The sequence below is a fragment of the Nocardiopsis nanhaiensis genome (genome assembly GCF_054778635.1).
Genome location: NZ_BAAGZJ010000066.1, coordinates 1 through 43,424 on the forward strand (window position 1 = coordinate 1; position 43,424 = coordinate 43,424).

Consider the following 43,424-nt stretch of genomic DNA (forward strand, 5'->3'; position numbering starts at 1 on the left):
ACCCGCCGCCACCACCTGCCCACCGAACTCGTGGTCCGCACCAGCTGCGGCGCCACGGCCCCAACGGCCCACGCCCACGGGGGCTGACGCGCGCACGCGCACACAGGGCTCGCCGAGCCGCCCACGGGCGGGCGACGGCCCGATCGAGCACCCCCTGGGAACCGGCCGCTCCATCCCCAACCCCTCATCGGAGCCCGTATGGCCACCCCCGCTCACCGCGCACAACCGACCTCTCCCGCCCCACCGGACCCACCGGTCTCCGCAGCCCCGGTCCCGTCGGCCGGACGCCGCCGTGCCGCGGCCGGGGCCGCAGCCCTGGCCGGGGCCCTGGCCCTGACCGGACCGGCCGCCGTCGCCGACACCGGCCCCTCGGCCTCCTCGGGCAGTGCCGACGCCCACGAGGCGCTGCTCCTCGAGTACGCCGCCACCACCTGGGCCTCCTTCGACGCCATGGCGTTCCCGGAAACGGGGCTGCCCACCGACAAGCTGGACACCTCCTTGGAGCCGGACAGCCGCCGCGCCTACACCTCCCCCACCAACATCGGCGCCTACCTGTGGTCGACGGTGGTGGCGCGCGAACTCGACCTCATCGACGGCGACGAGGCCCACCAGCGCCTGGAGCGCACGGTCACCACCCTGGAGTCCCTCGAACGCCACGAGGACTCCGGCCAGTTCTACAACTGGTACGACCCGGCCACCGGCGACCTGGTCGAGGTCTGGCCCGAGGACGGCGAGAAGGTCGACCACTTCGCTTCCAGCGTCGACAACGGGTGGCTGGCCGCGGCTCTGGCGGTGGTCAGCAACGCTGAACCCGCCCTGCACGAGCGGGCCGACGATCTGCTGCAGAGCATGGACTTCGGCTACTACTACGACCCGCACGTGCGCGAGGACGGGGGCGCCGGCCAGCTGCGCGGCGGGTTCTGGGCCGAAGAGCCCGCCGACGACTGCAGCGTGCCGGGCAAGCGCGCCGACGGCAAGCCCGCCGAGGACAAGGTGTGGTTCACCTGCAACCACTACGACCTCATCAACTCCGAGACCCGCATCGCCACCTACGTGGGAATCGGCCTGGGGCAGATTCCGCGCGAGCACTACTTCGGCGCCTACCGCACCTTCCCCGACACCTGCGAGTTCGCCGACGTGCAGAGCCAAATGCCCGAGGGCGAGTGGACCGAACACTGGGGTGTGCCGGTCTTCCAGGGCTCCTTCGAGTACCGCGACACCCGGTACGTGCCCAGCTGGGGCGGCGGGATGTTCGAGGCGATGATGCCGCCGCTGTTCGTCCCCGAGGAGGACTGGGCGCCCGACAGCTGGGGCCGCACCAACCCGGCGTTCGTGCACGGCCAGATCGAGCACGGTCTCGACGAGGCCGAGTACGGGTACTGGGGTTTCTCGCCCTCCAGCGACCCCTTCGCCGACTACGGCGTCTACGGCGCCCCGGCGCTGGGCATGGGCCTGGACGCCTACCCCTCCGACCGTGAGGGCACCGAGGTCGACTACGGGTTCGGGGACTGCCGCGAGCCCGGACCGGAGCCGGAGTTCGGCGACGGGGTGGTGACCCCGCACGCCGCGTTCATGGCGCTGTCGCACGCGCCCGAGGAGGCGGTGGACAACCTGGAGCGGTTGCGCGCCGACTTCGACGTCTACGGCCAGGGCGGTTTCGCCGACGCCGTGGCCGTGGGCAGCGGGACCGTGGCCGAGCTGCACCTGTCCCTGGACCAGGGGATGGCCATGGCGGCGCTGGGCAACGAACTCGCCGACGACGTGCTCCGGGACGCCTTCACCGAGGGCGAGATCGGTGAGCGGCTGCGCCCCGTGATGGGTGTGGAGACCTTCAACATCCCCGCCGACCAGGAGGTGGGCCGCTAAGAACCGCACCGCCGCACGATCAAGCCGCCCGTCCCGGCGAAGGGGGCGGGCGGCTTGATCGCGGGCTCGTGGCGGGCCGGGCCGTCCGCGGGCAGCTGACCTCGGCGGGAGAGCGCGGAGTTCGGGACAGCTACCGCTCCCGGACGGTGTAGGTCAGGTGCGTCACCCTTGGGGAGGGCTCCGCACGGACCGGTTCCAGGGCCACGCGGCCCGCGTCCACACCCTCGAACAGGCGGATTCCGGAGCCGAACAGCACGGGTGAGAGCGCGATCGAGAACTCGTCGACCAGGCTGGCGTTGACGTAATCCACGATCGTTGCGCCGCCGCCCGCGATGCGGACGTCCAGGTCACCGGCGGCCTCGCGGGCCAGGCCGAGCGCGGATTCGATGCCGTCGTTGACGAAGTGGAAGGTGGTCCCACCCGGCCGCTCCCAGGGGTCACGCCTTTCGTGCGTCACGACGAAGACCGGCGTGCGGAACGGCGCCTCCTCCGGCCACGCCTGCTCGCCGGCGTCGAACATGCGCTTTCCCATCACGCTCGCGCCGGTGCGCTCGAAGGTCTCACGCACGATGTCGTTGTCGCGCCCTTCCTCGCCGCCCTCGCCGAGCTTCAGGCGCTCCCGTAAGAACCGCTGCGGGAAGATCCACTGCTGCAGCTCCATCCACTGCCGCCCCATCAAGTCCTTAGGGGACTCGGGCGCGATGAACCCGTCCAGCGACATCGACACGCTGAAGAACACCAGCCCTGCCATCAGTCTTCAGCTCCCTTCCGAACGATCTCGGTGACGTAGGCAGCCAGGTTGCTCAGGGTCTGGGTGCCGCCCTCGACCGCGTGGTACTTCTCGACCGCCTCGTCGCGCAGCTCCTTGGTGGGGAAGACCGTGCGCATCTCGACCCGGGTCGCCGCGCCGTCGGGCGTGAACGTGAGGACCGACTCGAAGGCGTTCGGGTCGTCCCGGGACTCACCGTGGAGCAACGCGATCCGCTCCGGCGGGGCGATCTCGGTCCAGGAGATCCACTCCTGGTAGTCCGTCCCGTCCGGGGCGTGCATGACGAAGTCCCACACTCCGCCGACGCGGAACTCGAACGCCCTCGTGGTGGTGGTGAACCCGTGCGGTCCCCACCATTGCGCCAGGTGCCGCGCTTCGGTGAACGCCTCGAACACCAGCTCCCGTGGGGCACTGATGATCCGGGAGACCACGATCTCGCGCTCGGCCGCGGCTGACTGCCCCGCCGTGTCCCGTCCTTGCTCTGCCATCGGTCACTCCCCCTGTTGTGCCTGCTTGAGGTCCTGCACGTACGCGTCCAGCCGGGAGAAGCTCTCGTTCCAGAACCGCTCGAATCCGCCGGTCCACTCATGGACCGGTCGCAGCCCGCGGGCGTCAAGGCCGTACAGGCGCTGTTTGCCTGCCTTGCGGTCCCGCACCAGCCCGACCTCCCGGAGTACCCGCAGGTGTTTGGACGTCCCCGGCTGGGTCATCCCCAACTCCTGGGCCAGCTCGGTCACCGGCAGCTCACCCTCCCGCAGCAGCGCCAGGATCTCCCGGCGCTGCGGTTCGGCGATCGCGTTGAAGACGTCCGACGTGGTTGCTGCTCGTGCCATGGATTCCAATATATGCCTATATCGGAATATATCAAGCGGGAGGAACCAGAAAGGTCTGGTCAGATCCGGCAATGCCCCGAGGTTCGCGCGCTCGCCGCCACTGGAAACCGAACCGCACACGACTGAGCCGCCCGCCCCGGCGAACGGGGCGGGCGGCTCTTCGCGCGTGAGCGAATCAGCCGACCACGGGGACCAGCTCCACCAGCGAGAGCGCGGGCTGGGGCAGGTCGAAGTCCACCTCGAAGCTCCCACCGGAGACGGTGACGGTACGCTCGGGGTACAACGGCTCCAGGACGTCCTTCCGCCGCAGGCGCTCCCACTGCTCCTCGTCGGGCCACAAGCTCCCCTCGGGGGCGCCCTCCCCTGCCGAGGGGCGCATGCCCTCGTCGGACCCGCGCACCGCACCGCCCAGGGCGCGCCAGCGCTCGGCCACGTTGGAGTGCCCGTGGTCGACCCGCAGGTGTCGCAGCACGTAGTCACCGTTGGCCAGATGGTCCAGGCGCAGGCGCACCGTGCGGTCGAGCAGGGGCGCACCGGCCGCCTTGGTCTGGTCCAGGGTGCCGTTCCACAGCATCACCGCGACCCGGCCGTCGGGGTCGGCGCCCGCCCAGGACTCCACTAGGGAACCGGCCCCGTCGCCGACGGCGGTGACGGCGAGCTGTTCAGCGCCCAGGCGGTCCAGCATCGACAGCGCCCAGAAGCGGGGCTTGGCCAGGTCCCCCACGGTGCGCAGGCCGAAGCCGCCGTGCATGAGCGCGGGCGGGCGGCCCAGCTCCTCGAAGTGGTCGGAGACCACCCAGTACGACAGGGCCTCGATGCGTCCGGCGGCCGAGCGCATACCGCGGGCCAGGAAGGCGGCGGAGAAGACCGAGTCGTTGACGGCGTTGAAGTGCTGGGGGGTCACACCCCACTCGGTCCACCACACGGGGGTGTCGGCACGGCCGTGGCGGGCCAGCTGGGGGCGCACGTCCAGGGGCGGGGAACCGTAGGTGTGGGTGGAGGCGAAGTCCAAGACGGTGTTGACGCCTTCGGACCCGACCCGGTCCAGGTGGTCCAGCATCTCCTCCACCCACCCCGAGGCGGCCGAGGAGGGCCCGCCCACCCGCAGGTCCGGGTGCACGTCCTTGACGGCGGCCACGGAGGCGTCGTGCAGGTGCCAGAACTCCTCGGGGGTACCGCTCCAGAACACCTCCAGGTTGGCCTCGTTCCACACCTCGAAGGACCACTCGTCGCGGACCTCGTCCAGCCCGTAGCGGTCCACGAGGTGGGTGACCAAGTCGTGCACGAGGTCGTACCAGCGCCGGTAGTCCTTGGGTGGGGAGATGACGGCGTCGTACTCGAAAACGGTCTTGTCGGGGTCGCCGGCCAGGTCGCGCGGCATGAACGACAGCTCCACCACGGGGCGGTAGCCCAGGTCGCGAACGGTGTCGTAGACGCGGTCGATGCCGGTGAAATCGTGCACGGGCTGGCCGTCGACCTCGCGGTACACGCCCAGGTCGTCGCAGAGGATGCCGTGGGCCCGTACGGTGCGGGGGCCGAAGTGCTCGCGCGCCGCGGCCAGCGCCGCCCGCAGCTCCTCGCCGATGGGACGCCCGCCGCTGGTGTCCTCCTCCAACAGGTAGGACAGGTGTTCGGAGCCGATCATGGGGCGCCAGGGACGGGGTAGGGGGCCCTGGCCTGCGGCGGTGTCCACAGCGACCTCGACGACGCCCGCCCCTTGGGCCTGTGCGGTGCCCTTGACCGGCGGGCTCTGCCCGCCCTGCACCGTGACGTCGCTCAGGGTGGCCACGGTGTAATGGTAGGTGCGGCCGGGTTCGGCGGTGGTGTCGGTGTAGGGCGGGTGGGGCACGGCGAGCACGTCCAGGCCCCGGTGGTCGACGGGGGCGAAGGGGCCGTGGGGGTCCTCGGACCGGTAGACCTGGTAGCCCACCGCGTGCGGCACCGGGTTCCAGGTCAGGGTGACCTGGCCCCGGCCGTCCTGGGCGCTGAGCCCGGTGGGCGGCGGAAGGAGCGGCGCGGTCGAGACCGCCGCGCCGCTGGCGATGCCGATGCGGGCCTCCCAGTCGTGCCGGGCGGTGCCGGTGGTGTGCTCCTGTGTCACGTGTCTTCCCCTTGTCTGGGTGGTCGGCCGCGGTGGCGGTTCCCCGTGGCGGCTCTCGGTCGCGGTCGTGCGTGGCAGGTGTCGGTGGCCCCGCTTGACAGCGGGTGTGCGTGGCGGCCTCACTTGATACCGGTGGTGGCGATGCCCTGGACGAAGTAGCGCTGCAGGAACACGAACAGCACGAGGACGGGCACCACGACCACCACGGCGCCAGCCATGAGCAGGCCGTACTGGGTGGCGTTCTGTCCGATGGAGTACAGGGCGATGGCCACCGGCAGGGTGTACATGTCCTCGGTCTGGGCCACGACCAGCGGCCACAGGAAGTTGTTCCAGGCGCCCAGGAAGGTGAGCAGGCTCAGCGTGGCCACGTCCGGCCCGGTCAAGGGCATGATGACCTGGCAGAAGATGCGCAGCTCGCTGGCGCCGTCGATGCGGGCGGCCTCGATGAGGTCGTCGGGCAGCTGGGCGATGAACTGGCGCATCAGGAACACCCCCAGGGGCGTGACCAGGAAGGGCAGGATCATCCCTGCGTAGGTGTTGACCAGCCCCATGTTGCTGACCAGGACGAACAGCGGCACGAAGGTGACCATGCCGGGCACCATGAGCGTGCCGAGCACGACCGCGAACAGCGCCTTGCGGCCGGGGAAGTCGATCTTGGCCAGCGCGTAGCCCACCATCGAGCAGAACACGGCGTTGCCCAGGGTGATGGCCACGGCCACGAACAGCGAGTTGAACGCGTAGGTGCCCATGTCCAAGCGCTGGAACAGCTCGACGAAGTTGTCCAGCGTGGGCTCGGCGGGCCACCAGGTGGGCGGGACCTGGCGGATCTCGGCGTCGGACTTGACGGAGCTGAGCAGCATCCACACGAAGGGGGTCACGACTAGGACCAGGCCCGCCGACAAGGCGGTCAGGACCAGGGCCCGTCCCGTGGGGCGGCGCCACTCCCGTGTCCGGGGGCGGGTTCGAGTGCGGGTTCGGGCGGGCGTGCGGTCGCCGGCGTGCCCAGCCATGGTGCGGTCGTCGGCCCGAGCCTGCTGCGGCGCGGGCGGGCGGGGTGTCGTTGCCATGTGCGGAGAACCCCTCCTTCAGGTCCGCGAGCGCAGGAGTCGGAACTGCAGCACGGTGAGCGCGATGATGCACACGAACAGCACGTAGCTCATCGCCGCCGCGTAGGCGTAGTTGCCGAAGCCGAACTGCGTGTAGATGTGGTACGAGACGGTGCGGGTGGCGTCCAAGGGGCCGCCCTGGGTCATGACGAAGGGCTCCTCGAAGACCTGGAGGAAACCGATACCGGTGATGACGGCCCCGAACAGGATGATGGGCCGCATCATCGGCAGGGTGATCGAGCGCAGCCGCTGCCAGGGTCCGGCACCGTCGATCTCGGCGGCTTCGTAGAGGTTGCGGGGGATGCCCTGGAGCCCGGCCAGGAAGATGACCATCAGGGTGCCGAAATTGCGCCAGACGGCCATGACGATGAGCACCGGTAGCGCAGTGACCGTGTTGCTGAGCCAGTCGATACCGGGGATGCCCACCGTGGCCAGGGCGGTGTTGACCAGGCCGGTGTCGGGGTGGAGCAGGAAGCGCCACACCACGGCCACGGCCACGATGCTGGTCACCACCGGCAGGTAGAAGCCGGTCCGGAAGAAGGTCCGGAACCGGGTGATGCCCCGGTCCAGGGCAAGTGCGATGGCCAGCGCCACGCCGATGGTCAGGGGCACTCCGACCAGGACGAAGGCGAGGGTGTTGGCCATCGACCGCAGGAACTTGTCGTCGCCCAGGAGCCGGGCGAAGTTGTCCAGGCCCGCCAGTTCCACGGCCCAGGGCGTGCGCAGGTCGGCCGCGCGCATGTCGGTGAAGCTCATCAGCAGCGACATCAGCACCGGGCCCGCGGTGAAGGCGGCGAAGAGCAGCACGAAGGGGAGCGCGAAACCCCAACCGATCACGCCCGCTCGGGTGCGTCGGCTGAGCGCGCGCCAGCCTCGGGGGCGCTGGCCTGGGGGTCGCTGCGGTGCGGTGGCCGGTGCCGTGGTCGGGGTGCTCACGTGGGTTACTCCCCGGTCCCGATGGACTCGGCCTGGGACTGGATGCTGGCGGCGGTCTCCTCGGCGCTCTGGCCGCCGCGCACGGCCAGCTCCAGTTCGCTCTCCATGACCGCGGCGACCTGCTCCCAGTTGGGGATGGCCGGCGGGGCGATGGCGGTCTCCAGCTGCTCACCGAAGAGCGCCAGGCGCTCGTCCTCGGCCATCTCGGGCAGGTCCCAGGCCTCGCGCACCGAGGGCAGGGCGGACTGGATGCCGTACCACTCGGCCTGGACCACGGGGTCGCTGAGGTAGTCGACGAGCTTCCAGGCGGAGTCGCGGTCGCCGGCCCCGTCGAAGACGACCAGGTTGCCGCCGCCGGCGAAGGCTCCGGTGGTGGCGGCCTCGGGCATCGGGGCCACGTCCCACTGCTCGTCGAAGTCCTCGCCGCCCACCTCGTTGAGCAGGCCGCCGTGGAAGGCACCGGAGTAGAAGGAGCCGATGCGGCCCTCGACGAAGTGCGGTTCGAGGACCTCGTCCTGGCGGGTGTCGGAGGACAGGCCGTCGTCGAAGAGGCTCTGGTAGTACTCCAGGGCCTCGACCATGGCGTCGTTGTCCAGGTCGAAGCCGCCGTCGCCGTCGAGGATGTCGCCCCCGGCCTGCCAGTAGAACGGCAGGAACGTCTGCCAGGAGCCGATGCCGCCGGGGAAGACGGAGACGCCCTGGTCGGCGCCCTCCTCGTGCAGGGCCTGGCCGAACTCGCGGGTCTCCTCCCAGGTGGTTGGCGCTTCGGCGTCCGCGTCCTCGGCCAGGTCGGAGCGGAAGTACATCAGGCGGGTGTCGCCGTACCAGGGCACCGCGTAGGAGGTGTCGTCGACGACGGTGGACTCCCACAGGGCGGGGAAGTAGGCGTCGGGTTCGAATTCGGGGGGTGTGGCTTCCAGGGCGCCGGTCGCGGCGAACTCGGCCATCCAGGTGGTGCCGACCATGGCCACGTCGGGGGTGGAGTCCCCGGCGATGGCGGTGGAGATCTTGTCGTGCGCGGCGTCCCAGGGCACCGGGGTGACCTCGACGTCGGCGTCGGGGTTGGCCTCTTCGAAGCCCTCCGCGAGCTCGGGCAGGTTCTCGCCCTCGCCGCCCATGGCCCAGACGGTGATGGTGCCGGTGGCGGGCCCGTCGGAGAGGGATTCGGCGTCGTTGGCCGCGTCCTCGGGTTCGGCGCGCCCGCAGGCGGTCAGGGCCAGGGCCCCGGCCAGGAGGAGGGCGCTGGTGCGCAGGTGTGGCGGACGTGTCATGGCTGTTTCTCCCGGGGGGGGTGGCCCGTCGTTGTCACGGGAGGACGGTTCGGGTGTGCTCTGGGTGCCCGTGGGCGGGGCGACGGAGGTGCGGGTGGTGGGCGCGGCTGTGTTCGTGTGCTGCTCAGAGTGGTGCAACAATCCTTGAAACCGGTTTCATGGTGCACTGTGTCACACTGCGGCGAGACTCGTAAAGAGCAAGGATCGTGCTTGTTACACGAGGCCGGATCCGCCGGGGGTTCCGAGGGCCCTACTCCTCGGACGGCGCCCTGCCTACGGCGCCACCGGACCGGTCAGGAATCGAGAAGCCAGCAGCCGACGGCCCTGGTTGGCTGGACGGAGCTGTCCCACCACCGACCAACCGCTGCCAACCGCGCGAAGGAGTCACCCGATGGCGCTCTCCCTGGACACCGTCACCGTCGGCGTACCGGAGGTGGAAGCGGCCCGCGCCTTCTACACGGACGCCTTCGCGGCCACGGCGGCCGACAGCGACGCCGCCGTCCTGGACCTGTACGGCACCGGCCAGCTCGCCCTGCGCAACCTCGGGGAACTGGCCGCGGACACCGGTACTGAAGCGGTGACCATGGGGTTCGGCGGTCACGTCCTGTCCGTGATCGTCCGCCAGCCCGCCGAGGTCCGGACCCTCCTGGAGGCCGCCACCGGCCGGGGTGCGACGGTCGTCAAACCCGCGAAGAAGGAGCTCTTCGGCGAGTACACGGCCGTCTACCGGGCACCGGACGGGGCCGTGTGGAAACTTGCCGCCGACACCAAGAAGGACACCGGCCCCGTGCCCGATCCGCCGGAACCGATCGAGACAGCCGTCTACCTCGGCGTCGCCAAACCGAAGGTGTCCAAGGCCTTCTACGCGGCGCTGGGCATGAGCACCCGCCACGACTACGGCAACAAGTTCGTCGACTTCGCCATCGCCGACGGCGAGTGTCGCCCGGGCCTTCTGCCTCGCCGGGCCCTGGCCAAGGACGTCGGCGTCGACGATCACGGTGAGGGCTTCTCCGCGCTCGAGCTCACCTGCACCGCCGCCTCCCGTGCGGACGTGGACGCCCTGCTCGGCGCCGTGGATTCGGCGGGCGGCCGCGTCACCGCCGCGGCGGGCGAGGGCGAGCACGGTGCCTACGCCGGACGATTCACCGACCCCGACAGCTTCCACTGGTGCGTGACCGCACAGGCGTGACCGCCGCCGACCGACCTGGCGGGCGGGCTCCGGTGGAACCCGCCGAGTCTGCCGGGGCTGCGTGCGTGGATCAGGTGCGCGGCCCCGCCTGGGCTACGACTGCGGCGACCCGCGGGTCGGTGGCGAAGTCCGCTTCCGCGAGCACCCGGTTGCCGGACAGGGTCACGCCCTCGGGGGCCGGGCCGGGGTCGGCGTCCCAGTGGTTGCCGACGAAGGACACGTGCTCCAGCGGCGGCCACACCTGGAGCACCACCGGGGTCTCGGCCCGGTGCACGACGTTGTCGCGCACGCTCAGCCACGCCGCCCCGTAGTCGGTGTAGAGGCCGAAGTTGTAGGAGGTCACGGTGTCGCGGACGACGTTGCGGGCCACCACCGCGGCGTCCTCCTCCCCCTCCCCCTGGGGCTCGGAGACATAGATCCCGCCCCCGTCGGCCAGGACCAGCATCGTGTCGTGGACGAGGTTGCTCAGCAGGCGGGCTCCCCTGCTGCTGTAGAGCACGATGCCCGCGTGCGGCACGTGGCCGACCCGGTTGTGCGCCACGAGGGCCTCACGGGTGTCGGAGAGCAGGATCGCGGGCGTGCCCCGGTAGTCGCGGCCCACGCCGTGCACGTGGGTGTCCTCGATCCGGGTCCGGGTCTCCCCCGTCACGACCACGCCGCCGCCGCAGACGCCATCGACCCGGCTGCGGAGCACCGCGTTGTCCGTGCCGCCGTGGAACTCCAGGGCGACCGCTCCCATGCGGGTCAGGCGGCACCCCTCCAGGACGGTGCGCGAGCAGTTGTCGAAGAGCACGTTGCCCGGCATGGCGGCGCTGTCGGTGGGGACGGTGACATGCCCGCCCTCGGTGAACTCCACGGTGAACACGTCCCCGCCGTCGTGGTAGCCGTTGCCGTGGTAGTGCAGGAAACCCTCGGGCTGGCTGGGTCGGAGCCAGGTGGTGTCGGCGAAGGTGATGCCGCGGAAGACCAGGCCGGTTGCGCCGGTGGCGTGCACGAGGCGCTCCAGGACCGGGGCCACCACCTCGTCCGCCTCTCCGGCGGAATCCTCGCCGAGGCGGTCTTCGGGGCCCGGCCGGTGGTACAGGACGCCGTTGTCGAGGGCGAAGGTGCCCCCGGTGAGCAGGTCGGGGCTGTTCTCCACGTGTGTGGGGCGGTCGACGGCAACGTCCTCGCCCTCCTGCCAGGGCACGACCGCCCGGTAGAGCCGGCTGGCGCGCGCGAAGGCGGGCTGGGCCATGGTCAGGACGGTGGTCTCGCCGTCCCGCTCCACGGCCTGTACCGGGCAGCGCGCTTCGGGCCAGGGGTAGGCGCCCTGGTAGACCAGTTCGACCTCGCCGTTCCAGGACCGCGCCTCGGGGTGCGTGCACCGGTAGCCGGAGTCGGTCCGGGTGGGCTCGTGTTCAAGGAGCGCACTGGCCCGTGGCACCCGGCGTCCGCCCACGGAGAGCTGGCGGGTGGCCAGCCCGGGGGCCTCGGCCCGGCGTACTCCCGCCCCGGCTTCGGTCCATCCGGTGATGACCCGGCCGCCGCTGATCACGACCTCCTCCTGCTCGGCGGTGCCGTAGCCGTGGGCTTGGTAGACCACCCCGGAGTCGGCCCCGGTCAGGTGCAGGGTCCGGGTGAGGCGGTGGGTGCCCGCCCGCAGGCTGATCACGGCACCACGGGTGGCCGCGGCACGGGAGGCGTCGCGGGCGCGTTCGAGCGTGGCGAAGGGGTGGTCGATCGTTCCGGGGCCGGAGTCGTCTCCGGCTGGGTCGACGGAGTACACGGACGATCCTCCCAGATCTTGTATATGTCATAAACTAACAGATGCTGGTAGACAACACGAGCGGACGAAGGAAGAGCATGGATCCCGAACACGGCACCGAGCTGCTGTGGGCCCCGGGCCGCAGAGGGGACCTGAACCTGGCGCGCATCGTCGACCACGCGGTCGCGGTGGCCGACGCCGAAGGGCTGGCCGCGGTATCGATGCGCCGCGTGGCCGAACGGCTCGGCTTCACCTCTATGTCGCTGTACCGCCATGTACCGGGCAAGGCCGAGCTGGTCGGCCTGATGCGCGAGCGGGTCCTTGGCGAGTGGGCACCGAGCGGGCAGGGTCACGTCGACGGGCCGCCGGATACGGCCACAGACGATGACCTGCCGTGGCGGACCGCGGTAGAAGCCTGGGCGCGCGAGGGGATGGAGCTGCACCGGCGGCACCCGTGGCTGGCCGAGGCATCCGGAGCCCGCCAGGTGCCGGGCCCCAACGCGGTGGCGGGTTTCGAACGCGCGCTGACCGCTATGGCCCGCACCGGGCTCCCCCCGGCCGAGGTCGTGGCCGCGGTGGCCCTGGTCGGCGACTACGTCGAGGGCGCCGCGGCACAGGAGTCCGAACGAGCGAGGGCCGAGCAAACCAGCGGGCTCAGCCACGAGGAGTGGTGGGGTGAACGCGAGTCGCTGTTCGAAGAGCTGGATGAGCGCTACCCGACGCTGAACCGCCTCTATGCGGAAGGGGCCTACGAGTCCCCGCCGGACGCGTTCGAGTACGGGCTGGCCCGGGTACTGGACGGGATCCAGACCCGCGTTCGTGACGAAAGTCGTGACGAATCAAAGGGGGTCGCGCACACCACCGAGTGCGTCGAATGCGGCCGCCCGGTCGCCTACACCGGCTTCGGGCGCCCCAAGGACTACTGCTCCCCGGCCTGCCGCCAGCGGGCCTACCGGAGCAGGCGCGGGCCGCTCAGTCTTCGCTCCGCACCAGGCTCCGGTCGTAGTAGCGGGCCATCTGCTCCCAGTACACGAGCGTGAGCGCCATCTGTGCCGCGCAGGCCGTCCCGGTGGTCCACGGCCTGCGGTACCGGGCACCGAGCACCGCGACGACGGCGGCGGCCGAGCCGACGGCGTTGACCGCCAGAGCCGCGTCTCTCGGCCGGTCCACGATCCACTGCTCCTCGCCGAGCATGGCCCTGGTAGACCACGCCTGTTCGTGGGCCGGCCGGGGGAAGACCACCGGGTTGAGCGCGAACCAGACTGCGAGGACCCCCGCCTGCTTCCAGCTACGGTTCCACACCGGCACGGTGATCAGCGGGATAGTCGCCCACCTGGTCCACGCGCTCCACGGGTTCGAGTGCCGGGCGAATACCGCCCGCCGCAATCGGGCGAAGCCGCCCCGGGTCTCCTTGGCCATCGCTTCTCCGCTCGCAGGAATCTGACGCCATCCTACGAGCCCGGGTTCAGGCGAAGAAGAGGTCCCAGCCCATGCGGGCCAGCAGCGCCAGGACGACGATCAGGAGCACTGCCCGCACGAAGCCCGAGCCTCGCTGCAGGGCCATGCGGGCGCCGATCTGGGCGCCGATGATGGTGCACATCGCCAGACCCAGCCCCAGGAGCCAGTCCACGTGACCGCCGAAGGCGAAGACCGCCAGGGGGCCGAGGTTGGTGCACACGTTGACGATCTTGGCCGAGGCCGAGGCGGAGACGAAGTCCATGCCCAGGACGGCGGTGAAGGCGATGATGAGGAAGACGCCGGTGCCGGGGCCGATGAGGCCGTCGTAGAAGCTCACGCCGAGCCCGGCAAGGGCCAGGACCGCCAGGATCCGGTTGCGGGTACGCAGCCCGGGGTTGCTCGTGCTGCCCATGGCGGGGCGGAAGACCACCAGGAGGGCGACCCCGGCCAGGACGACCATGATGACGGGAGTGAGGACGTCGGAAGTCAGGGCGGTGGCCATGGCCGCACCGAGCCCGGACCCCAGGAGGGCGAGGGCGGCGGTGGGGACGACGACGCGTCGGTCGATCCTGACCTTGCGGGCGTAGGCGATGGCCGCCGAGGTGGTGCCGAACACGGAGCCGAGCTTGTTGGTGCCCAGCAGCGTGGCCAGGGGTGTGTTGGGGGCGGCGACCATGAGGGCGGGGAGCAGGAGGAGCCCTCCCCCGCCGACGACGGCGTCGATCCAGCCCGCGGCGAGGGCGACGGCGAGGAGGAAGCCGAGGATTTCGGGGTCCATGCTTACCGGGCGCCTGCACTGATTGAGGGGATCATGGGGTCTCTTCAGGACGGGGAACGGAACGCAGGCGAGTCTAACCAGCGCTTTCGTGTGCTCTGGCCGGGGAGTGGGACACCGGTCCCCTTACAGGTGCTGCGCGAGACGGGGCGTTTGTGATGGGCGCGGTGTTGGGTGTGCTTGTTTGTACCATTCAGCAGCACCACCTTTACGAAGTAGATTCGTACTTGGCGCAAAGGAAGCGGTGACGCCCGGGTGCACGGGACGCCACCGCCGTCTGGGTGGGAGTTCGGTCAGAACCCGCAGCGTCAGCTCAGAGGCCGGAGCGGTCGAACCAGTCCCTGGCCTGGACCAGCACCTCCTGGGTGAGCTGGTGTCCCCCGGGGTGCTCGCGTGCCTCCACCCGCGCGCCCCGCTCCCCCAGCTGGGCGGCGAGCAGGCGCGCCTGGTCGACGGTGGTGATGGGGTCGGCCACCCCGTTGCCCAGGAACACCCGCGTGCCCGCGAGGTCCACCGGATCCGGCTCGCGCCCCTGGAGCGGGGCGCCGCCCGCGAAGAGCGCCGCTCCCGAGACCAGGCCCGGGTGCAGGAGCAGCAGCCCTGCACCGGTGTTGGCGCCGTTGGAGAAGCCGCTCACCACGATCCGCGCCGGGTCCAGGTCGTAGTCGGCGGTGGCGGCCTTGACGAAGCCGGCCAGCTCGGCGGTGCGCACGATCAGGTCCTCGACGTCGAAGACCCCCTCGCGCACGCGGCGGAACCAGCGGTTCATGCCGTGCTCGTCGACCTTGCCGCGCGGGGAGAGCAGGGCGGCCCCCGGTGCCAGGGCACGGCCCAGCGGAAGCAGGTCGTGTTCGTCGGCGCCGGTCCCGTGGAGCAGTAGCAGGGTCGGGGCGTCGGGCCGGGTGGCCGGTTCGAAGACGTGGACGAAGTCCTCGGTGGTGGTCACTGGCGCACCTCCAGGTGGGGCAGGCTGGCGGCGATCTGCTCCTGGTCGGGCTGCAGCCACGGCGGCAGCCGCAGCGCGCGGCCCAGTTCGAGGAGCGGTTCGTCGTAGTCGAAACCCGGGCCGTCGGTGGCGATCTCCAACAGGACGCCGCCGGGCTCGCGGAAGTAGATCGAGGTGAAGTAGGTGCGGTCGCGGATCTCGGTGACCCCGACCCCGTCCTCGGCCAGGCGCTGGCGCCAGGCGTCCTGCATGGGGGTGTCCGGGGCTCGGTAGGCCACGTGGTGGACGGTTCCGGCGGCGACCATGCCGCGCTCGGCCTTGGGGTCGGCCAGGACGTCGACGATGGTGCCCACGCCGTCGCCGGAGTCGCTGGTGCGGAAGCGCATCCGGTTGCCCTGCTCGCTGTCCAGGCGGAAGTTCAGCTGGTCGCCGAGCATCTGGGCGGTGCCGTCCGCGTTCTGCTCGGTGAAGGTGACCGCGCGGATGCCGCGGATGGCGTGCTCGGTGGGGACCACTCCCCCGTCCCAGGGGTCGGTGTCGTGGTGGTCGCTGCTGGCGGCCAGCTCGATGACCAGGCCGTCGGGGTCGCGCAGGGTGAGGACGTCCTCCTCGCCGCGCTCGCTCGGGCGGGTGGCGGGCACGTTGAGGGCGGAGAGGTGTTCGGCCCACCAGCCCAGCGAGCCTTCGGGGACGGAGAAGGTCGTGGTGGTGGCCTGACCGGCGCCGATGCGGCCCTGGGGCGCGTCCGGCCAGGGGAAGAAGGTCATGATCGTGCCGGGGTTGCCCGCGCGGTCGCCGTAGTAGAGGTGGTAGGTGTCCGGGGAGTCGAAGTTCACCGTGCGCTTGACCAGGCGCATGCCCAGGGCGTTCAGGTAGAAGTCAGCGTTGGCCTGGGGGTCGCTCGCGACCGCGGTCACGTGGTGGATCCCCGAGGGGCGCACGTCCATGTCCTTCACCTTTCCTCGAGCTGCGGGGCGGACTGCTGGCGGGCCACCCGGTGCAACAAGTTGAATCTTAAACTAATTCCGGTGCGAATGCCTCCTCACCCACGGTGCCCGAGAGGTCGCCTGGCCGGGATCAAGGACGCGCCAAGCAGGCCTGAACACAGCAGTGGGGCGGCCGCCGGACGTGCCGGTGACCGCCCCACAGGGGTCTTGGGGGGTTGGGGGTGAGCGGTTAACGCACAGCGCTGCCGAGGAGGGCGGCCCACTCGGTGGAGGGGAAGGAAAGGTAGCCCAGGTTCCGATGCGTGGAGTCACGCACGGCGAACCGCTGGGGCTCGTTCAGGACGGGACCGGCTTCGACGCAGCTGCGCCCACCGTCAGGGCTGTAGCTACTGATGTGCCAGCCGACCTCGACGCACTCGCCCCCGCCGTTCGCACTGTAGCTACTGGTGCGCCAACCTGTAACGGCAGGCGTGTCCCGGTTCATTATTGCTTCCTCTCCAAGGCCGCGATGAACGCGGCCGAGTCCTCAGGACTCAAGCTCATCTCTCGCAGCCGATCGTAAGTGGCGGCCTGTCCAACTGCGGCATCGGACTCCATGTAGAAACCACCCGCAGGGCTAACAGCGTAGGCAATCAGGGGAAACGGGTCAGCCATGTGGATCAGTCGGAATCCCCCATCAGGGCTCACCAAGGCACCTGATTCGAAAGTGATCACTCGAATTTTGACGTTGGTTCGCTCCAGCTGAGCGAGCAGGTGCCTGAGCTGATCCCTCATCACTTCCCACCCACCCACGACGCGGCGCAGGGCGGCCTCCTCAACGAGAATCTCCAGCTCTGTGGCGTTCTCACCTTCGAGAACCCGCTGCCGTGACATCCTGAGCTCGACGCCGCGTTCGATCTGAGCGGATGAATCATGTGGGTTGGCAGCACGAAACAGTGCTTCCGCGTATGCGGGTGTCTGCAACAGCCCGTTGATAGGCGTTACGTCAAACGCCTGGATACGCTCGGCGCGGCTCTCCAACCACATGTAGTCAACGAACCAGTCCGCCACCTCAGACGAGTACTTCTCCCACCAGCCGGTCTTACTGATTTCGCTGGAGAGCCTGAGAAGCGCCGCCCGCTGCCGCTCGCCTTCCACTCCGTAGAGGTCCATCAGCGCCAGCACCTCAGGCTCGCGGACGGGCAGGGCGCCCGACTCGAACTTGCTGATAGCGGAGAAGCTTCGCTGCAAGTACTCAGCCGTATCCGTGAGCTTGAGACCGTTCTGTTCCCGCAGCTCTTTCAGCATCTTCCCCAGCCACTGCGCACGCAGGGTCGGCTTCCGCTTGGGCATCCGCATCTCCCTGAAGTTGTCTGGGAAAATTGTACTTACAGCTTGACTAATTACTTGACGCAGATCAGCCTAGCACTAGGTGAGGCAGGTCTCACAGGGTGCGAGCACTCTTCCGCGCCCTGCCCGCTGAAACACAAGCAGCCGCCTGGGGTGGGAACACGAGTTGGTCCCTCTATACCCACCTCAGGCGGCCTAAGAGGACGGAGCGCCATGAACGACGTTCGCATCCCGACCCCCATTGTTCCCCAGGAGTGGGACAAGGTCGACACCTCCATCGACGACGAGGACCCGCTGGTCCTCTCCCCCGAGCAGTTCATGCGCTACTGCGCCGCCATCCGCGACCTGCTCCGCACCGCTGGCCTGCGGGTTCAGGACTTCGACCGGAAGACACCGGACTTCCTCATCGTCGATGACGAGGACCTGAGCATGCAGATCAAGCTGGACCCCGACCGCATCGGCAGCGTCGAACTCACGATCTGCGAGGACATGGCGGACCTGCCCACCACCGTCCAGGCCGCCACCCACCTCGTCCGCCTCTTCGAACTCGGCCGCACCTTCGACCGAGCACGCACCCGGCTCGACTGACCTGCCGCCCGAGCTGCACTTCAGCCCCCCCGGGGGGTGGGTGGGGCCGCCCACTGGTGCAACCCCACCCGTCGTCCGCTGACGCCACAGCACCCGCGTACGGGCAGGGAATCAGACGAAGAGGCTGGCACCCGAACTGGTGCCAGCCTCCCGGTCATCGGCGGGGTTTCGCTCAGCGGCGTCCAACGAACCCTCCGAGACTCCAGCAGCTCGGGCGTGACTATTTGATACGGTGCTGCCATGGCCACCCCCAAGAAGCGGTCACGCCGCCAGGAGCAGATCAGCGACACCGTCGCCGTACTCATGCGCCGGTGCGGCGATACCCACACCAGCTTGGCCGCCAGTCTGGCGCAGGACCGAACCAACGTCTCCGCCAAGGTCCATGGCCGCCGCAGCTGGACCGTGGAGGACCTGGACGGAATCGCCGATCACTTCGGCATCACCCTCCTGGAGTTGCTCTCCGGCATCCAGGTCGCCGTCGACTCCCTGCCCCGCCAGCGCCTTGTTGGCGAGCAGGGTCGCCAGACCACCGCGCCCGCCGCCTGACGAAGGAGAGTCCCGTGTCCGATTCCCAGGAACCGCGCCTCGACAGCTCCACCCCCTCCGAGGCCGACGTGGTGCGCCGCGCCCTGGAACGCGCGCACGCCGACCTGCCCCCCGAGGGAGTCACCATCGAGGCCGCTGACGACGCAACCATGCGCGAGGAACTCTTCGGTGTCCTCCTGGATGACGCCGAGCACCCGGAGCGCGCCGCTTGAAGCGAGCCGTCACCCTCGCGGGCCCCGTCCGCGGTCAGATGCGAACCCTGCCGCCCCGGGTAAGGATCCGGGTAGGCAATGACCTGTTGGCGTTGGCGGACACCGACGACCCCGCGGTGATGGCCCAGCCCCACCCCGACTACGACGACCCCTTCGTTCGCCGGTTGCACGGGATCGGGTACGTAATGACCGTTTTGGTCTACGGGCACCGGATCGTAGCGTTGACCGTCAGGTCCGACGGTTGAAGTCCTTCACCACCGGTCCATCCCCGCGTGCGCGGGGCTCGCCGATGGTGGTTGCCCGCAGGTGGCGCGCGGCGTCGGCCAGGGTGGAGCGCGGCGCCTCCTGCAGCAGGGCGGCAGCCGCACCGAGCTGGCGTTCGGCGCGCACGGACCCCACCTCGTTGATCCTGGGGAGCACACGGTCCACCAGGACCTCCTCTGCCTCCGGCCAGGCTTGTGCATGCGCGAGGGCCCACAGCTGGCTCGTCTGCGCGATGATCTCCGCCCGCTGGTACCCGGGACCGTCAGCCGCCGCGGTAAAGCGCTCGGCTGACCGTGCCCACTCCCCCAACTCGGCATAGATCATCCCGTGGTGCCAGGCGATCTCCGGGGCACTCACCCACCACGCCCAGGCCGGGTCGCCGTGCCGGGGACCCTCCAGGTACCGGCTGTGGGTCTCGCGGATGAGCGCCTGCGCGCGGGCGCGCTCGCCCCTCTGTGCGGCGGCGCGGGCCCGGCGCAGGGTGAACAGGGTGGCCACGGCCCCGGCAACGTTCTCGTCCGCCGCGGTGGCGCAGACGCTCTCGGCCTCGGCGGGCCTGTTGAGGTGGACGTCCTGCATGGCCAACTGGGACAGCGCGAAGTACTCCATGGCCCGGTCCCCGGCGGCGCGCGCCGACCGCACTGCTTCCAGGGTCATCCGGCGCGAGAGATCCTGCCGTTCGGCGTCGAAGCAGATCCACCCGGCCACCTGGTGGGCCTCGGCCGAGGCCGCAAGCAGGTCGCGGTCCGTGCGGGATGGGGCCTGCGCTGTCCCGTATGCCCAGGCGGCGGCCCGCACCGAGGTACCCACGAGCTCTCGGGCCCCGAACCTGGTGTCGAGCGCGATGACGCGGGCGCTGCGTGCCCGGATCGCGTCTGCCGTGTGGTGCGGCACAGGGGTCCCGGCAGGCCGCGGGGGAACGCCTTGGCCGCTGGACGGGATCACGAAGAGCTCTCCTCGGGGATGAGGCCTGGAACCGTGCCGATCGTAGGGCAGGTCGCCTCATCCCCGTGTGCGGGCCGGGGCTCCGGAGCCGGGAGCGTCAGCTGGTGGCCAGGGTGCGACCCAAGAGGGGCAGCAGGCGGTCCCAGTGGCGCTGGAGCGCGGAGGCGCTGAAGGCGTCGGTGTCGGCCATGCTGAAGCCGTGGACGGTGCCCGGGTAGACCTCGCACGTGGAGACGACGCCCGCGGCGTCGAGGGCCTGGTGGAGCTCGCCGACGGCCTCGGGGGTCATGTCGTCCTCGGCGAGGCCGATGTGGACCTGGGCGGTGATGTCGGCGGCGAGGCGGTGCGGGCTGTCGGGCGCCTCGGTGACCAGTTCGCCGGGGTGGAATCCGGCGACGGCGGCGACCTGGTCGGGGTGGGCCGCCGCAGTGCGCAGCGCCAGGACGGCGCCCATGCAGTAGCCCATGACGGCGACCGGTCCGGGACTGACCTCGGGCTGGGCGGTGAGGAACCTGAGGTAGGCGTCGGCGTCGCGCAGGGCGCGTTCGGTGGTGTGGGCCCCGATCAACGGCATCAGCTCGGCGAAGACCGCGGGCCGGGCCTCCTCTCCGATGTGGTCGGGGAGTTCGACCACCGGTGTCGGGCCGTGCCGGTAGTAGAGGTTGGGGACGAGCACGTAGTAGCCCTGGTCGGCCAGTTGGCGGGCCATCTTCTCCAGCACGGGCCGCACGCCGAAGGCGTCCATGTACAGGAGCACGCCTGGGTGGCGTCCGCCTTGGTCGGGGTAGGCGGCGAAGGCGTCGGCCTGGCCGTCCGCGGTGGGGATGTGCAGAGTCTTCGTGGGAATGGCGGATCTTCCTTCCTTGGTCCGGTGCAGTACACCGCATCAACCGGGGTTGAGGTCAAGGGGAAGCGCGAAAGACCGTATGGACCGGTCTCCGGCCGCGCGTGCCGACCGCCGCGGTCAGCCGTGGTCGGGCTTCAGCCGGACCGGTCCCCGTGCCGGGTATCGGCCGGGGTCGTGGGGATCCACCATTCGCGCCCGCGCGGGGTGGTCACGTACTCGGGCCATCGGAACCCGGTCGGTGGCTCGTAGTCGCACAGGGGCGGGATCCAGTCCGCACCGCCGATGCCGCCGCCCGTGCGGTCCTCGAACTCCCGCTGGGCGTCGGCCAGCACGTCGGGCCGGGTCAAGAGGTCGAGAATCGTGGCGCTGATGGTCCGGCCGGCCGCCCGCCATGTCGGATCGATGGTCTCCGGGATGCCACCGAGCGCGTTCATCGCCCAGTCCGGGTACGAAAACCCCTCTGGCGCGTTGAGCATGGCGCGTCCGACGTACATGCGTGCCGTGGGTGCGTGCCAGCAGTACTCGGTGTAGTCATCGGTGGTGGAGTACTTCACCCACGGCGGCAGGGTCTGGCGCAGCTGTCGCTCGGCTTCCCAGGGCTCGACGAGTTCCGAGCAGGCGGGCAGGAACGGCTTCTCCATCGGCTCCAGGCCGAGGTTCGCCTGGATCTCGCGGGCGGCGGATTCGGCCTCGGCACCGAACTCCGGGGGTCCGGTCAGCTGCATGTTGGCGTAGGTCACCTCCGCCATGGCGTGGTTGCCGAGCCCCGGGCGCGACTTGGACACCCAGTCGCGCCTCCAGTTGCATCCGGTGACCTGTGCCGCGGACTCCGCGATGCGGTCCAGGGCCTGCGTCAGCGTGTCCAGCTGGTCCAGGTCGGCCAGGCGGCAGGCGTACTGGAGCTGGGCGACGTGCGCAGGGAGGTTGTCCGCGGTTGCCTGCCCGGCCGTCAGCAGTGCCTCCGAGACCAGCCAGCCGCTGTCCGAGGGCAGGATGTTCTCCCGGGTCATCTTGCCCATCGTGTACATCATCACGAGGGCGTCGTTGGCCCCCGGCGCCCGAGGTGCCGTGTGCGCCTGTGGGATGGGGGCGCCGCCGGGCGCTGACCTCCAGTGGTGCGGTTCGTCGCAGGTGAAGGTGTAGACCATGCAGTAGTTCGGTCGGCAGTGGGTCTCCCAGCGGACCGTGTTGGAGAACGGCAGCATGTAGGCGGGGTGGAAGCTGAGGAACGCGTCGACTCCGTCGTAGTATCCGGCGGCCGCGTGGAGGGGTTTGGAGCCGCGGACCTTCTCCGCGGGCTCACCGAAGAACACCAGTGAGCCGTCGATGCCGTGCGTGGTCATGGCTTCCTTGGCCCCGAGGAATCCGGCCAGTGATCCGATCGCCAGTGCGCTGTGCGGGTCCGTGTGTCCGGCGGCCCATCGGGACAGGCCCGCCCGCGGATGCTCGCTGGTCGCGGCGGCCTGGCAGTTGCCCGGCACGGCGTCGTACTCGGCGTAGCCCCCGATCGTCGATCCCCCGGTGCCGTGGGAGAACCGGGCGGCGAACGCGGTCGGCATGCCGCCGGATTCCTCCTCGACCTCGAATCCGTGGTCCCGGAGGATGCCCTTCACCAGCTCCGCCGACTCGTACTCGCGCCAGGCGGGTTCGGCCAGGTGCCACAGTTGGCTGTGCCAGGCCGAGAGGCGGTCGAGGTGGTCCTCGATCCAGTTGAGTGCGGTGTCCTTCTGCGGCGTCATCGCCGCCGGCATCGACGGGGCGGTTCTGTGCACGTCACGCGTTCTCGATGCGGTCACGAAGACCCAGCCTTCCTCGGACTCGGGGATGCTCGAACTCAGGGGTGCTCGCCGTGCCCGCTGCCGCGGGTGGCCGTCGAAGACCGTTCGAAGAGCGACAGGGGAACGTGGACCAACTGGACGCCGCCGGCCTCCAGCGCCCGACGGACCGCTGAGGGCACGTCCTCGGCCGTGGTGACCCGTGTGCCTGTGCCACCGAAGGCGCCGGCGAGCCGGACCCAGTCGGGCTGGGCGAGTCGGACGCCGACGGGGTCGATGCCCCGGTCGGCCTCGTTCTCCTCGATCTCCCGGTAACCGCCGTTGTCGGCGCACACCACCACCAGGTCGAGTTCCTGCTCGACGGCGGTCATGAGTTCCTGGACCGAGAACATCAGCGCACCGTCACCCACCACGCACACGACCGGGCGGTCGGGTCGGGCGGTCTTCGCGCCGATCGAGGCGGGGAGGCCGTAGCCCAGGGTCGCGTAGGTGGCCATGTACAGGTAGGAGTTCGGGTGCTCGAGGGTCACGAAGTTGGCCGTGCCGTAGTAGCAGACCTGTGAGGAGTCCGCGCCGAGGATGACGTCGGCGGGCAGACCGGCCGCGACGGCTTCGGCGCAGGCGCTCGCGGTCGGGCTCCACTGGCGTCCCTGGGCGTCGATGCGGTCTCGGGCCTGCGCTGCTCGCCGCCGACCGTCCTGGCGTCGGCCCTTGTCGATGTCGGCGTGTGCCGGGAGGGCTTCGTGCAGCTGCGTCAGGACGGCGCCGCAGTCGCCGACGATGCCGGTCCGCGCGGTGATGTTCTTGTGCAGTTGTGCTGCGACCCGATCGATCCGGATGACCTGCCCGGACGGGTGCAACCGGCCTCCCCACGGTTCGGCTTCGCCCATCTTCGAGCCGGCCACCAGGAGCACGTCAGCGTCGTTGACGAGGTCGTGGGCGGCTGGCAGGCGCAGGGCGGCGCCCACCGCGAGGGGGTGTGACTCGGGCAGGGCGGCGCGGCCGTTGAGGGTGGTCACGACGGGGGCGTCGAGCCGTTCGGCGACCTCGCGCAGGACCTGGGCTGCTTCTCGCGAGCCGCCGCCCGCGAGCACCAAGGGCCGGGCCGCGCCGGAGAGCAGTGCCGCGGCCCGTTCGACGTCTGCCGGATCGCCGGTCCGGGGTGCGGGGTCGGGCCGGGCCCGGAGCAGCTCCGGCGGGCAGTCGCTGCGGCCTTCGAGCACGTCGAGCGGGACCTCGATGACGACGGGTCGGGGGCGTCCAGTGCGGAACAGCTCGAGTGCGTCGTGCACGGCCTGCACGGCCTCGCGGCCGGATTCCACGCGTCGTGCCCACTCGACGACCGCGTCGGCCGCGCCGCGGGTGTCCTTGGTCTCGTGCAGTGCGCCGATGTCGGTGTGCTCGGCTCCGAGCGGCACGCCCGGGGTGAGGACGATCAGCGGGCGGGATTCGGCGTAGGCGGTCGCGGCGGCGGACAGGACGTTCAGCAGGCCGGGGCCCGACGTCGTGATGACGACCCCTGGAAGGCCCGTCTGCAGCGACCATCCGTCGGCGGCGAAGCCGGCGCCCTGCTCGTGGCGGGTCGTCACCGGGCGGATGCCGAGCTTGGGCAGGTGCCGGTAGAACTCGAGGTTGTGGGTGCCGGGGATGCCGAAGACCGTGTCGATCCCGTAGTCGCGCAGCACCGTCAGCACGTGCCGGCCGACGTTGTCCAAGTGCTCGGTGTCGGGCCCGGGGCGCGGTCCGGTCGCGGGCTCGTTCACGAGTCGACGTCCCCTTCCGTGTCATAGGCCGGTTGCCCACCGACCCAGGTCGACCGGACGGCAATGGCACTGATCTCTTCGGGGTCGACCTGGAGGGGGTCGGCTCCGAGCACGGTGAAGTCGGCCCTCTTGCCCACGGTGAGCGAGCCGAGGTCGTGCTCCCTGCCGAGTGCGTGGGCGCCCGCGATGGTGTGCGCTTCGAGTGCCTTGCGTACCGGGATTCGCAGGGCGTCGGGCCCGAGCCGGTTGCCTTGCGCGGTGCGGCGGGTGGCCGCGGTCTGGATCGCCTGCAACGGCAGCGGATCGGCGACCGGGGCGTCCGAACTCAGCACCACGGGGACACCCGCCGCGGCGAACTCTCCGAGCGGGTTGAACCGCTCTCCGACGGTGCCGATCCCGTCGGTGACCCCCTCACCCCAGTTGTAGTAGTGCTGGGGCTGGTTGACCGGGAGGATCCCGGCGTCGGCCATCCGTGCGATCTGTGCCGGGGTCGGGAGCCCGCAGTGTTCGATGCGGTGCCGGGCATCCGGCCTCGGGCAGTCCTCTTGGGCGTGCTCGACGGCGTCGATCACCATGGCTATGGCATCCGGTGACTGCGCGTGCGTCGCGGTCTGGAGCCCCGCTTGGTGTGCGCGGCCGATGAGCTTCTCGTACTCGGCGGGCTCGTGGTAGAGCATGCCGGTGCGGCAGGGGTCGCCGGCGTAGCCTTCGGGAAAGTAGGCGGTCCAGCCGCCGAGCGTGCCGTCGGCGTAGAACTTGAAGCCCGCGAAGCTCAGGCGGTCGTTGCCGAAGGCGCCGTGCATCCCGGTCGCGAGGACGTCTTCGAGCAGGTGCGAGAGAAAGTACATCGAGTACCGGATGCGCAGGTCGCCGGCCTCGGCCAGGCGCAGATAGGTGTCGAACTCGCGTTGGCTCACTTGGGCGTCGCCGACCGTCGTCACCCCGCCGGCCAGGAACGAGTGCTGAGCGGTGCGCAGCTGCTCGATGTGGTCCTCCACGCTGTCGCCCAGGTGCAGGTTCGGGCCGTGGTTGGCGACCTTGACCCCCGTGATTCCGGTCAGGATGTTGCATGCCGCGTCCGAGAGCTCGCCGGTGAGTTCCCCGTCTGCGTCCCGGTGGAACTCCCCGCCCGGCGGGTTCCCGGTCTCCCGTGTGATGCCGTGCCTGGCCAGGGTGTAGGAGTTGACGACACCACCGTGACCGGAGGCGTTCATGAGGTAGACCTCGCGGTCCCGCGCGACCAGGTCGAGTTCGTGGCGGGTGGGATGGCGCCTTTCTTCCAGGTTGTGGAGTTCGTAGCCGTAACCGCGGACGGGGCTGTCCCCCGGCGTCTTGCGTCCGCGCTGTTGGAGGCGGGCGATGATCTGCGGGATCGTTCGTGCCTGTGCGGGACCGCAGTCCACCCAGGTGCGCGTCTGCCCGTGCATCAGGGGATGGGCGTGCGGATCGACGAAGCCCGGTACGAGGGTCGCGCCGTCGAGGTCGGTCTCGCGTGGGCGCCCGAGGCCGAGCGCCGTCGCGGCTCGGCGGCACTGGTCGGCGGTGCCGAGCGCCGCGATGCGGTCGCGGGCGATGAGCATCGCGTTCGCCTCGGGCAGGGCGTCCTCGAGGGTGTGCAGGCGCCGGGCGGTGATCAGGGTCGGTGTCCAGTCCGCCGGGGCGTCGTCGAAGGTGTGCAGCTTGCGCATTCCGCTACCTCACGTGTCCTGGTCGGGTGCCGTACCGCCCGGCTGGTCCTTCGCGGCTTTGGCCGCCAGGTCCTCTTCGAAGGTGTCGTCGGTGCGCTGTGGGGCGGCGGCCAGGCAGACGAGACTGACGAGGGTCATGGCCCCGAACAGCCCGATGACGCTCCAGATCGTCCCGGTGGCGTTGAACAGCGCGGTGGCGGTGACCGGGGCGAGTCCGCCCCAGATCGCGGCGCCGACCGCGTAGGACACGGACAGGCTGGTCTGGCGCGCCCGCGGGTCGAACATCTGCGCCAGGATCGACGCCATCGGTGCCCAGGCGAAGTTCATCAGGATGCGTACCACCGCGAACAGGACGAACATCAGCACGATGTTGTCCGGGTCCATCGTCACGAACATCGGCACGACGAGGGCGGCGGTCAGCAGGAGACCGACGAACATGGCCCGTTTGCGGCCGACCCGGTCGGCTATGGCGCCGATGAGCAGGGTGGACAGCAGCTCGCACAGCGCCGCGACGGTCAGGATGGTGAGGATGTCGTTTTCGCTGATGCCGACCCCGAAGGCGGGCTCGGTACCGTAGGCGGTCGCGAAGGTGGTGACGATGTAGTAGCCGCCGGTGGAGATCGGGATGAGGCCGACGCCGAGCAGGATGATCTTCCAGTTGCGCACGATCGCCGACTTCAGCGGCAGTTCCTGGTGGACGTCCTCGGCGACCTCGGTCTCGAAGACCGGTGACTCCTCCACGCGGTAGCGGACCCAGAAGCCCACGGCGATCAGTACCGCGGACAACAGGAACGGGATGCGCCAGCCGCCGGCTTCCAGGAAGTCCGAGCCGCCGATGGTCAGCAGCGCGAAGATGCCCGAGGCCATGAGGGCACCCATGGGGTTGCCGAGCTGGGGGAAGGCACCGTAGAAGCCCTTGAAGCGGTCGGGCGCGTTCTCGACCGACATCAGTACGGCGCCGCCCCATTCGCCGCCCACGGCGATGCCCTGCAGGGCCCGCAGGAAGATGAGCAGGCTGGGGGCCAGGACGCCGGCGGTCTCGTAGGTGGGCAGCACGCCGACCAGCGTGGTGGCCACCCCCATCAGCAGCAGGGTCAGTACCAGGGAGAGGCGGCGGCCGTGCCGGTCGCCGACATGGCCGAAGATGAAGGCGCCCAACGGGCGGAAGAAGAAGCCCACCGCATAGGTCGCGAAGGAGTAGAGCACGCCCGCGATCGGATCCGCGTCCGGGAAGAACAGCGGGCCGAACACCAGGGCCGCCGCGGTGGCGAAGATGTAGAAGTCGTAGAACTCGATCGACGTTCCCACGAACGATGCCGATCCCGCGCGCAGTGCACGGCGGTGGCTGAAGGTCTGGGAGCCGTGTGAACCGGTGCTCATTGGACATACCGCCTTGGGAGGGAGGCGAAGGCCTGGTCACGGGGCGTCTCATCCGGAGACCTCTTCGCTTCCACGCCAGGTGAGTGGGTGTGAGCCTAGAAGCGATGCCGTCCGCCAACAAGGGCATCTCTTTCGCGTCGGAGCGCCGATTCAGTATCCTTGTACGACTTTGCGCCTTCCTTTTCGGTTGAACGGTGGGGTGCGGTCCGCCGCCACCACTGAACTGCGCAGTATTCCTGCAGAAAAGGGACCGGCGGGAGGCGGGGACCTTGGCGGAATCTTCGATCGATCTTGACCAGCGGCTGGTTGCGGCCCTCCACGACTCACCGAGGGCGAGCGTGGTGGCCCTGGCCGAGTCGCTCCACGAGCCGCGCGGTGTGGTCGCCGAGCACGTTCGCGACCTGGTCGGGTCCGGTGCGATCCGGGTCGTCGCCGCGGTCCATCCGCGGTTCTCCGGCCTGCACGTGATCGCACACGTGTCCGTGGCCACGCGCGGGCCGCTCGACGGCGTCGCCGCGCTCGTGGCGTCCTGGCCCGAGACCGTCCTGGTGTCCGTCGTCGCCGGTGTCTACGACTTCATCATGGAGGTGCGTGTACGCACCCACGACGAGGTTCAGGCCCTCCTCGCCCGGGTGCGGCGCCACCCGGCGGTCGCCCGGACCGACACGGTCGTCTACACCAACGTGCACAAGGGCCTACTCGAGCACGACCGCTTCGATCCGATCCGGATCGACGAAATCGACCGCCTCCTCCTGGCGCGCCTCCAGCTCGACGGCCGGGCGAAATGGCGGGACCTCGCGGCACTGGTGGACCGATCCCCTTCGGCTGTGCGCGCACGGGTCCACCGCATGCTGCAGGCCCGGATCGCCCGGCTGGTCGTCGTGCAGGAGCGCGGTCACTTCGGTCGGCTCCTCACGATGGGTGTCGGCATGACGCTGTGTGCCGACGCGAACGACGTGCTGCCCCGCCTGCGCGGCGACGGGCACGTGGAGTTCGTCGTCGCCACGATCGGCAGGTTCGACGCCGTGGCTACCTTGCAGGGGGCGAGCCCGGTCGAGTTGGACGCCGCGCTCGAGCGCCTTCGCGCCTTCCCGGAGGTGACCGGGTTGGACACGTGGACGCACCTGCGCTCGGTCAAGGAGGACTACGCCAGCCGGTTGTGACCTGCTTGGACGGGCGCCCGGCTCAGGTTCGGTCCGGGGCGGGCAGGCGGCGCAGTCTGAGGGCGATGAGTCCGGCGAGCGCGGTCAGGCCCATGGCGAAGAGCAGGGCGCCGTTCCAGCCGACCGCGTCGTAGACCAGGCCGCCGATCCAGCCGAAGAGGCTGGAGCCCAGGTAGTAGGCGAGGGTGTAGATCGCCATCGCCTGGGCTCGTCCCCGCACCGCGTGGGAGCCCACCCAGGCCGAGGCGGTGGCGTGGGCGGAGAAGAAGGCGAAGGTCAGCAGGAGCAGCGCGGCCAGCAGTGCTGGCAGCAGTGTGGTGAACAGGCCGCCGAACCCGGCGAGCATGAGCAGGGTGGCGGTGGCGAGCACCCCGTAGCTGCCCCAGCGGACGGTGGCCGAGCCCGCCACCGCCGAGCCGAGCATTCCGGCGGTGTAGGCGAGGAAGAGCAGGGAGGCCGTCGCCTGGGACAGGCCGAAGGGTTCGGCCATGAGGCGGAAGCCCAGCAGGTTGTACACGGTCATGAAGGCGCCCATGAGGAGCAGCGCCTGGGCGTAGAGGGCGGGCAGGCCGCGGGTGGTGATCGCGGCGTGCAGGCGCTGGCCCATGCCGGGCCCGGGAGGGGTGCTTCCGGGGCCGGTCCGTTCGGTGCTGGCGGGTTTGGGCTGGCGGGGCAGGACCAGCACGAAGACGCTCAGGGCGAGGAGTCCGAGGAGGGTGTTGGCGGCGATACCCCACTGCCACCCGCCGAGGTCGGCGGCGAACCCGGCCAGGAGGCGCCCGCCCATGCCTCCCAGGGGGTTTCCGGCGATGTAGAGGCCGGTGGCCTTGGGGGCGTCAGCGGGGTGGATCTCTTCGGCGAGGTAGGCGACGGCGGCCGCGGGGACCCCGCCCAGGGCCGCGCCTTGGAGGGTGCGCAGCAGCAGGAGGAGCCACAGTTCGGTGGCGAAGGGGGCGAAGCAGCCCAGCAGGGTGGCCAGGAGCAGGGAGAGCGCGATGACGCGGGCGCGGCCGATGCGGTCGGCGGCTCCGCTCCAGACGAGGGTGAACCCGGCCAGGCCCCCGGTGGCCAGGGACACCGCCAGGGCGGCCTGGCCCGCGGAGGTGTCGAAGCCCGTGGCGATGGCGGGCAGGATGGGCTGGACCGACCAGAGCTGGGCGAAGGTGGCCACGGCGGCTGCGACGAGGGCGATGACCGTGCGTCGGTAGCGGGTGGTCCCCGCGCGGGGGCGCGCGTCGTGGGACGGGGTGGAACTGCTGGTCACGGTCATGCTTCCACGCTAGAAAGCGCGATTTCATACGTCCAATGCATGCTTTCACGTTGATGCATACTGTTGTGCATGAACAACCCGGATGTGGACGCGCTCGCGCAGGTTCTGGCGCCGCGGTTGCGGATGATCGCGGCGGTCTCGGAGACCGAGCACGTCACGCACGCCGCCCAGTCGCTGAACATGCCGCAACCCACGCTGAGCAGGGCTTTGGCCCGGTTGCAGGAGGAGTTGGGGATGGCGTTGGTGGAGCGCACGGGGCGGGGGATCCGGCTGACGCGGGCCGGGCGGATGCTGTTGCCGCACGTGCAGCGGGCGCTGGGCGATCTGCGCCAGGGGGTGGCCGAACTCACGGGTTCCGAGGAGGGCCGGGTGGCGCTGACCTTCCTGCCCACGCTGGGGGTGGAGGTGGTGCCGGTGCTGCTGCGGGGTTTTCGGGCCGAGCACCCGGGGGTGCGGTTCACCCTGACCCAGGAGGCGTGGGCCGAGTCGTTGCGCCGCCTGGCCTCGGGCGGCGCGGACCTGGCGCTGACCTCGCCGCTGCCGTCGGGGCCCGGGCTGACCTCGGCGGTCCTGCACACCCAGTACCTGCGTCTGGTGGTGCCCGAGAACCATCCGCTGGCCGCCGCCGAGGACGGGGTGGCGGCGCTGTCGGCCGCGCGTGAGGAGTTCATCCTGCTCAAGCCGGGTCGCGGGGTACGGCATCTGACCGACCGGCTCAGCGACCGGGCGGGGTTCACCCCCAAGGTGGCCTTCGAGGCCGACGACATCGCCACGGCGCGCGGCCTGGTGGCAGCGGGGCTGGGGGTGTCGGTCCTGCCCGCCCGCCCTAAGGGGCCGCTGGGCGGGACGGTGGAGCTGCGCATCCGGGACGGCGAGGCCGAGCGGGAGGTCGGGGTGGTCTGGCCCGAGGACGGTTCGGGCGGGGGCTACGAGCCCCCGGCCGTGGCCCTGTTCCGCGACTACGTGCGCCGGGTGGGCCCTCAGGTCATCCCCGACCTGACCGGTTAGCGGACAGCCCCGGTCTCGCCCCGTCTCCACTCCCGGCCGCCGAGGGTGGAGACGGGGGCAAGGTCATCGCGGGATCAGAAGGGGTAGCGGGCCGGGTCGGCCTGCATGGTGATCCACTGGGTCTCGGTGAAGGCCTCCAGGTTGGCGCGGGTGCCGCCGAAGCGCGAACCCGTACCCGAGGCCCCCACCCCGCCGAAGGGGGCCACCGCCTCGTCGTCAACGGTCTGGTCGTTGATGTGCACGATGCCGCTGGGGATGCGGTCGGCGATCTCCATGCCCCGCATCGGGTTGGTGGTAACCACACCCAGCGACAGGCCGTAGGGGGTGGTGTTGGCCAGCTCGACCAGGTCGTCGACCGAGGAGAAGCGCACCACCGGGGCCACAGGGCCGAAGACCTCCTCGGCGTAGGCCGGGGTGTGCGGGTCGACCCCGTCCAGGACGGTGGGCCGGTAGTACAGTTCCTCGTAGGTGCCGCCCGCACGCAGGCGTGCACCGTTCTCGACGCTGCTGGTGACCAGGTGGTGGATCTTGTCGCGCTGTCCGGCGTCGATGATCGGGCCCAGCGCCGCGCCGTCCTCCTCGGTGCTGCCCACCACGAGCGCGTCCGCCTTGGCCGCGAGCCGCTCGACGTAGGCGTCGGCGACGGACTCGTGCACAAGGTGGCGGCCGGTCGTCATGCAGATCTGGCCCTGGTGCAGGAAGGAGCCCCAGGCCCCGATGGAGGCGGCCGAGTCCATGGCGGCGTCGTCCAGGATGACCAGCGGCGAGTTGCCGCCCAGCTCCAGGTGGGCGCGCTTGAGGTGGCGGGCTGCGGCCTCGCCGACCTTGCGCCCCGCCGGGGTGGAGCCGGTGAAGGAGATGACGCGCACGTGCGGGTCGGCGACCAGGGCCTCACCGGCCTCGACACCGCCGGGCAGCACCTGGAAGACGCCCTCGGGCACGCCCGCCTTCCGGAAGACCTCGGCCAGGACCGCGCCGCCGCCCACCGCGGTGCGCGGGTCGGGCTTGAGGATGACGGCGTTACCCAAGGCCAGGGCCGGGGCGACCGAGCGGATCCCCAGGATGAGGGGGACGTTGAACGGGGCGATGACCCCGACCACGCCGGCCGGGACCTGGCGGGAGAAGCTCAGGCGCGGCTTGCCGGTGCGCAGGATCTCGCCGTGGGGCTGGGAGGCCAGCGCGGCGGCCTCGAAGCACTCGCCCGCGGCGACGTGCACCTGGAAGCCGGCCATGCCGGCGGCGGCCCCGCCCTCGCGGCGCAGCCAGCCGATGACCTCGTCCTCGTGGGCCTCCAGCAGGTCTCCGGCGCGGCGCATGACGGCGGCGCGCTCCTCGAAGGACGTGGCTGCCCATGCGCGCTGGGCGCGGGCGGCCCGGGTGCCCGCTTCGTGTACGTCCTCGGCGTTGGCGATACCGGTACGGCCCAGGACGGTACCGGAGGAGGGTGAGACGACCTCGGCGTCGCCCCCTTTGGCGGCGGTCCAGGTTCCGGTGAAGACGGCGGAGGTGTGCTCTTCGGCTGCGAGCAGACTCACGGTGGTTCTCCCTCTGTGCGGTGGCGGCGCGCTTTTCGGGCGGCTCCGGTGTCGGCGGCCGCCTTCAGTCGGCGGTCAGGCAGCTCTCCGGCTGCGGGTCGGCGCTCAGGCGGCGGGTTGGCCCTCGCCCTTCTTGGCCCGCTGGATCTGGGCGTAGACCCGGGCGCGCAGCTCGGTGAAGCGCTCGTCCTGGCGGGTGGTGAGCTGGTCGCGTTCCACCGGCAGGTCGACGGTGATGTCATCCTGGACGATAGTGGGCGAATTGGACAGCACCAGGACCCGTTCTCCCAGGTAGACGGCTTCGTCGATGTCGTGGGTGACGAACAGGACGGTCACGCCCAGGCGCTGCCAGATCTCCCTGACCAAATCCTCGAGGTCGGCGCGGGTCTGGGCGTCCACGGCGGCGAACGGCTCGTCCATGAGCAGCACCTGCGGCTCATAGGCGACCGCTCGGGCGATGGCCACGCGCTGCTGCATGCCGCCGGAGAGCTGCCAGGGGTAGGAGTCTGCGGCGTCGGTCAGACCGACCGCTTCCAGTGCCTCAGAAACCAGTTCGGCGCGGCGCGCCTTGGGCAGCTTCTTCTCCTTGAGGGGGAGCTCGACGTTGGCGCGCACGCTCATCCACGCGAACAGGCTGCGCCCGTACTCCTGGAAGACCACGGCCATACCGGGCGGCGGAGCCAGGACCGGCCGGTCGGCCAGTTCGACGCTGCCTTCGGTGGGCGCCATGAGCCCGGCGATGCACTTGAGCAGGGTGGTCTTGCCGCAGCCGGACGGGCCGACCAGGCAGACCAGCTCGCCCTCGGCGAGTTCGAAGGTCAGGTCGCGTACGGCCTCCACGGCCGTGGCGCCCCCGTTGTAGATCTTGCGCAGGCCGGTGACCTTGAGCATGGCGGGACGTTCTCCTTGGTTGTTCACGGTGGCTACTCCCCCCGGTTGGCGGCGCGCAGGCCGCGGTACCAGCCCAGGACGCGCCCCTCGACGAGCTCGAACAGGGACGAGAGCACGAAGCCGATGATGCCGAGCAGGACCATGCCCGCCCACATCTCGGGGATGGCGAAGGTGCGCTGGAACTGCACGATCGCGAAGCCCAGGCCGCTGGAGCTGGCGAACATCTCGCTGATGACCATGAGGATGATGGCCAGGGCCAGCGCCAGGCGCAGCCCCGCCATGATCTGCGGGCTGGCCGAGCGCAGCACCAGGACACGCAGCCGGGTCAGCCCGGAGACGCCGTAGCAGCGGGCGGTGTCGGACAGGACCGGGTCGACGGCGCGCACACCCTCGACGGTGTTGAGCAGGATGGGCCACACGCAGCCGAAGACGATCACCAGGATCTTCATACCGTCGTCGACGCCGGCCAGCATGATCATCAGCGGCACGAGCACGGGCGGCGGGATGGCGCGCAGGAACTCCAGGACGGGTTCGACGGTGGCGCGTACGCGCGCGTCCAGGCCGAGCAGGACACCCAGACCGATACCGATGAGCGCGGCGAGCGCGAAACCGACGAGGAGGCGGCCCAGGCTGGGCAGGACGTCGACGAAGAACCTGTCGGAGAACCACAGGTCGGCGAAGGCCGACCCGATCTCGGCGGGGGTGGGCGTGTAGAAGCTGGCCCCGGGCTGGGCGGTGAAGGCCCAGTACACGCCGATGAGCACGGTCGGCAGCGCCAGGACGTGCAGGACGCGCAGTCCGGGCCCGGGTGCTCCGGTGCGGCGGCGGGCGCGCCGGGCCGAGGCCTTTGCGGGTCCGGCCTCGCCGTCCCCGTGCCCGGTGGCGTGGGGTTCGACGGTGGTGGGCTGGCTCATGCTGCGGCCTCCCCGCGGACGGACGTGTGCCAGTGCAGGACGCGGCGTTCCAGGGCGCGCACACCGATGTTGATGAGCACGCCGAGGATGCCGGTGGCCACGATCCAGGCGTAGACGAGGGCGACGGCGCCGCCCTGTTGGGCGTTGGTGATCTGGTCCCCGATGCCGGGTGAGCCGATGACGAGCTGGGCGGTGATGGACAGGATGAGTCCGACCGCCGCGGCCAGGCGCAGTCCGGTCATCAGGTAGGGCAGCGTCGTGGGCCACACGACGTAGCGGATACGGGACAGGCTGCCCAGCCTGTAGGAGCGGGCGGTCTGTTCGGCGACCGGGTCCACGTCGGCCACCCCGTACAGGACCTGGATGTAGATCAGCCAGAAGCAGGCGTAGATCACCAGGAGCAGGGTGGAGCGGATGTCGGTGCCGTAGACGAGCACGGCGAGCGGGATGAGCGCGACCGAGGGGATGGGCCGCAGGAAGTCCACCGTGGACGTGGTGAAGGCGCGCAGGCGGGGTGTGGACCCCAGTGCGAAGCCGAGCAGGACCGCGGCGGCGAAGGCGATGGCCAGGCCGAGCGCCCATCCGTACAGGGTGTGCCCGACGGCCTCCCAGAACGGTGCGGTGGTGGCGCGTTCGGCGAGGGTGGTCAGGACTTCGGAGACTGGCGGGAAGTAGCGTTCGGGAACCAGCCCCAGGCGGGGCGCGAGCTCCCACAGCGCGAGCAGGCCGACGATCCCCAGGGTGCCGAGCAGCGGCCGGTTGGGGGCCGAGCTCTGCGCACGGGGGTGTCCGGCGCCGCCCGGGTGTGTGCTCTCGGCGGGTGTGGTCTCGGGGTGTGTGGTGTCTTTGGCGGTCATCGGATCAGCGATTCGAGGTCGGGGTCTTCGATGATGCCGTCGGTGACCATCAGGTCCCCCAGGGTCTCCAGGGCGTCGTGGTCGATCTCTTCGGGAAAGCGCGGCCAGCGCAGCTGGTCGAAGAGGTCGGGCTCGATCTCGGTGTAGGTGCTGAGGGTCTGGGCGGTCTCGTCGGGGTGGTCCTCGGCGTAGGCGAGGGACTCGTTCATGGCCTCGGTGAAGGCGTCCACGGTCTCGGGGTCCTCGGCGATGAGCTCATCGGAGGTGAAGTAGGTGGCGATGGAGAGTTCGGAGTGCATGTCCACGAAGTTGGCGGCGACCTCGGTGGCGCCCTGCTCGAGGGCGATGGTGAGGAAGGGCTCGACCACCCATGCGGCCTCGACCTGCCCGTTCTCCAGGGCTCCGGGCATGTCCGGGAAGGCCAGTTCCATGAAGTCCAGGTCTTCGGGGTCCCCGCCCGCCTCGCGCACGGAGTTGCGCACCGAGGTGTCGCCGATGTTGTTGAGGTTGTCGATGGCCACGGTGGCGCCGTCCAGGTCGGACGCGTCGGCGGCGTCGCTGTCGGCGGGCACGACCAGGGCGCTGTAGTCGGTGTCGGCGTCACCGGTGGTGGTCATGCCGTTGGCGACCACGGTCAGGGGCAGGCCCTGATCGCGTGCGATGAGGATGGAGGCGAGGTTGCCGAAGGCGAAGTCGAGCTCGCCGCTGACCACGCGGGGGACGGTGGTCGCGCCGCCGCCACCGGTTTCGATGTTCAGGTCCAGGCCGCGCTCCTCGAAGAACCCCTGTTCCTCACCCAGGTAGATCGGGGCGACTGCGGTGATCGGCAGCACGCCCACGTCGAGGGGGGTGAGACCGTCCTCGGTCTCGGCGGTCTCGCCGTTGCCGCAGGCGGCGGTCAGGGTGAGTGCGGCTCCGGAAGCGATCACGCCCAGCACGGTCTTGTTGGCGGTCATGTAGTTCTCCAGGGACAGGCGGGGTGGTGCGGTTGCGGGTCAGTGCAGGAGGCCGTCGAGGTCGGGGGCGTCGTCGATGAGCCCGTCGGTGACCATGAGGTCGGCCAGCACACCGACCGACTCCTCGTTGACCTCCTCGGGGAAGCGGGGCAGCACCATGTCCTCGATGAGGTCCGGCTCGATCTCGGTGTAGGTGGACAGGATGCGGCGGACCTCGTCGGGGTTGTCGTCGGCGTAGGCCATGGACTCGTGCAGCGCCTCGGTGATGGCCTCGAAGAGTTCTGGATCCTCGGCCATGCGGTCCTCGGCCGCGAAGTAGGCGGCGATGGACAGGTCCGGGTGCGTGTCCACGAAGTTGGAGGCGATCTCGCGGTGTCCGGCCTCGAGGATGGTGGAGCCGAAGGGTTCGACCGCCCATACGGCGTCGATCTGGCCGGTCTCCAGTGCGGCGGGCATGTCCGGGAAGGGCAGTTCGACGAAGTCGACCTCGGCGGGGTCCCCTCCGTCGGCGCGCACCGACTGGCGGACGGTGGTGTCGCCGATGTTGTTGAGGTTGTTGGCGGCCACCGTCAGTCCCTCGAGGTCGGCTGCGCTCTCGACGTCGCTGTCGTCGAGCACGAACACGCCGCCGAAGTCGGCTCCCTGTTCCCCGGCGCTGGTGGCGCCGTTGGAGAGCGTCGTCAGGGGTAGCCCCTGTTCGCGGGCGACGACGAGGGAGACGATGTTGCTGAAGGCGAAGTCGAACTCGCCGCTGACCACCCCGGGGACGATCGCGGCCCCGCCGGAGCCGGACTCCAGTTCCAGGTCGACGCCGCGGTCCTCGAAGAAGCCTTGGTCGACGCCTAGGTAGATGGGGGCTACGTCGAGGATCGGGATGACCGCCGCGGTGACGGCGGTCATCTCGCCGTCGTCGGCGTTGTCGGCTTGGGGGCTGCATGCCGTGGCTGCGAGCAGCGCCGCTCCCGTGGCGAGGGCGGCCAATGTCGGGCGCATCAGGACTCCAGCTGGTGATGAGAGGGATGTGGGTGCGCGACTACGCGAAATGTACGCTAAGCGAACATGTGTTCATCTTGTGAACATAGGTGATGCGCATCACCAGGTCAAGGCACGGATCAGGCACGTTTCAGACTCGTGAACAGCGGAAGATCGGATGACCACGCCTGGTCAGGGCGTTCTGCGACGATGTGCGGGCGCGAGCACCGGGCCACTGCCGCGGCGGGCCGGACGGGATGGATCAGGCCGGGCGGTCGGGGCAACGGGCGCACAGTCAGCGGGGATGGGAAAAGGCGGCGCCGCGGCACGAAAACGGTGGCGGGGGCCGTGGTCCGGGTCAGGACGGGACCCGGACCACGGGGCTTATCTCCCCGCACCAGCGACCCCATACTCGGGAGTACCCGGGGTAATGTCAACATTCGAACATCATTTACGGACCCGAAAGATTCTCATTTATCGAGGAGTGCGCCGTAAACTGCGGCGTTGGGGCACGCACCAACCACCGACAGGAAGAGCGGGATGCGCAGGGTACGAAGGCGAGGGCTGGCCCACGAGGCCGCCGATCGCGTCCGGGAATCCATCCTCGAGGGACGGGTCCCGCCCGGAGCGCCGCTGCGCGAGGTCGAACTGGCCGCCTCCCTGGACGTCAGCCGAGGTTCGGTGCGCGAGGGACTGGCCATCCTGGAGCGGGAGGGCCTGGTGCGCAGCGAATGGCACCGTGGCGCCCGGGTGATCGAGCTCAGCCCCACCGACGTCGACGAGGTCTACACCGTCCGCGCGGCCCTGGAACGCCTGGCCACCACCACCGCCGCCCAGAACATGACCCCCGCCGTCCTGGCCGACCTGGACTCCCTGGTCGAGGCCATGCGGCGAGCCGTGGAAGCCGATGCCGACGAACACACCCTGCTGGCCCTGGACATGGCCTTCCACGACCGCGTGTACGAGGCCGCCGACAACAGTCGCCTCCTCGACTCCTGGAACGGTGTGCGCTCGCAGGTGCACCTGTTCCAGCGCACCCGTATCCGCCGGGCCCAAGCCCAGTACCGGGACCTCCTCGTCGCAGAGCACCGCGAGCTGGTACGGCTGCTCAGCCGAGGGGCCAGCCCAGCACTGGCCACGGCCGCGGAGGAGCACGTGGACTCGGCGCGCCGGGCGCTGGTGCACATCCTGACGGAGCACGCACCGGACGGGGCCGGACCTCCCGCACCGCCGCCCGACGGCTCCCCCTCCTGAACGGCAGCCACTCAGGCCCCTCGAAATCCCCCCACACGGCCGCTCATGATTCACCCGCGTGGCCGCCTCGGAGCACCACACGGCCCGGCCGGCCCCGGCCACGCCAACAGCAGCGGAATAGGATAGCCTAACCAACCCGCCGCAGGTGGCGGGCGTGGAAACCCGCGGCGCCTCGGCGCGCGCCCAGTAGTGAGCACCACCCGATTGGACGTGTACCCGTGCGGCTCCCCACCGCCCCGGACGGCGGCCGAGGCTGTTCCGCCCTGGCGCGCTACACCGACGAACAGATCGCCGGTACGGCGGGACGCAAAGGCGGCTGGCTCCTCATCGAACACAACGGCCCCTGGCGCCACCCGGCCCTCGAAAGCCCCGGCCTGGACAGCGGCGTCGTCTCCCAGCTGGCCGAGCGCATCGACGGACGCGACATCAAACCCCAGCTGATCAAGCGCCCGGGATACAGCGAACGCACCCCTGTCGACGGGCCGTCGCGCGCCTACTACGTCCACGCCAGCCGCTCCCGCCCCTGGGCCCGCCGTGTGGACTTCCACGACCTCGCCGAACTGCTCGCCCACGACGTCACGGCCGTGGAACACCCGGAACCGCCCTCCTTCGGCACGCCCGTGGACCACACCCTGTACCTGGTGTGCACCCACGCCAAGAAGGACCCCTGCTGCGCGGTCCTGGGCCGCCCGGTCGCCGCGGCCCTGGGCAGGGCCCGCGCCGAGGTGTGGGAGACCACCCACGTGGGCGGGGACCGCTTCGCCGCCAACCTGGTCACCCTCCCCCAGGGCGTGTACTTCGGCCGTTTGGACCCGGAGTCGGCCGCGCGCACGGTGGCCGCCTTCGAACAGGGCCTGGTCCCACCCGAGAACTACCGGGGACGCTGCACCGACTCGCCGCCCGCCCAGGCAGCCGAGGCCGCGCTCCGTACCCGCCTGGGCTCCCCGGTGGGCGTCAACGCGCTGACGCACCTGTGTGAGGAGGAGACCGAGGCCGGAGTGCGGGTCACCCTGGCCCACGGCGACGGCCTGTATTCGGTGGAGGTGGAGACGGTGGAGGGTCTGGAGTGCCCCGCCACCTGTGCGGCCCTCTCCCCCACCCGGCCGGTCCACCACCGGGTGCGCGAGATCCACGAGGACCTGCACAGCGGATCCCAGGTCTAGGCCCCAGAGCCCGCACACTGCGGGGAAGCTGAGTGCCCGGCCCCGTGGCGCGGGGCCGGGCACTCGTCGGTCCCGCCGAGGCGGGCGCCGGGGTAGGAAACGGAACTCCGGGCGGTCGCGGCACCAGATCCGGTCGGTGCCGCCGACCTACTCCCGGGTCCCCCGCGGGCGCTCCTCGCGTGGACCGACTCCAAAAGGGCTATTGGAAGACGACGTCGGAGCAGTTGTAGAAGGCCTCGGGGCTGTCGGAGCGCTCCCAGACCACGTAGACCACGTGCTGGCCCGAACGCTCGGGCAGGGTCACGTCCCAGTAGTACTCGGCGCCCTCGACCCCGCCGTCGCGCAGCGGCGGGTCGACGACCTCGTCGATGAGCTCCAGGTCGGACCAGTTCACCGGGGAGTCGGGGGACCAGTCCGCGTTGGTCACATAGGTGAAGAAGGTGCCGGGGTGGGGTGCCCAGGCGTTGTGCTGGAATTCGACGGTCTCACCCGCGGGCATGTCGGTGGTGGGCCAGTCGTCGCGCACGGCGTTGAAGGCGGCGAAGTCGTCCGTGGGTCCGCACAGCTCGCCGTCGGCCACGAACTCCTCGTGCCGTCCGTCGGAGTCGCTGATCAAGTTGCCGAACCAGTTGTAGAAGGCGTACTCGCCGCCCTCCTCCAGGGCGTCGGCACAGGCGGGGTTGGTGGGCTGGACGTTGCCGCCGTCTCCTCCCTCGATCCCGTCGGCGTAGCAGGCGTAGGTGCGGCTGGCGGGGTAGGTGAAGGCACCGTGCGCGTCGGCCGCCTCAGGGGTCAGGGCGATGGCGAGCCCTCCGACGAGGGCGGCGGACGCGGTCAGGGCTCCGGTCCTGGCGAGGGTTCTCATGGGGGTCCTTTCGGTTGAGCGGGGTAGCGGGATTCAGTGGCGGACGGAAGAGGTGTCAGGAGATCCAGTCGATGCCGTTGGGGCCGTAGAAGACGCGCTCACCCCAGTCGGTGAGCCGGTCGGCGTCGAAGTCCTCGACCAGGTCCAGGTAGGCGACCTCGTCCGCGTTGCCGCTCCAGGACCAGGCGATGTACCCGAGTCCCAGCCGGTCGGTGTGGGCCATGATGGCGTCCTCGTCGGGATCGCCGTCGGTGTGCCTGTGTCCGAACTCGCCGACGATGAGCGGCAGGCCGGCGTCGGTGAAGTGCTCCAGGTAGTCGACAACGGTCGACTCGTCCTCGTAGACGCCGTACATGTGGATGGAGAAGACGGTGTTGCCGTTGGGGTCGGCCGCCGCGACCTCGGGCGCATCGTCGCGCATGATGTGCTGCCAGTCCTGGCCCCAGTTGGGGGCGTCGACGACCAGCATGTGATCGAAGCCGGCGTCGCGCAGGCGCCCCACGGCGCCGGAGGTGTCCTCGGCCCACCCCTCGTTGATCACCTCGTCGTTGCCGAAGGGCTCGTTGGCGATGTTGACGATGACGTGGTCCTCTTCGCCGTCCACGGCGTCCTGGATCCGCAGCCAGTAGGCAACGGCCTCGTCCAGCGATACGGCCTCGGGGTCCTCTCCGTAGCCCGTGGCGTCGTGGACCTCGAGCATGCAGACGATCTGGAGGTCCTTGCAGTCGTCGACGATGGCGGCGACCTCGGACTCGGGGGTCTCCTCCCACTGGTCGCCGCTGCTCAGTACGACGCGGACGGTGTTGGCCCCCAGGCCCGCGATATCGGCGATGGAGTCAGTCTCTTCGGTGAACCAGGCGTGGGGGTGGCTCACACCGCGGATGAGCAGGTTGCTGCCGTCGGCATGGGCCAGGCGCCCCTGGTCGTCGACATGCAGTCCGGTCTGCTGAGCCGATGCCGGAAGAGCTTGGGTGAGTAGGGGAAGGGACAGGGCCAGGGCGAGCAAGCACGCCGTAGAGCGGGATCGGTGCACTGTGCTTCTCCGTCGGTCTATATGAGTACCATTCGTGAAATCTGGCCATGGGAGCGTTCCCATCGCTCTCACGATGCAAGTTAACAGCACCGAAACACCGCGACAATGGGTGCTCTGCCAGCTTTTTCACTCAAAGGTTTACTAAGCACACGTTCAGTAACGTACGGCGGGCGTACCGAAACCCACCCTGAACTGCACAGATTGCGATCGGCGACCACTGGTCACACCAATGAGGCGGAGCTACCGAAAAAAAGGGGGTGACGGGGGCACGAACGTGCCCCCCACCACCCCTCGCGGGCCCCGGGTCTCCTGTCAGACCCAGAAACCGAAGCTGTACAGCAGCCCGTTGGTCGCCGCGATGACACCCAGCGCCAACACCACACCGGTGATGAACGAGGTACGCAAAGATCGCACCAGGTACTCCAGCGCCACCAGGTTGTTGAGGATGAAGTAACCGAGCATCGTCGCGTGCCAGAACGAGTCCATGCTCCACGGCTCGAAGTAGTAGGCCGCCCCGGTCCACACGTCGGTCTCCGTGGTGAACCACGCCCACGCCAGCGCCGCACCGTAGCCGAGCGGGATCTGGATCAGCGGAATGATCAGCAAGGGCAGCAGCTTGACGAAACTCCACAGCCCCGGCTGGTCCGCCCTGCGCGCCTGCGACTGCGCCCGACGCGCCGCGTCCTGCTCCGCACGCACCCGGTCCCGGTGCGCCCGTTCGGCTTCCTGGCGCCGACGCTGCTCCTCGCGCTGCTCCTGCTCGCGGCGCTGCTGTTCCACCTGCCGCCGGTGCTGCTCCTCCTGCTGCTGCCGAGGATCGGCCTGCTGATCGCGGCGCCCTCCGTACAGGGAGGCGTAGGGGTCGTCGCCCGGCCCGCCCTGCTGGTACTGCCGCGTGGGAGCGTTCTGGTCCGGCTGGAACTGCGCGGTCGCCGGGGTCTGCCCCGGCTGCTGCGTACCCGGGAACTGGGCCGTGGGCTGGTAGGGGGCGCCCTGCTGCTGACCGCCCAGCACCGAGGTCGCCCCGCCCGACGGGTCCTGAACCCCCGCCGAAGGCGCCACCTGGGTGGCCTGGTCGTCACCGAAGGCACCCGCGGCCGCGGCACCCGCCGCGGCCCCGGCGGCCCCACCCAACACGGCCGCGCCACCCGCACCGAGCCCCTCGGTGCGCTGATAGCCGCCGGTCGCACCCGGGTCGCCGGCCGAGGTCGCCAAGGCCTTGTTCACCCTGGCCACCTGCTCCTGCACACCCATCATCACGGCCGGAGGCAACCAGGACGAACCCGCGGGCACATCACCCAGGTAGTCCAGGATCTCGCCCGGCCCCGGTCGGCCCCTGACCTCCTTGGACAGACAGGCCGAGACCAGGTGGCGCAACGACTCCGGAACGCCGGACAGGTCCGGCTCCTTGCTGATGATGCGCATGACCATCGTGGGCATGTTGCCGTCCCCGAACGGCCCGATGCCCGAGGCCGCGTAGGCAAGCACCGCGCCATAGGCGAACAGGTCGCTGCCGGGGGTGAGCTCCGAACCCTGGACCTGCTCCGGGCTCATGAAACCCGGTGTCCCGATGACCGACTGCGTCGCCGCGGTGCCGTCGGTGGCACGCGCGATACCGAAGTCGATCACCCGCGGCCCGTCCTCGGCCAACAGCACGTTGCCCGGCTTGAAGTCGCGGTGGATCAGACCCACCCGGTGGATCTCGGCCAGCGCCTCGGCCAGACCGGCCGCCAATACCCGCACACTCGCCTCGGGAAGCGGCCCGTGCGCCTGCACCGCCTCGTCAAGCGGCATCGAGGGCACGTAGGAGGTGACCAGCCAGGGCACCTCCTCGTCGGGCCCGGCATCGATGACCGGCGCGGTGAAGGCCCCACTGACCTGCCGGGCCGCGTTGACCTCGCGGGCGAAACGCTGCCGGAACGACGGATCGGTAGCCAGGTGCGGGTGGATGCGCTTGATCGCGACCGCGCGGCCACCGGCCGAGCGCCCCAAGAACACCTGACCCATGCCACCGGCGCCCAAGCGCGCGATCAGTCGATACCGACCAACGCGCTCCGGATCAGTGCTCTCTAGCGGCCCCAACGTCCTCAACCTCCGGCTCTGCGGCGTGTTTCGTTCCCGAACGGGGCCCCAGTCTAGCTTGTCGTTTAAGCTGCTTGCTTGTCTCTAGAGCGGCCCGTGGTGCCCGTTTTATGCTTTTTCGGAACCTCGTAACGGGGAGCTGGACGCTTGTTCCAGCTCCCCGCCACACGCCCCGGCCCC

General features: G+C 70.3%; 41 protein-coding genes. 11 read left to right on the top strand and 30 right to left on the bottom strand.

Annotated features, from left to right (window positions below; genetic code table 11):
- Positions 1-198: 198 nt before the first annotated feature.
- Positions 199-1,866, top strand: coding sequence for a glucoamylase family protein (locus ACYVD1_RS25345; RefSeq protein WP_460777006.1), 1,668 nt, complete (start codon positions 199-201; stop codon positions 1,864-1,866).
- 130 nt (positions 1,867-1,996) lie between these two features.
- Here the strand turns inward: ACYVD1_RS25345 and ACYVD1_RS25350 are convergent, their stop codons facing one another.
- The 7 genes from ACYVD1_RS25350 to ACYVD1_RS25380 all read right to left on the bottom strand — a co-directional run bounded on the left by ACYVD1_RS25350 (position 1,997) and on the right by ACYVD1_RS25380 (position 8,882).
- Positions 1,997-2,617 carry a dihydrofolate reductase family protein gene (locus ACYVD1_RS25350; protein ID WP_460777007.1) on the bottom strand — a complete coding sequence of 207 codons (621 nt, stop codon included), beginning with the start codon at positions 2,615-2,617 and terminating at the stop codon, positions 1,997-1,999.
- Entirely contained in the window at positions 2,617-3,123 is a 507-nt protein-coding gene (locus ACYVD1_RS25355; protein ID WP_460777008.1) for an SRPBCC family protein, read from the bottom strand. The genes ACYVD1_RS25350 and ACYVD1_RS25355 overlap by 1 nt, the downstream gene beginning before the upstream one ends.
- 3 nt (positions 3,124-3,126) lie before the next feature.
- Positions 3,127-3,468, bottom strand: a complete 342-nt coding sequence (locus tag ACYVD1_RS25360; RefSeq protein WP_460777009.1) for an ArsR/SmtB family transcription factor — start codon at positions 3,466-3,468, stop codon at positions 3,127-3,129.
- A gap of 175 nt (positions 3,469-3,643) precedes the next feature.
- Positions 3,644-5,569 (bottom strand): GH39 family glycosyl hydrolase, encoded by a 1,926-nt coding sequence (locus tag ACYVD1_RS25365; RefSeq protein ID WP_460777010.1) that lies wholly within the window; start codon positions 5,567-5,569, stop codon positions 3,644-3,646.
- 119 nt (positions 5,570-5,688) lie between these two features.
- A complete protein-coding gene (locus ACYVD1_RS25370) occupies positions 5,689-6,636 on the bottom strand; it encodes a carbohydrate ABC transporter permease (protein WP_460777011.1) in 948 nt (315 codons plus the stop codon).
- Between the two features lie 18 nt (positions 6,637-6,654).
- A complete protein-coding gene (locus ACYVD1_RS25375) occupies positions 6,655-7,611 on the bottom strand; it encodes a carbohydrate ABC transporter permease (RefSeq protein ID WP_460777012.1) in 957 nt (318 codons plus the stop codon).
- Between the two features lie 5 nt (positions 7,612-7,616).
- Positions 7,617-8,882 (bottom strand): extracellular solute-binding protein, encoded by a 1,266-nt coding sequence (locus tag ACYVD1_RS25380; RefSeq protein ID WP_460777013.1) that lies wholly within the window; start codon positions 8,880-8,882, stop codon positions 7,617-7,619.
- A 391-nt stretch (positions 8,883-9,273) separates the two neighbouring features.
- Between ACYVD1_RS25380 and ACYVD1_RS25385 the strand changes: the two genes are divergently transcribed.
- Positions 9,274-10,071 carry a VOC family protein gene (locus tag ACYVD1_RS25385; RefSeq protein WP_460777014.1) on the top strand — a complete coding sequence of 266 codons (798 nt, stop codon included), beginning with the start codon at positions 9,274-9,276 and terminating at the stop codon, positions 10,069-10,071.
- Positions 10,072-10,141: 70 nt separating this feature from the next.
- Here the strand turns inward: ACYVD1_RS25385 and ACYVD1_RS25390 are convergent, their stop codons facing one another.
- Entirely contained in the window at positions 10,142-11,839 is a 1,698-nt protein-coding gene (locus ACYVD1_RS25390; RefSeq protein WP_460777015.1) for a right-handed parallel beta-helix repeat-containing protein, read from the bottom strand.
- 77 nt (positions 11,840-11,916) lie between these two features.
- Here ACYVD1_RS25390 and ACYVD1_RS25395 point away from each other — a divergent pair, with 77 nt between their 5' ends.
- Entirely contained in the window at positions 11,917-12,858 is a 942-nt protein-coding gene (locus tag ACYVD1_RS25395) for a TetR/AcrR family transcriptional regulator (protein WP_460777016.1), read from the top strand.
- On the opposite strand, the gene ACYVD1_RS25400 is transcribed toward ACYVD1_RS25395, so the two are convergent.
- The 6 genes from ACYVD1_RS25400 to ACYVD1_RS25425 all read right to left on the bottom strand — a co-directional run bounded on the left by ACYVD1_RS25400 (position 12,791) and on the right by ACYVD1_RS25425 (position 17,276).
- On the bottom strand, positions 12,791-13,237 hold the full coding sequence (locus ACYVD1_RS25400; protein ID WP_460777017.1) for a DUF6653 family protein: 447 nt from the start codon (positions 13,235-13,237) through the stop codon (positions 12,791-12,793). The genes ACYVD1_RS25395 and ACYVD1_RS25400 overlap by 68 nt on opposite strands.
- A gap of 46 nt (positions 13,238-13,283) precedes the next feature.
- Positions 13,284-14,054 (bottom strand): TSUP family transporter, encoded by a 771-nt coding sequence (locus ACYVD1_RS25405; protein WP_460777018.1) that lies wholly within the window; start codon positions 14,052-14,054, stop codon positions 13,284-13,286.
- Positions 14,055-14,364: 310 nt separating this feature from the next.
- Complete coding sequence (locus ACYVD1_RS25410; RefSeq protein WP_460777019.1) at positions 14,365-14,997, bottom strand: alpha/beta hydrolase; 633 nt, start codon at positions 14,995-14,997, stop codon at positions 14,365-14,367.
- Positions 14,994-15,944, bottom strand: coding sequence for a ring-cleaving dioxygenase (locus ACYVD1_RS25415; protein ID WP_460777020.1), 951 nt, complete (start codon positions 15,942-15,944; stop codon positions 14,994-14,996). Before ACYVD1_RS25415 ends, ACYVD1_RS25410 begins: the two co-directional genes overlap by 4 nt.
- Before the next feature lie 229 nt (positions 15,945-16,173).
- A complete protein-coding gene (locus tag ACYVD1_RS25420) occupies positions 16,174-16,428 on the bottom strand; it encodes a DUF397 domain-containing protein (protein WP_460777021.1) in 255 nt (84 codons plus the stop codon).
- Entirely contained in the window at positions 16,428-17,276 is an 849-nt protein-coding gene (locus ACYVD1_RS25425) for a helix-turn-helix domain-containing protein (RefSeq protein ID WP_460777022.1), read from the bottom strand. The genes ACYVD1_RS25420 and ACYVD1_RS25425 overlap by 1 nt, the downstream gene beginning before the upstream one ends.
- A gap of 210 nt (positions 17,277-17,486) precedes the next feature.
- Here ACYVD1_RS25425 and ACYVD1_RS25430 point away from each other — a divergent pair, with 210 nt between their 5' ends.
- The 4 genes from ACYVD1_RS25430 to ACYVD1_RS25445 all read left to right on the top strand — a co-directional run bounded on the left by ACYVD1_RS25430 (position 17,487) and on the right by ACYVD1_RS25445 (position 18,864).
- Complete coding sequence (locus tag ACYVD1_RS25430) at positions 17,487-17,861, top strand: hypothetical protein (RefSeq protein WP_460777023.1); 375 nt, start codon at positions 17,487-17,489, stop codon at positions 17,859-17,861.
- A 240-nt stretch (positions 17,862-18,101) separates the two neighbouring features.
- A complete protein-coding gene (locus ACYVD1_RS25435) occupies positions 18,102-18,407 on the top strand; it encodes a hypothetical protein (protein WP_460777024.1) in 306 nt (101 codons plus the stop codon).
- A gap of 14 nt (positions 18,408-18,421) precedes the next feature.
- Positions 18,422-18,619, top strand: a complete 198-nt coding sequence (locus ACYVD1_RS25440) for a hypothetical protein (protein ID WP_460777025.1) — start codon at positions 18,422-18,424, stop codon at positions 18,617-18,619.
- On the top strand, positions 18,616-18,864 hold the full coding sequence (locus ACYVD1_RS25445; RefSeq protein WP_460777026.1) for a hypothetical protein: 249 nt from the start codon (positions 18,616-18,618) through the stop codon (positions 18,862-18,864). The genes ACYVD1_RS25440 and ACYVD1_RS25445 overlap by 4 nt, the downstream gene beginning before the upstream one ends.
- Here the strand turns inward: ACYVD1_RS25445 and ACYVD1_RS25450 are convergent.
- The 6 genes from ACYVD1_RS25450 to ACYVD1_RS25475 all read right to left on the bottom strand — a co-directional run bounded on the left by ACYVD1_RS25450 (position 18,848) and on the right by ACYVD1_RS25475 (position 27,281).
- On the bottom strand, positions 18,848-19,828 hold the full coding sequence (locus ACYVD1_RS25450) for a DNA-binding protein (RefSeq protein ID WP_460777027.1): 981 nt from the start codon (positions 19,826-19,828) through the stop codon (positions 18,848-18,850). The genes ACYVD1_RS25445 and ACYVD1_RS25450 overlap by 17 nt on opposite strands.
- Before the next feature lie 97 nt (positions 19,829-19,925).
- Positions 19,926-20,705, bottom strand: a complete 780-nt coding sequence (locus ACYVD1_RS25455) for a dienelactone hydrolase family protein (RefSeq protein ID WP_460777045.1) — start codon at positions 20,703-20,705, stop codon at positions 19,926-19,928.
- Positions 20,706-20,809: 104 nt separating this feature from the next.
- Positions 20,810-22,414, bottom strand: coding sequence for a zinc-binding metallopeptidase family protein (locus ACYVD1_RS25460; protein WP_460777028.1), 1,605 nt, complete (start codon positions 22,412-22,414; stop codon positions 20,810-20,812).
- A gap of 95 nt (positions 22,415-22,509) precedes the next feature.
- Entirely contained in the window at positions 22,510-24,213 is a 1,704-nt protein-coding gene (locus tag ACYVD1_RS25465; protein WP_460777029.1) for a thiamine pyrophosphate-binding protein, read from the bottom strand.
- Positions 24,210-25,901 (bottom strand): amidohydrolase, encoded by a 1,692-nt coding sequence (locus ACYVD1_RS25470; protein ID WP_460777030.1) that lies wholly within the window; start codon positions 25,899-25,901, stop codon positions 24,210-24,212. The genes ACYVD1_RS25465 and ACYVD1_RS25470 overlap by 4 nt, the downstream gene beginning before the upstream one ends.
- A gap of 9 nt (positions 25,902-25,910) precedes the next feature.
- On the bottom strand, positions 25,911-27,281 hold the full coding sequence (locus ACYVD1_RS25475; protein WP_460777031.1) for an MFS transporter: 1,371 nt from the start codon (positions 27,279-27,281) through the stop codon (positions 25,911-25,913).
- Positions 27,282-27,550: 269 nt separating this feature from the next.
- Between ACYVD1_RS25475 and ACYVD1_RS25480 the strand changes: the two genes are divergently transcribed.
- A complete protein-coding gene (locus tag ACYVD1_RS25480; protein WP_460777032.1) occupies positions 27,551-28,444 on the top strand; it encodes an Lrp/AsnC family transcriptional regulator in 894 nt (297 codons plus the stop codon).
- Between the two features lie 22 nt (positions 28,445-28,466).
- Here ACYVD1_RS25480 and ACYVD1_RS25485 read toward each other — a convergent pair whose 3' ends face one another.
- Positions 28,467-29,714: an MFS transporter gene (locus ACYVD1_RS25485; RefSeq protein WP_460777033.1), complete on the bottom strand. Its 1,248-nt coding sequence runs from the start codon at positions 29,712-29,714 to the stop codon at positions 28,467-28,469.
- A gap of 69 nt (positions 29,715-29,783) precedes the next feature.
- On the opposite strand from ACYVD1_RS25485, the gene ACYVD1_RS25490 reads away from it, so the two are divergent.
- Entirely contained in the window at positions 29,784-30,722 is a 939-nt protein-coding gene (locus tag ACYVD1_RS25490; RefSeq protein ID WP_460777034.1) for a LysR family transcriptional regulator, read from the top strand.
- A 74-nt stretch (positions 30,723-30,796) separates the two neighbouring features.
- Here ACYVD1_RS25490 and ACYVD1_RS25495 read toward each other — a convergent pair whose 3' ends face one another.
- From ACYVD1_RS25495 to ACYVD1_RS25520, 6 genes are all read right to left on the bottom strand, one after another.
- Positions 30,797-32,257, bottom strand: coding sequence for a benzaldehyde dehydrogenase (locus ACYVD1_RS25495; RefSeq protein WP_460777035.1), 1,461 nt, complete (start codon positions 32,255-32,257; stop codon positions 30,797-30,799).
- Between the two features lie 105 nt (positions 32,258-32,362).
- Complete coding sequence (locus ACYVD1_RS25500) at positions 32,363-33,148, bottom strand: ABC transporter ATP-binding protein (RefSeq protein ID WP_460777046.1); 786 nt, start codon at positions 33,146-33,148, stop codon at positions 32,363-32,365.
- Between the two features lie 32 nt (positions 33,149-33,180).
- A complete protein-coding gene (locus ACYVD1_RS25505) occupies positions 33,181-34,062 on the bottom strand; it encodes an ABC transporter permease (protein WP_460777036.1) in 882 nt (293 codons plus the stop codon).
- Positions 34,059-34,919, bottom strand: coding sequence for an ABC transporter permease (locus ACYVD1_RS25510; protein ID WP_460777037.1), 861 nt, complete (start codon positions 34,917-34,919; stop codon positions 34,059-34,061). The genes ACYVD1_RS25505 and ACYVD1_RS25510 overlap by 4 nt, the downstream gene beginning before the upstream one ends.
- The gene (locus ACYVD1_RS25515) at positions 34,916-35,875 is read right to left on the bottom strand and encodes an ABC transporter substrate-binding protein (RefSeq protein WP_460777038.1); all 960 of its coding nucleotides are present in this window, start codon (positions 35,873-35,875) and stop codon (positions 34,916-34,918) included. Before ACYVD1_RS25515 ends, ACYVD1_RS25510 begins: the two co-directional genes overlap by 4 nt.
- 39 nt (positions 35,876-35,914) lie before the next feature.
- Positions 35,915-36,868, bottom strand: coding sequence for an ABC transporter substrate-binding protein (locus ACYVD1_RS25520; protein WP_460777039.1), 954 nt, complete (start codon positions 36,866-36,868; stop codon positions 35,915-35,917).
- Between the two features lie 519 nt (positions 36,869-37,387).
- Between ACYVD1_RS25520 and ACYVD1_RS25525 the strand changes: the two genes are divergently transcribed.
- Both ACYVD1_RS25525 and ACYVD1_RS25530 read left to right on the top strand, forming a co-directional pair.
- A complete protein-coding gene (locus ACYVD1_RS25525) occupies positions 37,388-38,101 on the top strand; it encodes a GntR family transcriptional regulator (protein WP_460777040.1) in 714 nt (237 codons plus the stop codon).
- Between the two features lie 218 nt (positions 38,102-38,319).
- Complete coding sequence (locus ACYVD1_RS25530; protein ID WP_460777041.1) at positions 38,320-39,264, top strand: sucrase ferredoxin; 945 nt, start codon at positions 38,320-38,322, stop codon at positions 39,262-39,264.
- A 199-nt stretch (positions 39,265-39,463) separates the two neighbouring features.
- Here the strand turns inward: ACYVD1_RS25530 and ACYVD1_RS25535 are convergent, their stop codons facing one another.
- From ACYVD1_RS25535 to ACYVD1_RS25545, 3 genes are all read right to left on the bottom strand, one after another.
- Positions 39,464-40,129: a lytic polysaccharide monooxygenase auxiliary activity family 9 protein gene (locus tag ACYVD1_RS25535; protein ID WP_460777042.1), complete on the bottom strand. Its 666-nt coding sequence runs from the start codon at positions 40,127-40,129 to the stop codon at positions 39,464-39,466.
- 55 nt (positions 40,130-40,184) lie between these two features.
- On the bottom strand, positions 40,185-41,162 hold the full coding sequence (locus ACYVD1_RS25540) for a glycoside hydrolase family 5 protein (protein ID WP_460777043.1): 978 nt from the start codon (positions 41,160-41,162) through the stop codon (positions 40,185-40,187).
- 312 nt (positions 41,163-41,474) lie between these two features.
- The gene (locus ACYVD1_RS25545; RefSeq protein WP_460777044.1) at positions 41,475-43,169 is read right to left on the bottom strand and encodes a serine/threonine protein kinase; all 1,695 of its coding nucleotides are present in this window, start codon (positions 43,167-43,169) and stop codon (positions 41,475-41,477) included.
- Positions 43,170-43,424: the final 255 nt, after the last annotated feature.

Bases quoted from the DNA above. Each gene is read 5' to 3' on its own strand.
- ACYVD1_RS25385 (WP_460777014.1), top strand. From the start codon at position 9,274: ATGGCGCTCTCCCTGGACACCGTCACCGTCGGCGTACCGGAGGTGGAA.
- ACYVD1_RS25395 (WP_460777016.1), top strand. From the start codon at position 11,917: ATGGATCCCGAACACGGCACCGAGCTGCTGTGGGCCCCGGGCCGCAGA.
- ACYVD1_RS25510 (WP_460777037.1), bottom strand. From the start codon at position 34,919: ATGACCGCCAAAGACACCACACACCCCGAGACCACACCCGCCGAGAGC.
- ACYVD1_RS25380 (WP_460777013.1), bottom strand. From the start codon at position 8,882: ATGACACGTCCGCCACACCTGCGCACCAGCGCCCTCCTCCTGGCCGGG.
- ACYVD1_RS25345 (WP_460777006.1), top strand. From the start codon at position 199: ATGGCCACCCCCGCTCACCGCGCACAACCGACCTCTCCCGCCCCACCG.
- ACYVD1_RS25415 (WP_460777020.1), bottom strand. From the start codon at position 15,944: ATGGACGTGCGCCCCTCGGGGATCCACCACGTGACCGCGGTCGCGAGC.
- ACYVD1_RS25475 (WP_460777031.1), bottom strand. From the start codon at position 27,281: ATGAGCACCGGTTCACACGGCTCCCAGACCTTCAGCCACCGCCGTGCA.
- ACYVD1_RS25515 (WP_460777038.1), bottom strand. From the start codon at position 35,875: ATGACCGCCAACAAGACCGTGCTGGGCGTGATCGCTTCCGGAGCCGCA.
- ACYVD1_RS25545 (WP_460777044.1), bottom strand. From the start codon at position 43,169: ATGGGTCAGGTGTTCTTGGGGCGCTCGGCCGGTGGCCGCGCGGTCGCG.
- ACYVD1_RS25525 (WP_460777040.1), top strand. From the start codon at position 37,388: ATGCGCAGGGTACGAAGGCGAGGGCTGGCCCACGAGGCCGCCGATCGC.
- ACYVD1_RS25400 (WP_460777017.1), bottom strand. From the start codon at position 13,237: ATGGCCAAGGAGACCCGGGGCGGCTTCGCCCGATTGCGGCGGGCGGTA.
- ACYVD1_RS25460 (WP_460777028.1), bottom strand. From the start codon at position 22,414: ATGACGCCGCAGAAGGACACCGCACTCAACTGGATCGAGGACCACCTC.
- ACYVD1_RS25505 (WP_460777036.1), bottom strand. From the start codon at position 34,062: ATGAGCCAGCCCACCACCGTCGAACCCCACGCCACCGGGCACGGGGAC.
- ACYVD1_RS25425 (WP_460777022.1), bottom strand. From the start codon at position 17,276: ATGCCCAAGCGGAAGCCGACCCTGCGTGCGCAGTGGCTGGGGAAGATG.
- ACYVD1_RS25435 (WP_460777024.1), top strand. From the start codon at position 18,102: ATGGCCACCCCCAAGAAGCGGTCACGCCGCCAGGAGCAGATCAGCGAC.
- ACYVD1_RS25360 (WP_460777009.1), bottom strand. From the start codon at position 3,468: ATGGCACGAGCAGCAACCACGTCGGACGTCTTCAACGCGATCGCCGAA.
- ACYVD1_RS25355 (WP_460777008.1), bottom strand. From the start codon at position 3,123: ATGGCAGAGCAAGGACGGGACACGGCGGGGCAGTCAGCCGCGGCCGAG.
- ACYVD1_RS25370 (WP_460777011.1), bottom strand. From the start codon at position 6,636: ATGGCAACGACACCCCGCCCGCCCGCGCCGCAGCAGGCTCGGGCCGAC.
- ACYVD1_RS25470 (WP_460777030.1), bottom strand. From the start codon at position 25,901: ATGCGCAAGCTGCACACCTTCGACGACGCCCCGGCGGACTGGACACCG.
- ACYVD1_RS25500 (WP_460777046.1), bottom strand. From the start codon at position 33,148: ATGCTCAAGGTCACCGGCCTGCGCAAGATCTACAACGGGGGCGCCACG.
- ACYVD1_RS25350 (WP_460777007.1), bottom strand. From the start codon at position 2,617: ATGGCAGGGCTGGTGTTCTTCAGCGTGTCGATGTCGCTGGACGGGTTC.
- ACYVD1_RS25535 (WP_460777042.1), bottom strand. From the start codon at position 40,129: ATGAGAACCCTCGCCAGGACCGGAGCCCTGACCGCGTCCGCCGCCCTC.
- ACYVD1_RS25420 (WP_460777021.1), bottom strand. From the start codon at position 16,428: ATGAACCGGGACACGCCTGCCGTTACAGGTTGGCGCACCAGTAGCTAC.
- ACYVD1_RS25490 (WP_460777034.1), top strand. From the start codon at position 29,784: ATGAACAACCCGGATGTGGACGCGCTCGCGCAGGTTCTGGCGCCGCGG.
- ACYVD1_RS25405 (WP_460777018.1), bottom strand. From the start codon at position 14,054: ATGGACCCCGAAATCCTCGGCTTCCTCCTCGCCGTCGCCCTCGCCGCG.
- ACYVD1_RS25485 (WP_460777033.1), bottom strand. From the start codon at position 29,714: ATGACCGTGACCAGCAGTTCCACCCCGTCCCACGACGCGCGCCCCCGC.
- ACYVD1_RS25430 (WP_460777023.1), top strand. From the start codon at position 17,487: ATGAACGACGTTCGCATCCCGACCCCCATTGTTCCCCAGGAGTGGGAC.
- ACYVD1_RS25520 (WP_460777039.1), bottom strand. From the start codon at position 36,868: ATGCGCCCGACATTGGCCGCCCTCGCCACGGGAGCGGCGCTGCTCGCA.